Here is a 56111-nt window from a genome sequence, read left to right as displayed (position 1 = left end):
GGCTTTCGAGAGCAGAGGGGCAACCCCACGCGGCCGGGGGTGTCCACATCCTAACGCTGAGCGAAGCCCTGCACAGTCCACTGCTCCGCACACCATCGCTTTCGATCGGGCAAAGGGCGAGGTCCCGGCCGTGTTCGGCGGGGACCTCGCGAATTGTAGGGAACGCGTTCGGCTCGGTCAGCGGTAGGCGGAGCTCTGGAGCGTGTACAGCTCAGCGTAGGCGCCGCCGCGGGCCATGAGTTCGTCGTGCGTGCCCGATTCGGCGACCCGGCCCTGATCGAGGACGATGATGAGGTCGGCCATCGACACTGTTGAGAAGCGGTGGGAGACAAGGACGGTGACGGTGCCGCGCTGGCGGCCCGCGTGGACCTCTTCGGCGAAGCGCTCGAAGAGGGCGTGCTCGGTCTGGGGGTCGAGGGCGGCGGTCGGTTCGTCGAAGAGGACCAGGAGCGGGTCCTTGCGCATGCGGCCGCGGCCGATCGCGAGCTTCTGCCACTGGCCGCCGGAGAGGTCGGTGCCGTCGTCCCAACGGGTGCCGAGACGGGTGTCGAGTCCGGCGGGGAGGTCGTCGATGACGTCGTCGGCTCCGGCGCGGACCATCGCGGCGCGCACGCGGTCGTCGTCGAAGCCGCCCTTGAGGTCGCCGATGCCGATGGTCTCGCGGGCGGTGAACTCGAAGCGGGTGAAGTCCTGGAAGGTCGCGCCGATGCGCTCGCGCCAGGCGTCCACCTCAAAATCGGTCAGGGTGTTGGCGTCGACCTTGATGTGACCTGCGGTCGGCTGGTAGAAACCGGACAGGAGCTTGACGAGGGTGGTCTTGCCCGCGCCGTTCTCGCCGACGAGCGCCACGACCTTCCCGGCGGGGAGGTGCAGGTCCACGTCGTCGAGGGACTGGCGTTCCGAGTCCGGGTAGGAGAAGGAGACGCCTTCAAGGGTAATGCCGCCGGTGAGGCGTTCGGGGACGTCGAAGGGCACCGACGGACCGCTGGACTGCGCGGCGTAGTCGCGCAGCCGGGCGATGCGCTCGCCCATCTTGGCGAGGCGGGCCATGAACATGCCTTGGAAGGCGACGTTCGCGGCGGCCCCGGCGACCATGCCGATGAGGCCGACGAGGAGGACGACGTCGCCGGCGGTGGCCTGGCCGCGGATCGCGAGGTGGAGGACGATGCCGATCCCGGCGGCCATGCCGAGGGCGGAGATGAGGCCTTCGCCGGTGGAGAGCCGGGCGGCCCGCCACTGGCCCCGGTTGCGTTCGGCGACGACGGCGGCGCCGGACTCGTGGTGGCGTACGGCGACCGCCGCCGCGGAGCCGAAGATGCGCAGTTCCTTGCCGGATTCGCCGAGCGTCGCGACCTCGAAGAGGTGGCGGCGCTTGCGTTCGGGTTCGCTGGTGGCCGCGTAGACCTCGTCCTCGATCATCCCGGCCCGGTGGGCGATCGCCATGGCCACCAGCGCGAGTAGCGGGAACACGAGCAGCAGCGGGTGGACCTGGAAGAGGAGCGCGCCGCCGACGATGATGGTGACGATGGCGCGCAGCCACTGGGCGAGCTGGTTGACGCCGCCGGCGAGGAGCCAGCGGTTCTCGCGGATGTACTGCACCTCGTCGAGGTAGTCGGGCCGCTCGTGGTGGTCGAGACCGGGCGGCGTGCCCATGAGCACCATGAGCTCGCGGTCCGAGGCGCGGGCGGTGTGGTCGAGGACAAGGAACACGAACTTGACGTAGACGAAGACGACGGTCCAGATCAGGGCGACGCCGAGCCCGAGTCCGGCCGCGGCGAGCAGGGCGTCGCGGTCGTGTCCGGCCTGGACGGCGTCGATGACGACCTTCGTCAGGTAGACGGTCAGGGGCATGAGGATCGCCTGGAGGATGCCCAGGACGATCAGCGTGATGATCGCCTTCGGGTGCGAGCGGTAGCCGACGGCGAGGCCGTCCTTCAAGCCGCGCAGGCGTTTCGCGATGGTGTGCATCTGGGGAGCTCCTATGCGAGGGGGGACCGGGCGAGGCGGTTGGCTTGGAGGGTGAACGCTTCGGCGTAGCGTCCGCCGAGGCGCATCAGGTCGTCGTGGCCGCCGTCCTCGACGACCTTGCCGCCGTCGAGGACGACGATGCGGTCGGCGCGGCGCACCGTCGAGAACCGGTGCGAGATGACGATCGTGGTGAGACCGGCGGTGATGTCGAGGAACTGCTCGTAGAGCTCGGCTTCGGCGCGCACGTCGAGCGCGGCGGCGGGCTCGTCGAGGATGAGGATCTTCGCACCGGCCTGGACGGCGAACAGGGCGCGGGCCAGGGCGATCCGCTGCCATTGGCCGCCGGAGAGGTCGGTGCCGTCCTTGTACTCGCTCGACAGGACGGTGTCGAGTCCATTGGGGAGCGAGTCGATCAGGGCGCGGATCCCCATGGGCTCGCAGGCCTTCCAGATCAGCTCGGTGTCGCCGGCCAGGTGCGGGGCCCCGAGGGTGATGTTGTCGCGCACCGTGAGCTGGTACCGGGTGAAGTCCTGGAAGAGCGCCGAGAGGCGCGTGCGCCAGGCGCCGGCGTCGACCCCGGCGAGGTCGACACCGTCCACAGTGATCTTCCCGCCGGTGGGTTCGTAGAGCCCGGCGAGGAGCTTCACGAGACTGGTCTTGCCGGCCCCGTTGTGGCCCACCACGGCCAGGGACGTCCCGGCCTCGATCTCCAGGTCGAGCCCGCCGATCACGGGCCGTTCGGATCCCGGGTAGGCGAAGTCGACGTTCTCGAACCGCACCGACCGCTCGGGTGCGGCGGCGGGGAGCTCGGCGGTGACGGGGCGTTCGTCGGCGACCAGCTCCGATTCGAGTGCGAGGGCCTTCGGCACGGGCAGCGAGCCGAGCGCGAGGAACGCGGCCACGTCGTCGAACGCGGTGAAGTTGAACATCGTGGTCAGCGCGACCAGGTAGACCGAGAGCGCGGCGAAGCCGACGGCCCCGTCCAGGCCCGACTGGACGAGCAGCAGCGCGGTGGCGGCCGTGAGCCCGAGCAGGGCGCCGATGACGCCGACGGCGGTGCGGGCGCGCAGGCGCAGGAACCGCCCCGAGTACGCCAACCGGTCGGCCCACTGGTTGTCGTACCGCTCGAGGAGCCAGCCCATGAGGCCCCAGACGCGGATCTCCTTGGCGGGCTCGGGGGTGACGGCGAGGTCGCGCATGTACTCGCTCTCGCGCATCTCGGTGGAGCGCAGGTAGGCGGTCTTGCCGACCCGCGTGTACTCGTGCTGCATGGCGATGAAGATCAGCGGCCAGGCCACGAGCCAGGCGAGGCCGACCCAGACGTTGAAGAAACACAGCACGATCGACGCCCCGGCGGCGGCGAGGAACTCGGGGGCGATCGCCGCGAGCCCGCGGATGGCGCGCTCGGGCCGGACGTGGTCGCTGCCGAGCTGGCGGGCGATGCGCAGGAGCGCGAGCACGTGGTCGTCCTCGAGGTGCGCGATCCCGGTGGGCCGGGCGACGGCGGCGACGAGGCGGTCCTGGAGGAGCAGCTCGAGTTCGCGGCCGAGGTTGTAGGCGTTGGCGCGGTGGACGTTGTCGGCGAGGCGGCCGAGCAGGAGCGCGGTGACGCCCGCGGCCAGGAGCAGGTAGGCGGAGCGGGCTTCGGGCGAACCGGGCCCGGCCTCGGCGGCGTCGGGCACGGCGCCGATGAGGAGGCCGGTGGCGACGGTCATGGCGAGCGGGAGCGCCGCCACCAGGACCGTGGTGACCGCGAAGAGCGCGGTCCGGGGGCGGCTGATCTGCGGCAGGAGCCGCGCGACCGCGAGCACGGCCCGGCCGGCCTCGAAGCGCACCGACTTGGCATTCGGGGGTGTCATATGAATCCGTTCATGACGTCACGATGACTTTTCATTGACACCATAGCGGAGTCGGTAAACGCTCGCAATCCCCAGCTCGGGGACGCGAGGCGATTGGAGGGCATGGCAAAGGAGGTCGAAAGCGAGATTTTCGGGCCCCCGAAACATCAAGGGTGACAGAGGGGTACGACATCATCGCGCCCGGCGACCCCCGCGCTCGGGCGTGTCAGGTGATCGAACTGTCGCGTCGAACCCCAGGTGCATTCGCTCCAGGCAAGGTCGGGCAGTCCGGGCCCGTCACTGCCGCGACCCGGCTCTCCTTCGGCCGCTCGGCACCGCGGGTAGTGTTGTGCCTCGTGTCAGCGCCCAATCTCGTCAACCTCGAAACCGTCTCCAAGGCCTACCCCGACCAGGTGGTCCTCGACGCGGTCTCCCTCGGCATCGCCGCAGGCCAGCGCGTCGGCGTTGTCGGCCGCAACGGCGACGGGAAGTCGACGCTGCTGCGCCTCATCGCCCGGGCCGACGAGCCCGATTCGGGCCGCGTCGTGCACACCGGCGGCACCCGCATCGCCGTGCTCGGCCAGACCGACGGCCTCCGCGACGACGCCAGCGTCCGGGATCAGCTGTTCGGTGACGCCGACGCCCACGAGTGGGCCCGCGACCCGCGCGTCCGCGAGATCCTGACCGGCCTGTTCGGCGGCCTCGACGCGCCCGTGCTCCCGGAGGGGCTGGACTCCAGGATCGGGGTGCTCTCCGGTGGCGAGCGCCGCCGCGTCGACCTCGCCCGGGTCCTCTCGGAGGACGCGGACCTGCTGCTGCTCGACGAGCCCACGAACCACCTCGACATCGAGGGGATCGCCTGGCTCGCTTCGTATCTGAACTCGATGCGGGCGGCGATCATCGTCGTCACGCACGACCGGTGGTTCCTCGACGAGATCTGCGACCGCATCTGGGACGTGCAGCGCGGCAACGTGTTCGAGTACGACGGCGGTTATACGGCGTACGTCCTGGCCCGCGCCGAGCGCGAACGCCAGGCGAGCGTGGCCGAGGAGAAGCGCCAGAACCTCATGCGCAAGGAGCTCGCGTGGCTGCGCCGGGGTGCCAAGGCGCGCACCGGGAAGGCGAAGTACCGCGTCGACGCGGCGAACGAGCTGATCGCTAACGAGCCGCCGCCGCGCGACACCGCCGAGCTGGTGAGCTTCGCGACCGGGCGCCTGGGCAAGACGGTGTTCGAGGCGGAGAACGTCACGGTGAAGGCCGGCGACCAGACGCTGCTGGAGCACTTGGACTGGATCCTCGGCCCGGGCAAGCGGGTCGGGCTCCTGGGCGTGAACGGGGCGGGCAAGACCTCGCTGCTGCGCACGCTCGCGAACGCGCTCGACGAGGTGCAGCCCGCGGCGGGCCGCGTCAAGGTGGGCCGCACGGTGAAGCTGGCGTGGCTCACGCAGCACATGGAGGACCTGGACGGCTCCTGGCGCGTGCTCGAGGCGATCGAGAACGTCGCGAAGCGGGTCCAGTTGGGCAAGAAGGAGATGTCGGCCGGGCAGCTCGCCGAGCGCCTGGGCTTCCTGGGCGGGAAGCAGCGCACGTTCGTGCGCGACCTCTCGGGCGGGCAGCGCCGGCGCCTGCAGCTGGCGCGGCTGCTCATGGCCGAGCCGAACGTGCTGTTCCTCGACGAGCCGACGAACGACCTGGACATCGAGACGCTCACCCAGTTGGAGGACCTGCTCGACGACTGGGCGGGGACGATGGTCGTGGTCAGCCACGACCGGTACTTCACCGAGCGGGTCGCGGACGAGACGTGGGCGCTGCTGGGCGACCGCAAGCTGCGGCACCTGCCGCGCGGTATCGAGGAGTACCTGGAGCGCCGCGCGGACAAGTCCGCTGCGCCGCAAGCGAAGAGCAAGGGCCCGAGCAACGCGCCGCAGTCTTCGGCCGCCGAGGACCGGGCGACGCAGAAGGAGCTGTCGAAGCTCGAGCGTCGCCTGGCGAAGGTCGAGGAGAAGATCGCGGGCCTGTACGCGGACATGGCCGAGCACGCGACGGACCCGGCGAAACTCGGTGAGCTGCAGGACCAGGTGACCGCGTTCGAGACGGAGCGGGACGAGATCGAAGAGCGCTGGATGGAGCTCGCGGACTGAGGTCCTCGACACCATTTCACATGCGGTTCATAGTCGCGGCGAGCAAGCTGCGCTGAGAATCGCTGCCGCGGTTGGAACTCCTCGCGGATTTGCACCGTTTTGCGTTGCGCCCCTTAGGTTCACGATTTGCGGTGAGGCTGCGCGCGGCGGCTTCGCTGCGTCGCGACTTCGTAACGGAGCCGAATATTCTAGCGGTTCCGAACGCTCCCATACCGGTTGGTAACCGACTCTTCATTCAGTGATTTATGGGCATCTTCCAGGGTCTTCACAATTCATTGTGATTTCCCTAACCTCAGGATGAAAGACCGAAAGGGACCGGTTCCACCGAACCGCGCCCTGTGCGGCAATGCGCCCCATTGATCCCTTGCGCATCAGCCGTCTGAACCGAGAGGGAGTTCCACCCCTATGACTGTCTCGCAACTTTCCCTTCGCCGCATTGCGGCCGCGTCCCTCGCGGGCGTGGCGGCACTCGGCACGGTCGCCTTCGGCGGCCTTGCCGCGCAGGCCGATCCGGTCGCCCAGATCGTCGGCGCCGACTCCCCCACCGCCATCGACGGCGAGTACCTCGTCGTCCTGGAAGACGCCTCCGCCTACCGCGAGGCCGACGAGATCGCCACTGACGCAGGCGCGTCGGTCATCGACGACTACGCCGAAGTGGACACCGTCCTCGTCGACGCCTCCGAATCCGAAGCGCTCGAACTGGCCGCCGCCGACGGCGTGGCCTTCGTCGAGCAGAACGCCGTCGTCTCCATCGACGCCGTGCAGTCCCCCGCCACCTGGGGCATCGACCGCATCGACCAGGTCAACCTCCCGCTGAGCAACAGCTACGAGTACCTGGGCACCGGCTCGGGCGTGCACGCGTACATCGTGGACACCGGCATCAACGCCTCCCACACCGAGTTCACCGGGCGCGTGGGCAACGGCTACGACTTCATCCAGAACGACGCGACCCCGCAGGACGGCAACGGGCACGGCACCCACGTCGCCGGGACCGTGGGCGGCACGACCTACGGCGTCGCGAAGAACGTGACCCTGCACGGCGTGCGCGTCCTCGACAACGCCGGCTCCGGCACCACCGCCGGGGTCGTCAACGGCATCAACTGGGTCGCCACGAACGCGATCAAGCCCGCCGTGGCGAACATGAGCCTCGGCGGCGGCTACTCCGCCTCCCTCAACAACGCCGTCACCGCGGCCGTGAACTCCGGCGTGACCTTCGCGGTGGCCGCCGGCAACGAGGACCAGGACGCCTGCAACGTCTCCCCCGCCTCGGCCCCCGCCGCGATCACCGTGGCCGCCAGCGACAACGCCGACGTCCGCGCCTACTTCTCCAACTTCGGGTCCTGTGTGGACGTGTTCGCGCCCGGCGTGAACATCACCTCCGCCTGGCACTCCTCGAACAGCGCCACCAACACCATCTCGGGCACCTCGATGGCCTCCCCGCACGTCGCCGGAGCCGTCGCGGTCTACCTGGGGCTCAACCCGTCCGCCTCCACCAGCGCCGTCGCCTCCTGGGTGACCGGCAATGCGAGTGAGAACAAGATCTCGGACGTCCAGGGCAGCCCGAACCTGCTGCTGTACACCGGGACCGGCGGCGGCACCGACCCCGACCCCGACCCGAGCGACTGCACCGCGACCAAGTCGACGGCCACCGCGATCGCGGACCGCGCGACGGTCAACTCGACCCAGGCGCTCAGCTGCGACGGGAACGCCCGCAGCAACAGCACCGTGGCCGTGAACATCAGCCACACCTGGCGCGGGGACCTCGCGATCTACCTGATCGCCCCCGACGGCACGAGCTACACGCTCAAGACCTCCTCGAGCGGGGACTCGGCCGACAACGTCATCGCCACCTACCCGGTGAACCTCTCCAGTGAGACCGCCACGGGCACTTGGACACTGCGCATCGTGGACGCCTACTCCGGCGACACCGGGACGCTCAACTCCTGGACCCTCGCGCTCTGACTCCCCCGCACAACTGAATAGCGGGTGACCGCGGGCGGGCCCTCCCCGTCGCGCCGCGACCCGGTAGGGCGACCTGGAGCCGTCGCCCGCCGGGAGGCGGCGCCAGGGCCCGGACCGCGGCCCCGCACCCAATGAGCTCCGATCCTCGACGGCGCCAGCCGTGCCGATTCCCGCCATCCTCATCCCGTCCCGGCCCTGGACCGGCCCGGACCACCCGAAGGGACCCGATGTCCATGTCACGCAAGCACAGATTTTCAGGCAAGCACAGATCCGTAGCGGCCGCCGCCATCGGCGTCGCCGCGTTCACCGCACTCTCGTTCACGGCCACCGCCGCTGAAGCGCGTCCCGCGCAGGGCCAGATCGTCGGCGAGGACGCCGCGGGCGCCATCGCCGGCGAGTACCTGGTCGTCCTGGAGGACGGCACCTCCGTCTCGACCGCCGTCAAGAGCATCGAGGGCGAGGAGGTCGTCGAGACCTTCGGCGAGGTCGACGCGTTCCTCATGGAGGCCAGCGAATCCGAGGCGAAAGAGCTCGCCGCCGAGGACGGCGTGGCCTTCGTCGAGCAGAACGCGGTCGTCTCGATCAGCGCGACCCAGGCGAACGCGACCTGGGGCCTCGACCGGATCGACCAGCGCAACCGGCCGCTGTCGGGCACCTACACGTACAACTACACCGGCCGCGGCGTCCACGCCTACATTGTGGACACGGGCATCAACGCCACGCACACCGAGTTCACCGGCAGCGTCGGCAACGGCTACGACTTCGTCTCCAACGACTCGACCCCGCAGGACGGCAACGGGCACGGCACCCACGTCGCCGGCACCATCGGCGGCACGATCTACGGCGTGGCCAAGGACGTCACGCTCCACGGCGTGCGCGTGCTCAACAACTCCGGCTCCGGCACCACCGCCGGGGTCGTCAACGGCATCAACTGGGTCGCGGCCAACGCGATCAAGCCGGCCGTGGCGAACATGAGCCTCGGCGGCGGGTACTCGGCGGCGCTGAACAACGCCGTCACCGCCGCGGTGAACTCGGGCGTGACCTTCGTGGTCGCGGCCGGCAACGAGAACCAGAACGCCTGCAACGTGTCCCCGGCCTCGGCCCCGGCGGCGATCACCGTGGGCGCGACGACCTCGACGGACGCGCGGGCCAGCTACTCCAACTTCGGCTCCTGCCTCGACGTGTTCGCGCCGGGCTCGAGTATCACGTCGGCGTGGCGCACCAGCAACACGTCCACCAACACCATCTCGGGCACCTCGATGGCCTCCCCGCACGTCGCGGGCGCGGTCGCGCTGTACCTGCAGGCCAACCCGGGCGCGTCGACCTCCGCGGTCGCCTCCTGGATCACCGGGAACGCCACCACCGGCGTCGTGACCGGCGCGGGCTCCGGCAGCCCGAACCGCCTCCTCTACACCCTGTAACCCACTCGAAGACCCGCGAGGCCTTGCGCTCTGTAAGCGCAAGGCCTCGCTCTGTTTATCCCTTTTAGACCAAAGGCTGGATTTGCTCATTCACTGATCTATTGATGTGATTCGGGGGGTTTACACAGTTTGTTCTAGAGATTACGCTCACAGCCAGGGCCTGACGGCCCGTCGCAGAGCCGCTGGGGCCCGGACGGGTGAAGCGGACCGGGCCCCCGTCCGGTCCGCGCCCGCCGGTCCGCACCACCCTCCCCCCGGGGACGGCCGCCCCCAAGCAGGCGGACGCCCCGCACAACCGAAGGAGTTCCTATGGCAGGAACGAAACGGCGCATCCGCGCCGCCGCCGCGATCGGCATCGCGGCCGCGGCGGCCGGAGGCTCGCTCATCGCGGCCTCCGCATTCGCAGGTGCAGCAGAGATCCCGGCATCCGACGCCAGTGACATCATCGGCGCCGACTCCCCCGACGCGATCGCCGGCGAGTACATCGTCGTCATGGAAGACCAGGGCGCCAAGGCGGCAGGCGGCCTGGACGCGCTCGCCGACGACCTCGGCGTCAACGTCGACGTCGAGGACACCCTCGGCATCGTCGACGGCTACGTCGCCCAGATGAGCGAGGCCGAAGCGGTCGAGCTCGCCGCGGACGACGCGGTCGCCTACGTCGAGCAGAACCAGTGGGCCCACGCCTCAGAGGTGCAGGCCGACCCGCCGTCGTGGGGCCTCGACCGCGTCGACCAGGACGCGCTCCCCCTCGACCAGTCCTATGAGTACACCCAGTCCGGCGCGGGCGTCGAGGCGTTCGTGCTCGACACCGGCGTGAACCTCGAGCACCAGGAGTTCGCGGGCCGCATCGGCGAGGGCTACGACTTCATCGACGACGACGCGGACCCGGCCGACTGCCACGGCCACGGCACCCACGTCGCCGGGACCATCGGCGGCTCCACGTACGGCCTCGCCAAGGACGTCACGATCCGCCCGGTCCGCGTCCTCGACTGCCAGGGCTCCGGCTCGTACGCCGCGATCATCGGCGGCATCGACTGGGTCGCCGCGAACGCCGGCGAGTCGGCCGTCGCCAACATGAGCCTCGGCGGCTCGTTCAGCCAGGCCCTCAACGACTCCATCGCGGCCGCGGTCGAGTCGGGCGTGACCTTCGCGATCGCCGCGGGCAACGAGGGCCAGGACGCGTGCAACGTGTCCCCGGGCTCCGAGCCGAGCGCGATCACCGTGGGCGCCACCGATGACGACGACGCCGCCGCCTCGTTCACGAACTTCGGCGAGTGCGTCGACATCTTCGCGCCGGGCGTGGGCATCACCTCCGCGTGGATCGACGCGACCGACGCGGAGAACACCATCTCGGGCACCTCGATGGCCGCCCCGCACGTCGCGGGCGTCGCCGCCCTGTTCCTCGAGTCGAACCCGGGCGCCACGCCCGCAGAGGTCGCCACCGCCCTCACCGGCGGCGCCCTCGCGGACGTCGTGACCGAACCGAACGGCAGCCCCAACCTGCTGCTGAACACCGCCTTCCTCGGCTAGCACCCCGGGAGCGCATCGATCAGGGGCCGGAGCGGCGACGCTCTGGCCCTTCGCCGCGCCCGGGGCGAAACGCCCGTCTCCGGCACCCCGCGCCCCGGCGCGCCTGGCGGCTCCCGCGCGCGGCCGTGAAACAGTCCACTGAGACTTGTAGGCGACGGCCGCTTTCCGGTAATAATGGCTCAGGCCACGCCCGCCATCGCGTTCGAGATCTGGAGGCTTGACGATGACCGTGCTCCTGGTGCCCTACCACCTCGACGAGCGCCTTCCCGACGACGAGTTCCCGGTCGTGCCCGACCGCGTCGTGACCAAGGACCTGCCCGACGGCTCCTTCTGGTCCCGCATCGCCGACCTCTACGACCTCGTCGGCGACGCCGTCGCCACCGCCAAGCGCCCCATCGTGGTCACCGCCGACTGCACCGTCGCCATCGGCGTCGTCGCGGGACTCCAGCGCCAGGGCATCGACCCGTCCGTCATGTGGTTCGACGCCCACGGCGACCTCCACACGGCGGCCAGCAGCGCCTCCGGCTACCCCGGCGGCATGGTGCTGCGCACCCTCCTCGGCGACGGCGACCCCGCCATCGCCGCGACCACCGGCCTCACCCCGGTCCCGCCCGAGCGCATCGTCCTCGTCGACGCCCGCGACCTCGACGCGCCCGAGACCGAGTACCTCGCCGGCAGCGCGATCACCCACACGGACGTCGCCCACGCCACCGCCCCGGAAGGGCCGGTCTACCTCCACATCGACCTCGACGTCATCGACGCCGACACCGTCCCCGGCCTGCGCTACCCGGTCACCCCCGGCCCGACCCCCGACCAGATCCGCGACACCGCCCTGCGCATCCTCGCCACCGGCCGCGTCGCCGCCATGACCATCGCCTGCACCTGGCACCCCGGCTCCGAGGCGCCGCTCGAGGTCCGCAAGCTCATCGACGACCTCGTCACCGCCGCAAGCTGACCGAGCACGACGAAAGGGTGCCGTCCGGATCGGACGGCGCCCTTCCCGTTGCGCCCCTGCGCGTCTGACGTGGTGAGAGGAGAGCCGGCCGGTCCACGGGGGCGCGACCGGCCGGCTCGGCTTCAGGCGGCGCTAACCGCGGTTGTACTTCTCCCACCATGTGAAGGTACCTCGATATGCCGACGGCGTGTTGTCGGCGGCGTGGCTCGCCAGGCCGTTCTTGCCGTAGAAGTAGTCGTGCACCTGCGCCTGCGCGGGACCCGACATGTCGGTGTCGCCCACCGCATTCGCGTGGATGTGGTAGCTGAACCCCTGCTCAGGGGTGCGCAGCCAGGCCGCGAAGCCGACGTCACGCATCGCCTTCACCGTCTGCCAGCGCTGCGTCGCCGTCATGGAACCGACGTTCACGTCGACGACCCCGCCGCCGTCGTGCGTCCCTGCCGAGCTGGGGTTGCCGGTGTTGTAGGAGCCCTGGGTGAGCGTGATGCTCCACGAGATCTTGGCGTCGGCGGCCGCCAGCATGTTCCTGGTGCGGGTGTTGACGCGCCTGCCGCCGTAGGAGTCCGTGCTGGACCCGACATTGATCGCGCGGGTCACGGTGAACAGGCCGGTGTCGGACCCGAGCTTCGCGAGCGAGGTCGGACCGGGGATGCCGTTGGCGTCGAGTCCGGTGTAGCCCAAGGACTTCTGGTAGGCCGAGTAGGCGCTGATGGTGGTGGTGCCGTAGTGGCCGTCCACTGAGCCCGCGGCGAGGAAGTTCTTGGCGTCGAGCGCCTGCTCCACGACCTTGACGTGCGGGCCGGCGGTCAGGGTGGTGCCGGTGCCGGACTTCGGCGGGTCGACCATGGCGGCGACGAGCACGAGCTCCATGTCGACGGCCGTGGCGGCGTGGGCGGCGTTCCCGGTGAACACGGCGGGAACGGTGGCGGCGCCGATGCCGCCGGCGGCCATGATGGCGCGGCGCAGCAGCCAGCGCCGGGAGCGGGTGTCGGGTGTTTCGGACGGTTGGGAGGTCATCTGTTCGGGTCCCTTCCAGGAGCTTCGCACCGAGGGGTGATCGACGCGACATCTGTCGTGTCACGGAACCATATCGAAGAATTCTTTCGTTGAGAAGTACTGCGGTGAAACAAAACTTCATCATGGGGAGATTTCATCCGAACCCCCGCTTTTCTGCACACCCCGCGCACGGGCCGACACGCTGAGCACTCCGCCGAGCGACGCGCAAGGGCCACTGGCGGTCCCGTGATTCGGCATTGGACCGAGGTCCCGGCCTCGACGCCGGCCCGGCCCCAAACACGGCCCAGCCGAGATCTGCCCAGTCGAAAAAGGCGGCGCGGGCACTCGAGTACCCACGCCGCCTTCTCGATTGCCGCCTAAGCGGAAGTGCCTGTCACAGTCGTGCCGGTCTTGGTGACCGTGTAGTCGACCGTCCCGCCGCCCCAGAAGTGGAACGTCAGAGTGACAGCCTCGCCTTCCCTGACCGCGTTGAAGAAGTCAGCGGTCAGGCCGATCGAGCCCGCGGGGTAATCGGGCCGGTAGGTCGCCCAGAACTCCTTATAGGAGGTCCAGTCATGCGGCCCGGCGAAGGTGCCGTCCGCGTACTTCGCCTCCATGGTCGCGATCCGGTCGCCGTTGAACTCCGTCGGGATCGCGAATGAGCTCGTGGTCCCGGACGCGTCCGAGAGCTCCGGCGTGTCATAGCTGATGATGTGGATCTGCCACGGCAGACCGTCAGAGAAGCGCGCCTCGATCGTCGCGTTGGTCCCGTACGCGCGGTCGCCCGCGAGACGGGTCAGCGCGGCGGCGGTGAGGGTCAGCGTGTCGCCGGTGACGGTGTAGTCGGCGCCCTCGGCCAGCTCTGTGCTCCCCTGCCACAGACCTTCGAATTCAAGACCGTTGCGGTGCAATGTAAGCGACTCGTCCGTAATGGTCCCGACCTTCTCGACGTAGATCGAGTCGAACGAGGCCGTGCCCGAACGCGTCGTCAGGCCCGAATCCATGTAGGACTGGATGAGCGGGTCGCGCCACTCGAGGGTGTCGCGGTTCAGGTACGAGCCGGCGTCCCACAGCATCAAGGTCATCTGCTTGTCCCGGGCCTGGAACATCATGCCCTCGAAGAACTTCAGCAGCTCCCCGTACTGCTGGGAGGGGACGATCGGGCGCGTCCAGTCGTAGCCGAGGACGCCCCACTCACCGATGATGACCGGGATGTCGTCGGCCACGAAGGTGGCGTGCACGCGCTCGAAGGTCGACGTGATCTCCTGCTCGACCTGCTCGCTGTAGGTCGTGCCCCCGGCGATGTTGACGCTGAAGGGCCAGGGCCCGTACATGTGGACCGTGGCGGCGATCATCGGGTCGTCGAGCGAGTCGATGGTCGCCTTGAGCGCGTCCAGCTGCGGCTGGTCCGCACTGGTGACCAGCGTGGGCATCACCAGGAGCCGGTCCTCGTTGTTCCCGCCGGAACCGCGGACGATCTCGTGGAAGGCGACGTTGAGCTCGTCGACCAGCACGTCCCCCTCCGCGGGCTCGGTGCCGGTGAACTGCGGCTCGTTGATGCTCTCGAAGGAGAGCTCCGCCGGGTAGTCCTTGAACCGCTCGGCGATCTGGGTCCAGATCGCCTCGTACTTGGCGAGCGCACCGTCGTGGTCGGTCGGCATGGCGCTCAACCACATCCACGAGTCGTGGTGAATGTTCAGCAGCACCTGCAGGTCGTTCGCGAGGGCCATGTCGGTGACCTCGGCGACGCGGTCGAGCCACGCCGGGTCGATCGTGTAGTCCGGTGCGGGGCCGAGGTTCTCGTCCCAGGTCACGGGCAGCCGGAGCGAGTTGTAGCCCTCGGCCTTGACGGTCTGGAGGAGCTCCTCGGTGATCAGCGGGTTGCCCCAGCCGGTCTCACCGCCGAGCGCGTCGAGGGTGTTGCCGACGTTCCAGCCCGGCTGCATGGCCGCGACCTGCTCCATGGCCGTGTCGTAGGCCGGCGGCTCGTCCACGGTGCCGTCGCAGAGGCGGCCGTTGAGGCGGAACTCGGCGGGCTCGGTGTTCGCGCCGGACCACGAGCCGGAGAACCCGAACGACGTCGAACCGCCGGTCGCGAGAGAGGCGTTGTAGCCGAGGCTGGAGGCCTTGGCCGAGGCGGCCTTGCTCTTGTCCTCGGCGTTCCACATATGGGTGACGCGCTGGCCGTCGGCCCAGGTCCACTCCAGGTCCCAGGTGTCGACGGGCTCGCCGAGGTTGGTGACCTCGACGTTCGCGTTGAAGCCGTCCGACCACTGGCCGGTGACCCGGTAGTCGACCTCGCAGCCCTGGGCCGCTTGGGCGCCGGAGGCGCCGATGAGACCTGCGGTGAGGGCGGTGACTGCTGCTGCGGCGATCGCGCCGAGGCGCAGCCGTCTTCTATGGATGGTGTCTGAAGTCTTCACGGCTCTCCTTGGGGAAGGTGAATTCCGAGAGGGCGCGGCGATCACCGCAGGAGGGGGGGTCGATCTCCTTGTGCGACATCAGACTAAGTTGGGTGTCTAAACTTTGTCAATATATCGATCTTCGCGGTTCGAAACCGTTGTGCTCGTTTTGTCGAGCGGGGCCGCCCCTGCGACCCGGGCTCAGAGGTACAGGCAGAAGGGGTGACCGGCCGGGTCGAAGAGGACCCGGACGTCGGATTGAGGTTGCGTCTCGGCGAGGGTCGCGCCTTGGGCGACGGCGTGCGCGACCGCGGCATCGAGGTCGTCGACCTGGACGTCGAGATGCTGAGTCGCGAACGGCCGGTCCGGTTCGGCGGGCCAGACGGGCGCCCGCCAGCGCCGCTCGTACTCGAAGTTCAGCGCGAAGCCGGGCCCGTCCGATGCGATCTGCGCCCACCCGGCCTCGGGCGGCTCACCCGGCGCGGGCTCGGATGCGGTGGTGACCGTCCGGCCGAGGAGGCGGGCGTAGAAGTCGGCGAGCGCGAGCGGGTCGGGTGCACCGATGGTGATGGCGTTCAACGTGAGTCGTGGCATGCCCATCCCACCAGACTATTCGAAGCGCCCCTAGGCCACTGTCGCTTCACGGTCGCCGTCGCCGCTGAGGACGCAGAACTCGTTGTCCTCAGGGTCGGCGAGCACGGCCCAGCCGGTGCCGTCCGCTCGCCTGCGATCGTGGACGAGGGTGGCGCCGAGACTCAAAAGCCGCTCAACCTCCGCCTCGCGCGTGGTCTTCGGCCGCAGGCACAAGTGCAGCCGGTTCTTCGCGGTCTTCGGTTCCGGCACCTGGTTGAAGAAGATCGCCGGGCCGCCCGGCAGCATCACTTCCGTCTCCGCGTCTCCGGGCCTGTCCTCCGGATGCAGGGGACGGTCGAACACCTGACTCCAGAACTGCGCCAGCTCATAAGCGTTCGCGCAGTCGATCGCGACATTCTGCAGCACGGAGACCATGCCCGGAAGTCTGCCAGAAACGCCTTCCGCCAGCGAGAGCTTTACGGCCGCAGGGCGCGAGGCCGTGCCAGGACTATCGGGCCGCGCCGTCTAGACGATGCGGTCGAGGACGATCGGGCCGCGGTGGGCGGGCTCGGCTCCGATCTTCCACTGGCCCTCAAGGGTCTCCATCGCGGCGGAGAAACGCGCCGGGGTGTCGGTGTGGAGGCGGAAGACCGTCTCGCCCGCCACCACGCGTTCGCCGACGGTCTTGAGGATCTCGATGCCGGCACCGGCCTGGACAGGCTGGCCCTGGCGTTCACGGCCCGCACCGAGGCGCCAGGCCGCGACACCGACCGCGTAGGCGTCCATCTCCGAGATGAAGCCGCCGGTGCCGGCCTTGATCTCCTCGAATTCGTGCGCGACCGGCAGCTCGGCGTCGACATCGCCGCCCTGGGCGCCGATCATCTTGCGCCAGACGTCCATCGCGCGGCCGTCCTTCAGAGCGGCCGCCGGGTCGACGTCCATCCTGCCCGCGGCGGCGAGCATCTCCCTGGCGAGGGCCACGGTCAGCTCCACGACGTCCTCGGGCCCACCGCCGGCCAGGACCTCGACGGACTCGCGCACTTCGAGGGCGTTGCCCGCGGTGCGGCCCAAGGGGATCGACATGTCGGTGAGCAGCGCGCGGGTGTCGACGTCGTGGTCCTTGCCGAGGCGGACCATGGTCTCGGCGAGTTCGCGGGCCTGGGCAAAGTCCTTCATGAAGGCGCCCGAGCCGACCTTGACGTCGAGGACGATCGCATCGGCGCCCTCAGCGATCTTCTTGCACATGATCGAGGACGCGATGAGCGGAATCGCCTCCACAGTGGAGGTGATGTCGCGCAGGGCGTACAGCTTCTTGTCCGCCGGGGCGAGGTCGCCTGTCGCGGCGCAGATGACCGCGCCGATGTCCTTGAGCTGCTGGAGGACCTGGGCCTCGGTCATGTCGACCTGGAAGCCGGGGATGGACTCGAGCTTGTCGAGGGTGCCGCCGGTGTGGCCGAGGCCGCGGCCCGAGAGCTGCGGGACCGCGACGTCGAAGACGGCGACGAGCGGCGCCAGCGGGAGGGTGATCTTGTCGCCCACGCCGCCCGTGGAGTGCTTGTCCACGCACGGCTTGCCCACGGTCGAAAGGTCGAGGGTGATGCCCGAATGGATCATCGCGGCGGTCCAGTCGGCGATCTCGCGCGGCGTCGCGCCCTTGAGGAAGATCGCCATCGCCAGCGCGGACATCTGCTCGTCGGCGACGAGGCCCTTGGTGTAGGCGTCGATGAGCCAGTCGATCTGGGCGGTCGAGAGTTCGCCGCCGTCGCGCTTGGTGCGGATGACGTCTACAGCGGTGATCATTGGGTTTCCCTCACAGACAATGGAATTCGAGGACCGAGAGCGGGAGGGCGGGCCGATCGGCCCGCCCTCGCCCTACAGGTAGTCGGGGCCGAACGCGCCCGGGAGCAGGGCCCCCACGGTCGTCGGTTCCGGTGTGTCGTCCACCAAGCACTCGGCGCCACCGTGCTCGTAGAGCAGCTGGCGGCAGCGGCCGCAGGGAGTGAGGGGCTCCCCCGCGCGGTCGACGCAGGCGATCGCGAGCAGCCGCCCACCACCGGTGCGCGCGAGCTCGGAGACCATGCCGCACTCGGCGCAGAGGGTCAGGCCGAACGAGGCGTTCTCGACGTTGCAGCCGGAGACGATCCGGCCGTCGTCGACCAGGCCGGCGACGCCGACCGGGAACTTCGAGTACGGCGCGTACGCGTGGCTCATGGCCTCGCGGGCCTTGTCGCGCAAGGCGTCCCAGTCGATGTCAGGCATGGCTACTTGTCCCCCGGGTGGTAAGGCACGCCGTCGGCCGCAGGGGCCTTGGCCTTGCCGATGAGCCCCGCGACGACCACGAGCGTGACCGCGTACGGGAGCATCTGCAGGAACTCGCCGGGCACCAGGGCGCCGCCGGCGGCGTCCAGGTCGCGGGCGACCTGGGTGGTGAAGCCGAAGATGAGCGCGCCGGCGAGCACGCCGAGCGGGTTCCAGCGGCCCACGATCATGACCGCGAGCGCCACGAAGCCGAGCCCGGCCGTCATGTTCTTGCTGAACGCCAGCGAGTTCGCGATGGTGAACCAGGCGCCGCCGAAGCCGGAGATGAGGCCGGCGAGGGTGACGTTCCAGTACCGCAGGCGGTTCACGTTGACGCCCATGGAGTCCGCGGCGGCCGGGTGCTCGCCGACCGCGCGGGTGCGCAGGCCCCAGCGGGTGCGGTAGAGCAGGAACCAGACCACGAACACCAGCACGAGTCCGATGTAGACGAAAATCTTCTGCTGGAACAGGACCGGGCCGAGCACCGGGATGTCCGCGAGCGGGCCCCAGGAGAGCGTCGGCACGGTGAAGGCGCTGTTGAGGCCCTCGGCCTTCTTCAGCTGGTCGTACATGAAGCTGGTGAAGCCCAACGCCAGCAGGTTGAGGATGACGCCCACGACGACCTGGTTGACCTGGTACTTCGTGGCGAGCAGGGCCAGCAGCATGGTCGAGAGGAGGCCCGCGACCATCGCGCCGACCATGCCGGCGTAGACGTTCCCGGTGATGTTCGCGACCAGGACGCCGGTGAAGGCGCCCATGAGGAACTGGCCCTCGATGCCGATGTTGATGACGCCCGAGCGCTCGCAGACCACGCCCGAGAGCGCACCGAACAGGTAAGGGAGCGAGAGGAACAGCGCCCCGGCGAGGATCGACTCCGCGCGGAACACGGTGCCCGGCTGCGAGTACGCCCAGAACAGCAGGCCGAGCACGAACGCGGCCACCGCGATCCCGGAGACGAGCTTGAAGCGGCGCTTGGGGAGCCCGACGAGCATCCAGGCGCCCGCCGCGGCCGTGATCGCGCCGAAGACCGCCACGCAGGCCGTGGTGGGCAGGGCCCACTCGACGTCGGTGAGGGTGCGGTCGAAGCTGATCGTGGTGGTCGCGCCGCCGTCGATCACCGCGAAGGCGATGACGAGCAGCAGCAGGCCGAGAGCGGCGAGGACGCCGCCGGCCTTGGCGTACCGGACCGGTGCGGTCTCGTCGACGAGCGCGGGTGAGGCGGTCATGGTGTCCACTGCCATGGGGCTCACCAGCCTTTCGCTTCGAGGGTGACCAGGCCGCCGCGCGGCGTGCGCAGATGCAGGATCGCCTTGACCAGTGCGGGAGCGGCGATGAAGAGCACGATGATCGCCTGCAGCAGCGTCGAGATGTCAACGGGCACATCGGGCTGGGCCGACAGGGCCCCGGCCTTCAACGCGCCGAACAGGAGCGCCGCCGCGACGATGCCGCCGGGGTTGGCGCGGCCGAGGAGCGCGACGGTGATGCCGTCGAAGCCGTACTCCAGGGCCGTGTTCGTGGTGACGCCCGAGGAGCCGACGCCCAGCGACAGGGCCGCGCCGGCGAGGCCCGCGAGCCCGCCCGCGACGGCCATCGTGGTCGTGTACGTGGAGCCGATGCGCATGCCGGCGGTCGCGGAGGCGTGCTCGTTGAAGCCGACGGCGCGGATGCGGAACCCGAACGTGGACCGCGAGAGCAGCCACCAGGTGAAGACCGCGGCGGCGACGCCGATGATGAGCGCCCAGTTGACGCGCAGGCTCTCCCCGAGGCTGGAGAGGAGCTTCGGCATGACCGCCGACTCGTCCACGGGCTTGGTGATGAGGTCGCTCTTCGTCTCCGAGTGCAGGAACTCGGTGCCGATGGCCCACACCAGGAACAGCGCCGCGATGTTGTTCAGCATGATCGAGGAGATGACCTCGTGCGCGCCCGTGGTGGCCTTGAGGACACCGGGGACGGCGCCGAACGCGGCGCCCGCGAGCGCGCCGGCGATGACGGCCAGCGGCAGGTGGAGCACGGGCGGCAGGTCGAGGGCGAAGCCGACGATGAGCGCGCCGAGCATGCCGAAGATCATCTGGCCCTGGGCGCCGATGTTGAACAGGCCGGCGCGGAACGCCAGGCCCACGGCGAGGCCGGTGAAGATCAGCGGGGTCGCGTAGGTGAGCGTCTCGGACAGGGGCCGGAGCAGGTCGCCGAACTCGGCGGTGCCGGCCGAGTACCGCTCGAGGGTGCTGAGGTTGAGGATCGCGCCCTCGAACAGCGCGATGTAGGAGTCGCGCACGAGGTACCAGGAGGCGGAGAGGGCGTCCTGGGGGCGCGCGAAGAAGTACGTGTAGGTGGAGCGCACGTACTCGTCGGAGACGATGAGGAGGATGCCGCCGATGAAGAACGCCAGGAGGAGCGAGTAGATCGTGACCATGACCGAGTTGGCCTCGGTCAGGTAGCGGCCGAAGAGCCGCATGAAACTGGGCTTCTGCTCGGGGGTCTCGTCCGCGTCGGGCTGGTCTGCGGCCGGGGCTTGCGTATCCGTGCTCATCGGTCACCTCCGTTGGCTTCCTCGTCGTTCGCGGCTGCGTCGTCCGCGGCTGCGCTGGGCTCGTCCGTACTGCTCTCGCCCGCGTCGTCTTCCACCGGGGCGGGCTCCTGCACGGGGGCGATGTCGGCGCCGACCATGAGGCGGCCGATCACCTCGCGGGGCGTGTCGGGGGCGACCTCGCCGACGATGCGGCCGTTGTAGATCACGGCGATGCGGTCGGCCAGGGCGTAGATCTCGTCCAGTTCGGACGAGATGAGCAGGACCCCGGTGCCGGTGTCGCGCTCGGCGACGAGGCGCGAGTGGATGAACTCGGTCGCGCCGACGTCGACGCCGCGGGTCGGCTGCGCCGCGACGAGGAACCGGCGGGGCCGGGAGAACTCGCGGGCGATGATGACCTTCTGGGCGTTGCCGCCGGAGAGCGACGAGACGGGCTCGTCCGGGGACTGGGTGCGGATGTCGAACTCGGCGATCGAGTCGGCGGCCTGCTTGCGGACGGCGCTCGCGTTGACGGCGCCGCGCTTGCTGAACGGGGCGTTCCGGTACTGGTTGAGCACGAGGTTCTCGGCGACCGAGAACTCGCTGATGACACCGTCGCGGCCGCGGTCCTCGGGGATGTAGCCGAGGCCGTCGTGGATGCGGGCGGCCGGGCTCGTGCCGTGCACGTCCTTGCCGTCGATCGCGATGGTGCCCGAGTCGGGCTTGATGAGACCGAGGATCGAGCGGGCCAGTTCCGTCTGGCCGTTGCCCTCGACGCCCGCGAGGCCGACGATCTCGCCGGAGCGGACAGTGAGCCCGAGTCCGTCGACCACTTTCACTCCGGCGTCGGAGACGACGGTGAGGTCCTGGACCTCCAGGCGCGCCTCGCCCGGCTCGGCCGGGGACTTGTCGACCTGGAGCGTGACGGCCCGACCGACCATCGCGGAGGCCATCTCGGCCTCCGAGGCGGTCGGCTCCAGCTCGGCGACGACCTTGCCGCGCCGGATCACCGTGATGGTGTCCGCGACGGCCTGGACCTCTTTGAGCTTGTGGGAGATGAACAGGATCGACGTGCCGGCGGCCGCGAGGTTCCGCATGATCTGCAGGAGCTCGGTGATCTCCGCGGGCGTGAGCACCGCGGTCGGCTCGTCGAGGATGAGCAGCTGCGTCTTCGGCCCGGAGAGGGCCTTGACGATCTCGACGCGCTGCTGGACGCCCACGGGCAGGTCCTCGCAGATCGCGTCGGGGTCGAGCTTGAGGCCGTACTCCTCGGACACGTCGAGCACGGCCTTGCGTGCGGCCTTGGCCGAGAGCACGCCTGCGGTGGCGTGCTCCCGGCCCAGCTGCACATTGTCCGCGACACTGAAGGGCCCGACGAGTTTGAAGTGCTGGTGCACCATCCCGATCCCGGCGGCGATCGCGTCGCCCGGACCTCCGAAGGCGACCGGCTCTCCGTCGATGAGGATCTCGCCGCTGGTGGGCGTCAGGATCCCGTAGAGCATGTTCATGAGCGTCGACTTGCCCGCGCCGTTCTCGCCGAGGACGGCGTGGATCTGGCCGGGCTCGACCACGAGGTCGATGTCGTCGTCAGCGGTGAACGAGCCGAACTTCTTCGTCAGGCCCTTCAGTTCGAGTCGCAAGTGCGTGTCCTTTGACTTCAGTCCGCTCGGTTACTGAGCTTTGGGGCTGGACGGCGACTCGACGACCAGGGAGCCGTCGATGATCTGCTGCGTCAGCGCGTCCAGCTCGGCCTTGGTCTCGTCCGAGACGGCCGAGTCGAAGTCGTGGAACGGCGCGATGGAGACGCCGTCGTTCGCGAGCGTGCCCACGTAGGAGCCGGAGATGGCGTCCCCGCCGTTGGCGGCGTCGTAAGCGGCGAGCACGGAGTCCTTCACCGCGGTGGCGAGGCCCTTCTCGGCCGAGGTGATGAGCTCGGCGCCGTACTCGGTGGACTCGAAGCCGTCGGTGTCGACCCAGATCGCGGAGACCGCGTCGTTCTCCGAAGCGGCGGTCAGCGCGCCGATGCCGGCAGGGCCGGCGACCGGGAAGAGGATGTCGGCGCCCTGGGTGATGAAGGTGTCCGAGGTGCTCTTGCCGGCGGCGGCGTCCTCGAAGGTGTTGATGAAGGTGCCGTCCTGGGCCTCTTCGTCCCAGCCGAGGAGCTCGACGTTGGTGCCCTTGTCCTCATTGTGCTTCGCGATGCCCTCGGCGAAGCCGTCCATGAAGATGGTCACCGGCGGGATGTTGACGCCGCCCCAGGTGGCGACCTTGCCCGTCTTGGTCTGCGACGCGGCGACGTAGCCGGCGAGGAACGCGGACTGGGCGGTGTCGAACTGGATCGAGTAGACGTTCGCGACCTCGGAGAAACCGTCGACCGTGGCGAACGGGATGTCCGGGTTCGCGGTGGCGATGGTGTTGACGTTCTCGGTCATGAGACCGCCGACGCCCACGACGAAGTTGCAGCCGTCGTCGACCGAGGCCTGCAGGTTCGGGTCGTAGTCGGTCTCGGAGCTGGACTCCTTGACCTGGACCTCGATGTCGTCGTTCTCCTCGGCGGCGGCTTCCATGCCGGCCCAGGAGGACTCGTTGAAGGACTTGTCGTCGACGCCACCGGAGTCGGTGACCATGCACGCCTTGAACGAAGCGTCGGCGTTGTCGTCGCCGCCGTTCTCGGACGGGGCCTGGCCGCAAGCGGCAAGGGCGGCGAGGCCGACGGCGGAAAGACCCGCCACGGCCAGCTTGAACGGCTTGACAGCCATCTCGGTCTCCTTTGACAATTCAAGGGGTAAGTCGATACCCGCATAATCATGGCCGCACTCGATGGCCTTTGACACTGACCTTGATGATTTCGTTACCGAAACATCCTATGACTGAGATCAGCGATGAACAGGTGTTTCACTCGGGCTACGGCGCGGTTGCAGCTCCGAGCACCTGCAAAGGGTCACAGCCGGGTCCCGGCCGCGGCCCGTTCGCGCCGACTTCGCCGGGACGCCGTCGGCGGGCTACGTCCAGAAGACGGCCACGCCGGCGGTCACGGCGATGAGCGCGCCGGTCGCGTAGAAGTGCCCAGCGGCGACCTTCTCACGCTTCTTCCACACCGGAATCGCGATCATGACGCCCAGCATCAGCGCGAGCAGGAACTTCACGCCGAGCTTGGCGTGGTTCGCGTCGCCGTCCGCCGAGGCGATGCCGTACAGGACGATGCCGGTGGCGAGCTGGGTCGCGATGCCGTAGAGCATCGCGGCGTTGAAGTTGAACTTCTTGGAGAGGAAGGAGACGAGCCAGCCGCCGAAGACGGCCGCGAACCCGAGCAGGTGGAGGTAGCGCAGCAGCAAGTGGACGAATTCCATGCTCAGGAGTATTGCAGAGGAGCGGGATCGGGCAGGCGGCCGATCCGGAGGCCCACCGCATCAACGCGCGGATCAGGCGCCGCGGTAAACCTTGCTGCGGTGGCCGACCGCTATCACCAGGACCACGAGCTCGCCGTCCTCGATGCGGTAAACGATCCGCCAGTCGCCGACGCGGACGCGCCAGCGATCAGCGCTGCCTTTGAGCTTCTTCACGCCATCGGGCCGGGGGTCGTCTTCCAACTTCGCGAGGGCCAGGATTATCCGGCGCCGCACCGGCTTGTCCAGCTTCTGCAGTTGCTTGTCGGCGTCTTCGGAGATGACCAGGCGATACCGCTCCTCGCTCACGCGGCTTCCTCGCCGAACTCATCGGCGTACTCGGCCAGCACCTGCGACAGCGGTTTGTAGGGCTTGTCGGCTTGGTTTGCTTCGGCCTGATCGGCGAGCTGCATCAGGTAGGCGTCCTCGGCGGCATCCAGCATGTCGGCCTCGTCGGCGGGCACGATGGCCGCGATCCGCTTCCCGGCTCGCGTGACATAAGTCCGAACCCCGGCGGAGGCGGCCTCATTGAGCACATCGGCGAGGTGAGCGCGCAGTTCGCTCACCTTGATCTCATTTGCCGCGTCAGTCATGTACTAATGGTACGACATGTACGTGTTGTACACAAGCCCCGTCTGCTGCCGCGAGCGGCAGCAGACGGGCGGCCGATTCAGAGGACCCGGTGGGCTCCCGCCGCCGCGCGGGCGACGAAGACCCGCGGCACGGGCAGGCCCTTGTCCGCGGCGGCCTCGATGACGGCGGCCTCGACCTTCGGGGCCGCGGCCGCTTCGACGAGGGCGATGGCGCTGCCGCCGAACCCGCCGCCGGTCATGCGCGCGCCCAGGGCGCCCGCGCCGAGCGCGGCGTCGACGGCCGAGTCGAGCTCGACCGAGGAGACCTCGTAGTCGTCGCGCAGCGACACGTGCGAGGCGGTGAGCAGGTCGCCGATCCCGGCCACGTTGCCCTGCTTGAGGATCGCCACGGTGGCGAGGACGCGCTCGTTCTCGGTGAGGATGTGGTGCATCCGCCGGTTCAGGCGCTCGTCGTCGAGTTTCGCGTGCCGCGGCGCGTCGCGCAGGAACGGCACCCCGAGCTGCCGGGCCGCCTCCTCGCAGTCGGCGCGGCGCGCGCCGTACTCGCCGTCCACGTGCCGGTGCGGGGCCTGCGTGTCGATCACCAGCATCACCAGGCCCCCGGCGGCCAGGTCGAACGGGACCTGCTCGCGCGAGAAGTCCCGGCAGTCCATGAACATGACGTTGCCCTCGGTGCACAGCAGCGAGGCCGACTGGTCGAGGATGCCGGTGGGCGCGCCCATGTACTCGTTCTCGGTCTTCTGGACGATCCGGGCGAGCTCGGTGCGGTCGATCTCGTGGCCGAACAGGTCCGCGAGGGCGATGATCACCGAGCATTCGAGCGCGGCCGAGGACGAGAGCCCCCCGCCGTGCGGCACATCGGAGTTGATCGCGATGCGCACGGGATCGACCGGGTAGCCGGACTCGTTCATGGCCCAGGCGACGCCCGCGAGGTACCCGGCCCAGCCCTCGACACCCTCGAGGGTGTCGGTGCGGACCGTGTCGCCCCCGCCGTACGTGGAGTGGAACTCCCAGGTGTCGGACTTGGCGACGGCCGCCACCGAGTAGAACGGCAGCGCGAAGGGCATCACGAAGCCCTCGTTGTAGTCGGTGTGCTCGCCGATGAGGTTCACGCGGCCGGGTGCGGCCCAGAGCCCTTCGGGCTCGGCGCCGAACACGTCGCGGAAGGCCGCCGCGGCGGTCTCGGCGAGCTCGATGGCGTGAATGTCAGGAGTGGGCATGCTGGTAGTACTTCCACGCGTCGTCGACCATGCGGTCGAGGGTGTCCCGGCTGGGCTTCCAGCCGAGTTCGGTCTTCGCGCGCTCCGAGGAGGCGACGAGTTCGGCCGGGTCGCCGGGGCGGCGGGGCCCGATGTTCACGGGGAAGTCCTTCCCGGTGACCGCCTTGACGGTGGCCACGACCTCTTTGTTGGAGAAGCCGTTGCCGTTGCCGAGGTTGTAGATCTTGTGCTCCCCGGCCTCGGCCGCCTGGAGGGCGAGCAGGTGCGCGTCGGCGAGGTCGGCGACGTGGATGTAGTCGCGGACGCAGGTGCCGTCCGGGGTCGGGTAGTCGTCCCCGAAGAGCCCGAAGGACTCGCGCTTCCCGGCGGCGGCCTCGAACGCGATCGGGATGATGTGCGTCTCCGGCTCGTGGTTCTCGCCGTGCCAGACGCCGGCCTGGTCCTGGTAGGCGCCCACGACGTTGAAGTAGCGCAGGGAGACCGCGGCGAGGCCGTACGCGGTGACCTCGGAGGCGATCGCCATGTCGCTGGCGAGCTTCGTCGCGCCGTAGGTCGAGGTGGGGGCCTTGACGGCCTCCTCCTTGATGGGCACCTCGGTCGGGTTGCCGTAGACCGCGGCGGTGGAGGAGAACACGAGGGTCCGCACGTTCGCCTCGCGCATGGCGTCGAGCAGCGCGAACGTGCCCGTGGTGTTGGCGTCCCAGTAGATCTCCGGGCGGCTCATCGACTCGCCCGCGGCGATGAGGCCCGCGAAGTGCAGGACCGCGTCGAACGTGGCGTCGAGGACCTCGTTGGCGTCGCGCACGTCCTTGCGCACCAGGGTCGCCCCGGCCGGGACGCGCTCGGCCGCGCCGGTCGAGCAGTTGTCGAGCACGACCACTTCGTGGCCCGCTTCGAGCAGCATCGTGGCGACGATCGAACCGATGTAACCGGCACCGCCGGTGACGAGGTACTTCACAGTGCTCCCTTAAGAATTGCGGCTGAGGCCTCGGGGCCCAGGTCGTGGACCCAGCCGCCCATGACCGACTCCGACGAGGCCAGGAACTTCACGCGGCCGGGGCCGCGGCGGATCGAGACGAGCTCCAGGCGCAGGCGCCCGAACTCGCGGTCGGCGCCGATCGGGGCCTGGTGCCAACCGGACATGTACGGCATCGGCTCACCAGGGTAGGCGGCGTCGCAGCGCTTCAGCAGGTCCAAATACAGCGGCGCGAACGAGTCGATGTACTCGTCCGGCAGCTCGGTGAGGTCCGCGAAGCGGGCCTTCGGGTAGACCTGGACCTCGAAGGGCCAGCGCGCGGCGAAGGGCGTGAACGCGATCCAGTGGTCATTCTCGGCGATCACGCGGTCCGAGCGGGACTCGGACGCGATGATGTCGTCGAAGAGGTCCCGGCCGGTGGCGGCCTTGTGGCGCTTGGCGGCGTCGAGGTACTTGCGGGTCTGCGGGGTGGTGTACGGGTAGCCGTAGATCTGCCCGTGCGGGTGATGCAGGGTCACGCCGATCTCGACGCCGCGGTTCTCGAAGCAGAAGACCTGGGCGACGTCGCCGCGGGCGTACAGGTCGGCGGTGCGCTGGGCCTGGGCCCGGACCACGAGGGCGACGCGCTCGGGGCTGAGGTCGACGAGTGAGGAGTCGTGGTCGTCGGAGAAGACGACGACCTCGCAGCGGCCGCTCGCGGGGGCCGCGACCTCCATCTCGGGCCCGATCTCGGTCGGGGCGAGCGGGCCCGGTTCGGCGAAACCGCCGAAGCTGGGGAAGCGGTTCTCGAAGACCGCGACCTCGTAGTCGGGGGCGGGGACCTCGGTGAGCTCGCCGTCCCGGGACGGGCACAGCGGGCAGGCCACGGGCAGCTGCGGGCGTCCGGAGCGTCCGGCGGAGACCGCGACCCACTCGTCGCGGAGCCGGTCGTAGCGGATCTCGCCGGCGCTGACGCGCTCGCCGAGGTCGCGCTTGTCGGCGTAGGCGGCGCGGCCGCCCGCGGGCTCGTTCGAGTAGTAGAGGATCTGGCGGCCGTCGGCGAGGCTGCCGGACTCCATGTGCAACGGTGTCATGGTCTCTTCTCGGGTGTAGTGCGCTGCTTCCCGGTGCCTGGTGCGGCCGGGACCGGCGCGAGCACGACCTGGTCGACGTGGTCGCGCAGCCGGCGCCGGGCCTCCTCGTCGAGGAGGGAGTCGGTGACGATGACGTCGGCGTCGTCGAGGGACGCGATCGTGGCGATGCCGACGACGTCGTACTTGGTGTGGTCGGCGACGACCACGAGGCGGCGGCCCTTCGCGGCGAGGGTCGCGACGGTCTCGGCCTCGAGGAGGTTCGGGGTGGTGAACCCGGCGCGCAGGGACATGCCGTGGACGCCGAGGAAGACGGTGTCGACGTTGACGCGTTCGAGCGAGGCGACCGCGAAGGGGCCGACGAGGGCGTCGGAGGGGGTGCGGACGCCGCCGGTGAGGATCACGGTCTGGTCGGAGCGGCCGGCGCGGTAGAAGACGTCGGCGACGGGCACGGAGTTGGTGACGACGGTGAGGTCGGGGACGTCGGTGAGGCGGTGGGCGAGGGTCCACGTGGTCGTGCCGGCGGAGAGGGCGATGGCCTGGCCGGGGCCGACGAGGGTGGCCGCGGCGTCGGCGACGGCCTGCTTCTCGGCTTCCTGGCGGACCTGCTTGACGGCGAATCCGGGCTCGGTGGTGGAGCCGAAGTCGACGGCGGTCGCGCCGCCGTGGACCTTGGCGATGAGGCCGCGGTCGGCGAGGGTCTCGAGGTCGCGGCGGATGGTCATGTCGGACACGCCGAACTCTTCGACCAGTTCCGCCACCCGGACCGCGCCGGTTCGGTGGACGCGTTCGGCGATCCGGCTCTGTCGCTGCTGCGCCAGCATGCCGCCTCCTCATGTTTCGAGAGCAGAGTGCTCAAGATCCAACACAATTAAACATCAGGATCGCCGGCGCCGCAATACCGGGTGGCCGCCTTCTCAGCGTGGATGTCAGAATCGGTCCATGACCACTGCCGAGCGCAAACCCCGCGTCCTCTCCGGGATCCAACCGACCTCGGACTCGTTCCACCTCGGGAACTACCTGGGCGCGATCCGGCAGTGGGTGGCGATGCAGGACTCCACGGACGCGTTCTACTTCGTCGTCGACCAACACGCGATCACCGTCGATCACGACCCCAAGGTATTGCACCAGCGCTCACGCGTGAGCGCCGCTCAGCTCCTGGCGCTGGGCGTCGACCCCGAGCGGTGCACGCTCTTCATCCAGTCCCAGGTCCCCGAGCACACGATGCTCGCCTGGATCCTCGGCACCGAGACCGGTTTCGGCGAAGCGTCCCGCATGACCCAGTTCAAGGACAAGTCGGCCAAACAAGAACGCACAACGGTCGGGCTGTTCACCTACCCGATCCTCCAGGCCGCGGACATCCTGCTGTACCAGACCGACCAGGTCCCGGTCGGCGAGGACCAGCGCCAGCACCTCGAGCTGACCCGCGACCTCGCGATCCGGTTCAACACCACGTACGGCGCCACTTTCACGGTCCCGGACGCCTACATCGTCAAGGAGACCGCGACGATCAAGGACCTGGCCGAGCCCGAGAAGAAGATGTCGAAGTCCTCGCCGTCGCCGCGCGGGTGCCTCTACCTCCTCGACGAGCCGAACCAGATGCGCAAGAAGATCAAGAGCGCCGTCACCGACTCCGACGCCGAGGTCCGCTACGACCCCGAGCACAAGCCGGGCGTGTCGAACCTGATGAACATCTACGCCGCGCTGGGCGCCACCACGCACGAGAAGATCGAGGCCGAGTACGCCGGCAAGGGCTACGGCGACTTCAAGGGCGACCTCGCCGAGGTCGTGGCCGAGTACCTCGGCCCGATCAGCGCGAAGACCAAGGAGTTCCTGGCTGACAAGGCCGAGCTCGACCGCATCCTGACCGCCGGCGCCGAGAAGGCCCGCCACGTCGCCGCGCGCACACTCGCCAAGGCGTACAAGAAGGTCGGCTTCTACCCGCCGGTGGCGCTTTAGTGGAGCGGTCCGCCCGGCCCGTCACCGTCGGCGTCGCCATCCCGGTGCCCTCGCCGTGGCGCGAGGTCCTGGACGACGCCCGCATCGCCTCCGGCGACCCCCTCGGCGGCATCGTGCCCGCCCACCTGACCCTGTTGGGCCCCACCGAGATCCCGGGCGGGAGCCTCGAGGGCTACCGCGCGCACCTCGAAGGCGTGGCCGCGGCCTGCCCGGCGTTCGACCTGCACTTGCGCGGGACCGGCTCGTTCCGGCCCGTCACCGAGGTCGTGTTCGCGGCCGTCGTGGACGGCATCGCGGTCTGCGAGCAGCTCGAGTCGGCCATCCGCCAGGGCCCGGCCGGGCGCGAGCGGACCTTCCCGTACCACCCGCACGTGACGATCGCGCAGAACGTGGGCACCGCCGCCCTCGACCGCGCCTTCCAGTCCCTCGCCGGCTTCGAAGCGCGCTTCCGCGTGGACTCCTTCACCCTGTACACGCACCCGAGCCCCGGCGACTGGAGCTCCGAGACCCTCGCCGGCGCCCCGATCCCCTGGACGCCGAAAGCCGTGTACCCCCTGTCGCACCCATGAATGGGCCGAGGGGCTGACGCTCAGCGTCAGCCCCTCGATCACATCCGTCGTGCAAGCCGCTCAGGCACCCATCTCACGGATCTTGCGCTGCAGCTCCGCGAGCTCGGTCTCCTCCTGGATGAGGCTGATCTCGCGAACGAGCTCGCCTTCCCGGTCCTCGTTGGGACCGCCCAGGTCGGTCCACTCCACGCCGAGACGGAGACCGAGCTCGGGGTAGAAGTCCACGTTGACGACGGTGACCGGCTCGTGGCCCCGGGCCCGCATCGCCGCCCGCACCTGCTCGACCGGTTCGTCCGAGAGCTGTACGTCCTCCCAGTAGACCTGGGCCTGGTTGTTGGCGATCTGGAGGTACTTGAGATTGTCGTTGTCGTCGTATTCGAGCGTGACCATGCTCGGCACATAAATGTCGACGAGCACCTCGGGATTCCCGCGGGTGAAGCTGTCGAAATCACCGAGCGATTCGCGGTGGGCACTGCGGGGCTCACCGAAGTGGGCGCCATCGATGCCGACACCCGGAATCAATCGAATGGGAAACTCAAACATCGGCCGATCCTACCATGAGCAGCGATTCTCCTTCTTGACGACGAATTCCTTGGGCGCCAATCCAATGCGCCGAATTGAACGCCGCAGCGCCATGCCGGCCCCTTACTGCAGCATGTCCTTGAGGTCGCCGTACTCCGGATAGCACTTGTCGATCATCTCTCGGAGCGAGTCGTCGTACTTGCCCGGGAAGCGGCGGGTGATGTCCTGGATGTCCAGCGCGATCGCGTCCCTGACCTGCCCGTTGGCGACGAGCTGGTTCTGGTGGGCCCGGTGGAGCAGCGAGTCCGCCGCACTACCGGTGCTGTGCACGGCGCGGTGGTCGATGTAGTCCATCTGCATGGCACCGCCGGCGTCGTACTTCCAGCCCGGAATCTGCTTCATCGTGTCGCAAGGAGGAATGTGGTTGATCTGCGTTCCGGGAATGTTCTTCCCGTCCGACCCTTTCAAGTCCTTGTAGGAACCGCCGTTGTACACCGGGGGCGGGTCCTTGCGCAACTTGTTCTTGTTGGTCAGCGGATTGATGGTCTCCGCCGGATTCGTGTTGGTGCTGTGCGGACCGGGACGCCGGTTCACTCCGGGACGGCCGCGGTTCCTCTTCCTTGTCGACCGCACGAATTTGCCGATCGCGGCGCGCACGATGTTGTTCCTCGCGGAGCGATTGGTTGCCAATGTTCAGTCCTGCTTACGCTTCGAGGAGTTTGAAGACGGCTTCCTGAAAGAGGTTGCCGACGATCGTGCGGATCAGCTGCTGCACGATGGGGATCTGGAGCAGCGAAGCCCCGAACGTGACCGCCGCTTGGGCGACCGCAATGGCGATCTGCACCGCCAGCCAGATCAGCTGGGCGATGACCGCGACCTTCAGGACCAGCACGATCACCGAGCAGACCATCATGCCGGCCCCGGCGATCATCCCGCCGATCGATCCCGAGGTCAAGATGTGCTGCGGGCCGTCTTCGGACTCCCACCAGGTCTTGAACGCGTCGATGTCCTTGCCGATCTGGTCGGTCCAGGCGGAGGCGGCCCCGCCCGTCGCCTCGTCCGCGATGTCACCGAGCTCCTGGCCGAAATCGAGCCAGGCCTGCCCCATCTCCATGAGCGCGTCCTCGTTCGACTCGGGCCAGTCGAAACCCAGGATGCCCAGCAGCGACACCAGTTCGCTCGGCAGCATGAGCGCCATCAGGCACCACCGCCGAGATCGGATTCCAGCTTCGTGAAGATCGCCGCGATCTCATCGTCGGCCGCGGTGTGCTGCTTGGCGAAATCGCGCAGGTCGTATCCCGCGTCGGCGATCGACTGGGCCGCTTCGGTGAAGCACTCCTGCGCGGCGGCGAACACCTCTTGATGGGCCATCCCGATGAGCCCCCCGATCTCATCGCCGCCGGAGGCGTCACCGAATCCCTCGATCTTGGCGCTGAACTGCTCGAGCGCTCCGAAGAAGCGCTCCGCGACCCCTTCGATCTGCGACCCTGAGGAGTCCAGGCCCTCCGGGTCGATGTCCAGCTGGCTCATCAGCGGCGCTCCTCACCGGCATCGCGATCATCGTCTGTGGACTGAAGGACCCTGGTGTGGGCCTCGGTGAGGCTCGTCATGAACGAGCGCAACTGCGCCACGGACTGCTTCTGGATCTCCTCGGCCTTCTCCGCGAGGCCGCCCAGGTCGATGGCACCCGGCACACCGGCCTGCTCCCGGGCCGCGGTCAACGCCTCGTTGACCGCTTTCGTGATCTCCTCGCCGAGCACTTCGGCGCCGAGCCGGACCGCCCTGGGGTCGATGATCTGGACCTTGACCTGACCCGCCAATGTCGCTGTGACGCGGACCTGCCCGTCGGCGGCCTCCTTCTCCACAGCCTGGGCCGCCGCTTCCTCTTGGGCGCGTTGGCCTTCCCTCGCTGCCTCGATCGCCTGTCCGAGCATGTCGCTGATCGAGTTCGTGTCCGGATAGCCCGCAACCATCGCTTCTCCAGTCCTGTGCCGGTGGGGTAACCAGTCAAAAGATACCCGAGCTTCGCTTGGGTCAACGAAACGCGATCGTTCGGTTCACGGGCAGACGACGAGGACCGAGGGGCCCATCGCCGCTCGGTCCGTTTGCGTCGCCGCTTCGTTCTAGAAGTCGAAGAGGTCTTCGAAGACGCTCTTCTTTTTCTTCTTCTTGTAGTAGTAGTCGTCCTTGCGGCGGTGGTCGTCGTAGTGGTCGCGACGGTGGTCGTCATCGCGGCGACGGTCGTCGTACCGGCGGTCGTCGTAGCGCGGGTCGCGCGGCGGCGGGCCCGCGGAGACGGGGGGCGCCGCGGCGACCGGCGGACCGGCGTGGAACGACTGCTCGAACTTCATCAGGTGCTCGAGTTCACCGCGGTCGAGGAAAATGCCCTTGCACTCGGAGCACTGCTCCACGACTACGCCGTTGCGCTCGTACTGGTGCATGGGGTTCTGACATTTCGGACAGAGCATCTGCATCATGACAACAACCTATCGTGGATCGCGCATGGATGCCCAACCACAACCGGGCACTCCACCTGTGAGTTCTCTCAGCTGGAACGCCTGGGGTAAGAAATCCGACGAACAGCGTCCAGGCGTCGACAGCGGTGCTCGTTCATGCCAGCGTCGTCTTGGTGCGGGCAATCCCCGCAAGTCGACAGAAATGGAGTGGACCGTGAGAACAACGATGATGGCGCTCTTGGCCTGCGCCGCGGCGACGGCGTTCACCGCCGGCACGGCGGCGACAGCGCAGGCGGCTGACGTGGAGGCGGCGGCGGTCTGCGCGGCGGTCGCGGACGAGAACCGCGCGGTCTGGGCCCAGCCCGGCACGTCGGGAGGCTCGGTCGGCTTCGTGATCGCCGGCCGCACCTACGACGCCGACTGCGCCCTGGCCTCCGGGCAGTCCTACACCGCCTGCGGCGACACCACCAGTCAGTGGGCGTACGTCAACTACGCCGGCGACGAGTGGGGCTACGTCCCGAGCGCCTGCGTCACCTGGGCTTCGTGAGCGTGAGGGCCGGCCGCCGGAAACGGCGGCCGGCCCGGTAAGTCAAGAGCCGCCCTCGGGGTGGGTGGAGAAGTACCCGTGGGTGAAGTCGTTCGGGTATTCGGGCTGCTCGAACGGGCCGGTGATCCAGAACTCGGTGAAGAAGCCGTTCTGGACGTTGAAGAGGGTGACCGTGACGTTGTCGTACTGGCTCTCCTCGTTCTCGATCCACAGGCCGCGGAGGTGGCCGGTGGCGATCGCGACGTCGGGACCCCACTGGAACCACTCCAGGTCCCCGACCGAGCTGAACTCGGAGATGCGGAAGCTCGCCGGCTCGACAAGGTGGTAGGTCGCCCCGCCGAGGCCCATGACGGAGACGACCGGCGTGTCCGTGGCGTGGACGTCGGCGCTGCCGGCAGGTGCGGCGGGAAAGTTGTTGTCCGCGGATGCCGAGGACGCGACGGCGATGCCGCCGACGACCCCGGCGACGGCGGCGGCCGATGCCGCGCCGAACGCTCTTCTGCGCATGGGAACACCTTTCGGTTGTGCGAAGGTTCTCGCACCCAATACGCCGGGGCGGTCCGGCAAAGATGCCGAAGGCGGGCAGGGAATCATGGTAATTCCTTGCCCGCCAACGAGTCTCAAGTCACCTAGTGCGTGCTGAGCTGCTGCTTCACGCACTTCCTTTTGTCAGTGCGTACTGCGTTTTCGGCTCCGCGCATTTCCTTCGTCAGTGCGTACTGCGTTCCCTGCCCCACGCACTTCCTTCGTCAGTGCGTACTGAGCTGCTGCTTCACGCACTTCCTCCGTCAGTGCGTGAAGTGCCTGGTCCCGGTCAGGTACATCGTGATGCCGGCTTCCTTGGCCGCGGCGATGACCTCTTCGTCGCGGACCGATCCGCCCGGCTGCACGACGGCCTTGACGCCGCCGTCGATGAGGATCTGGAGGCCGTCGGCGAACGGGAAGAACGCGTCCGAGGAGGCGACCGAGCCGTTGGCCCGCTCGCCCGCGCGCTCGACCGCGAGCTTCGCGGAGTCGACGCGGTTGACCTGGCCCATGCCGACGCCGACCGAAGCGCCGCCCGAGGCGAGCAGGATCGCGTTCGACTTCACCGCACGCACTGCCCGCCAAGCGAAGGCGAGGTCGGCGAGGGTCGCCGCGTCGGCAGCGTCGCCCGTGGCGAGGGTCCAGTTCGCCGGGTCGTCGCCGTCCGCGTCGATGCGGTCGGGGCGCTGAGCCAGCACGCCGCCCGAGATCGGCTTGAGCTCGAGCTCGGCCGGCACCCATTCGGGGGCGCGGAGGAGCCGGATGTTCTTCTTCGCGGAGAGGATCGTCAGTGCCACGTCGGTGAACGACGGCGCCACGACGACCTCGGTGAAGATCTCGGCGATCTGCGCGGCGGCCTCGGCGTCGACCTCGCCGTTGGCGGCGATGACCCCGCCGAAGGCGCTCACCGGGTCGCACTCGTGCGCGGCGCGGTGGGCCGCGGCGATCGAGTCGCCCACTGCGATGCCGCACGGGTTGGCGTGCTTGATGATCGCGACGCACGGCTCGGAGAAGTCGTGCGCGGCGCGCCAGGCGGCGTCCGCGTCGGTGTAGTTGTTGAAGCTCATGGCCTTGCCGTGCAGCTGCTCGGCCTGAGCGAGCCCGGCCGCGCCCGGGGCCGCGTAGACGGCGGCGGCCTGGTGCGGGTTCTCGCCGTAGCGCAGGTCCGCGAGCTTGCTCATCGGCACGGCTTGGAAGTCCGGGAGTGCGGCTTCGGTCGACTGCTCGGCGAGCCAGGTCGCGACGGCCGCGTCGTAGGTCGCGAGGTGCGCGAACGCCTTGGCGGCCAGGCGGAGCCGCTCGGCGGCGGTGGTGCCCTCGACCGCGGCGGTGCGCACGAGGTCGTAGTCGGCGGGGTCGACGACGACCGCGACGTTGGCGTGGTTCTTGGCGGCGCCGCGGGTCATGGAGGGCCCGCCGACGTCGATCTTCTCGACGATGTCGTCGAAGCCCGCGCCGGAGGCGACGGTGTCCTGGAACGGGTAGAGGTTGCCCACGAACAGGTCGAACGCCTCGATGCCGAGGTCTTCGAGCTCCTGGCGGTGGGATTCGCGGCGCACGTCCGCGAGCATCCCGGCGTGGACCTTCGGGTGGAGGGTCTTCACGCGGTCGTCGAGGATCTCGGGGAACCCGGTCAGGTCCTCGACCTTGGTGACAGGGATGCCGACCTCGCTGATGCGCGCGGCGGTCGAGCCGGTGGAGACGAGCTGGACGCCCGCTTTGTGGAGGTCTGCGGCGAGTTCGACTACGCCGGTCTTGTCGAAGACTGAGATGAGGGCTCGCTGAATGCGCTTCCGCTCGGACATGAATGCACTGCTCCTGATGGTCTAATGACTGCGGCCCAGGCGTTCGACCGCAGTAACAGGTTCAGCAGTGCCGCTCCCTGGTGGTACTCCACCCGTGAACGTCTCAGAAGGTTCCCCCTCAACAACGAGCTGCCCGGTCCGTGCCACGGGAAACCTCGAAAGACGTCACTCGCCAGTCGCGACCAGCCGAGCGTAACACGGTCGCGCCGGGGACCCCTGCCGCGACCGAAGGCGCCGGTGAGACCCGCCACCAGCGCCGGGACGCGAGCGCCCCGAGCAGCGCGCCGACGGCGTTGAGCAGCACGTCGTCCACTGACGCGACCCGGCCGGTGCCGAACGCGTACTGCGCGGTCTCGACCAGCGCCGCCCCGAGGGCCCCGCCGAGGAACACCGCGAGCAGCCCGACCCGGAAGCGCAGCGGCACGAAGAGCCCGGCGAGGAAGAACAGGAGCATGTTGCCGACCAGCTGCTCGATGATCGTGCGCGGGTCGGCCCCGGCGAGGTCGATGAGGTCCGCGAACGGGACCAGCTGCACCCCGCCGTCCCCGCCGCGGGGCGTGAGCACGAGGAACAACCAGGGCAGCGTCCCGGCCACGGCCCCGACCTCGGCGACCGAGAACCGCCAGGCAGTCCGGCGCGGCACGCCGCGCCGGATCCGCGTGGCCGCGAGGACCCAGGCGGTGAGCAACCCCAACGGCACCAAGGCGATCGAGACGAAGACGGTCGTGGTCTCGAGCGCGTTGATGGCGAGGGGAGGGGTCATGTCCTGAACCCTAGCCGGGCGCGGCCCGCCCGCTTAGGCCGTGCGGTAGCCGATCGGCTGGACCAGGCGGTTGACCGCCCGGTGCAGGTCGCTCAGTTTCAGCGTGACCGTCTGGTCGCTCGCCTCCGTGGCCTTGGCCTCCGTCAATGCATCGCGGATGACCAGGCTCGGGCTCACGCCGCGCCGGTCGGACTCGGCCGCGATCCACTCGGAGAGCTCCTGGTCGACGCGGACCGAGTACACGATCGAAATCTGCCGCTTGGTGTCGTCGACCTCTGCCCCAGACCAGTCGCGGGATTCGAGCGCCCGCAGTGCTTCTTCTCGCTTCGTCATGACTTGGTTCCTTCCCGGAAGGCCCGCTCGATCCCAGCGATCTCGGCGGCGTCCAACAGCCTCGCGGACACGACGAGAAACTCGTTGTCCACGTCTTCCTCGATGAGCGACACCGCGATCCATCGATGGCGACGGTCTTGCGCGGCAATGCGCAGCACCGCCCCGATGTGCTCTCGCACCTTCGGCTTGCCGTGCAGTACGTCCTGCACGTCCGTCCAGTGGAGCCCGGCTCCCGCGATGGCGTCGTATGACGCTTCGTCGAATCGGTATCGTTCTTTCACATCTTCGATGTTTACAAGCGTAAACCGAAAATGGGCGCAGCGACACCCCATCGCCTTGGAATGGTTTCGTGTTTCGCGATCTAGCCGAGGCGGACTCGGTTGCCTTCGACCTTCCAGCCGCCTTGGACCATGCGGCCGACGGAGGCGACGAGTTGGGCGCGTTCGGCTTCCTTGATGCGCTCGGTGAGGGTGTCGACGGTGTCGTCGTCCTCGACCGGGACCGCGCACTGGGCGATGATCGGGCCGGTGTCGACGCCGGCGTCGCAGATGAAGAGGGTCGCGCCGGCGAGTTTGACGCCGGCGGCGAGTGCTTCGCCCGGGCCGTTCATGCCGGGGAACGCCGGGAGCAGGGAGTTGTGGGTGTTGATGTAGCGCCCGGGGAAGGCCGCGAGGAAGCGGGGGCCGCAGAGCTTGAGGAACCCGGCGGAGACGACGATGTCGGGCTCGTAGGAGGCGACGTCTTCAGTCAGGGCCTGGTCCCAGGCGTCGCGGTCGGGGTAGTCCTTGACGCGGTGGACCACGGGGGGGCGCCGGGCCTCCGCCGCGCGCGCGGCCCCGTTGGGCCCCGCGCGGGCGGCGCCCCCCGCGACGACCTCGGCCCCGTAGGCGGGGTCCGCGCAGGCGTCCATGAGGGCCTGGAGGTTGGAGCCGGAGCCGGAGACGAGGACGACGAGTCTTTTCGCAGTCGGCGATGCTTGCGAGCCGTCAGTTGGCACGGTCGGCGATGCTTGGGTCACGTCAGTACGGTAACGCGTCGTCGCGGTTCGGCGCGGGTTCGGGGATGACCACCGTGTCCCTCCGCACCAGCTCGGCCTCGGCGGCGCGGCGGTGGACGGCGAAGAGGCGGGCGATGAGCGCGGCGCCGACGAGCCCGATGACGAACTGGACGGCGGCGACGCCGGCGACGGCGAGCGGGTCGGGCCCGAGGTCGGCCATGAGGTTGGTGCCGGCCGCGCCGCCCGAGAGGTAGGAGAGCAGGCCGAGGACCGCGGCGGCGGTCGCAGCGGCCACCGTCGCGGCGGTGGTGACGCGCGGGACGCGCAGGTCCGGGGAGCGGTAGGTGAGGACGACGCCGAAGACCGCGGCGAGCATCAATGGGAGTCCGATGAGGATGGTCGCGTAGTCGGACAGGTTCGCGCCCGGGACGGCCGCGAAGACGGGGAAGGCCGGGAGCGGCCCGAGTTCGACCATGGAGGCCTGCACGGTGGTGCCCGCGCCGACGGCGAAGCCGGGGCCGGTGATGTACGCGGTGGCCCAGACGGCGCAGTTCGGCAGGTAGAGCAGGCTCAGGAGCGCGACGATCCAGGATTCGTTCCCGTAGAGCCCCATGGTGTCCGCGACGGCAGGTCCGCGCACGGCGAAGGCGACGCCGGTGGCGGCGGCCCCGGCGGCGAGCAGGGCCCCGGCGGTGGTCATGCCGGTGCGCAGGCCGCGCCGCATCCACACCGAGGCGGTGTCCCAGGGCAGGACGCCGGCTTCGCGGGCGGCGCCGAAGGCGGTGGCGGCGACGATGAGCGGCACGGCGTGGAGCAGTGCGGGGAGCAGGTCGACCGCGAACGGGCCGGTGGTGCTGAGGGCGGCGGCGCCCGCGACGAGTCCGGTGTAGAGGATCGTGACGAGGCCCGCGGCGGCGCGCACGGCGGCGGCGTCGCGGCCGCCGATGGCGCGGGTGGTCCCGCCGGCGGCCTTGGCGAGCCGCCAGAAGACGAGGACGGTGAGCGCGAGCGGGGCGATGCTGAGGTGGAGCGGTCCGATGTCGACAGGCACGCCGTGCCCGGAGAGCCACGCGATGCCCGCGGCGGCGGCGACGGTGGAGACGGCGCCTTGGGCGCCGGCCTGCCACCAGCCGAGGATCACGATGACGAGGATCGGCGTGAAGACCACCGTGGCGGCCCACACGGTCGTGGCGAGTGCGGACGCGAGGAGCGCTCGGGGGCGCTTCGCCTTGGTGCGCTTGGCGTAGGCGGCGGTATCGACCACTTCGGTGTCGGCGGTGCGGCCGCGCGGCGGAGCGTCGACCGCGGAACCGCCGTCCGACACGCTGATGCGTCCCCTCGGCGACGCTTGCGAGCCGTCGATTGACCCCTTCGGCGACGCTTGCGAGCCGTCAATTGACACAGTGTCCCGCTGCGCGGACCCTGATCTGCCAGGGCGTCGGTTCGGTCGTCGCTCCACGCCGACCAGTCTGTCACAGCCGGGCACGCGGAGTACGGTTCCCGTCCACGGCTTCGGAATGCGAGGATGGCAGCCGAACGTCCGGCTACTGGGGCCGGCCGGGAGGAGGCACCGCATGGAAGGTCCGGGCGATTTCTACGCCACGGTCGACGTGATCGACGTGGTCGACGGGGACACGTTCCGCGCCGTCGTCGACGGCGAGAAGGTCCGCGTGCGCATCATGGGGATCAACTCCCCCGAGTCCGGCGGCTTCCGCGAGGAGGAGGACTGGGGCGCCGAGGCGAAGGCGTACGCGCGCAAGAAGCTCGAAGGCCGCACCGTGCACCTCTTCACCGACCCGGGCGACCCGGCCTACGACCAGTACGACCGCCTCCTCATGCACGTGGTGATGGAGAACGGCATGAACTACGCCGTTCTGGCAGTCGCCGAAGGCATGGCGCACACCTACATCCTGCGCCAGCAGGAGCTCACGATCGGCGACACGCTGCGCAAGGCGGAGAAGCTGGCGAAGGCCGAGCGCCGCGGCATGTGGGCCGCGAAGGTCCACGACTGACGCACGCGAAACGGGCACCCCCTCGGCGAAGGGGGCGCCCGGTCGCGTCCTGTCAGGCTTCTGCGGTCTCCGGCCGCTGCGGTTCGACGGCCTCGCCCTTGCCTTCGCTGCGGTACACCGCCAGCTGGGCCACCGCGCCGAGGAGGCCGCCGGCCAGCGGCGCGAGGATGAACACCCACACGTGCTTGAGCGGCTCGCCGCCCGCGAACAGGGCCGGGCCGAGCGAGCGGGCCGGGTTGACCGACGTGCCGGTGAGCGGGAGGCCCACGAGGTGGATGATCGCCAGCACCAGGCCGATCGCGGCGCCGGCCACGGGCGTCTGGCCTCGCTTGCTGGTGACGGCGAGGACGGTGAAGACGAGCAGGGCCGTCATCAGCACCTCGATGACGATCGCACCGCCGAGGTTGACCGTGATGCCGTAGTCGTTGGCGCCGAGCACCCCGGTCTGGTCGTTGACGTCGCCCGCGGTGGTCATGAACTTGAGCATCGCCGCGGCGGCGATGCCGCCGATGAACTGGGCGGTCCAGTACCGGCCGGCCGTCTCGATGTCGACGCGCTTGGCGAGCAGTGCGCCCAGGGTGACGGCGGGGTTGACGTGGCAGCCGGTGATCGGGCCGAGCGCGTACGCGAGGGCGAGCAGCACCAGGCCGAATGCGAGCGCGACGCCGACGAAGCCGATCGTCTCGATCCCGTAGACCGCCGATCCGACGGCGAAGAACACCAGGATGAAGGTGCCCAGCATCTCGGCCCAGAATTCCCGCATGTCGTCCCCTCAGTCCCGGTCTCCTCGCATTCGAGGGTCGCAGGAATTCCGAACGCACGTGCCGCTTTCGACCATTTCGGACTGAGCGGGCGCCTCGTTCAGGCGCGTTCGAGGTAGTGGAGGACGGCCGCGACGCGGCGGTCGGTCTGGTCGTCCGGGGTGAGGTCGAGCTTGAGGAAGATGTTGCGGATGTGCTTGTGGACGGCGTTCTCGGTGATGAACAGCCGCTGCGCGATCGCCTGGTTCCCCAGGCCCTCGGCCATCACGGAGAGGACCTCCTTCTCGCGCGGCGTCAGCCGCTCCACCGGGTCGTCGGCGCGGCGCTGCGCGAACAGCTGCGCCACCACCTCCGGGTCGATGGCCGTACCGCCCTTGGCGACGCGGTGCAGGGCCTCCACGAACGCGTCAACGCGGCCCACGCGCTCCTTCAGCAGGTAGCCGACGCTGCGCGCGCCGTCCGCGAGGAGGTCCGTGGCGAAGCTCTGCTCCACGTAGGCGGAGAGCACGAGCACCGCGAGGCCGGGGTGGGCGCGGCGCGCGGCCACGGCGGCCTTGATGCCCTCGTCGGTGTGGGTGGGCGGCATCCGCACGTCCACGACCGCGAGCTCGGGCCGGTGCTCCTCGACGGCGGCGAGGAACTCCTCGGGCCCGCCCACGGTGGCCACGACGTCGAAGCCCTCGCCCTGGAGGACGAGGTTGAGGCCCTCGCGCAGCAGGAAGTCGTCCTCGGCGATCACGATCCGCATGGCAGCTCCACTCTGATCTCGGTCGGCCCGCCCACAGGGCTGTGGACGGCCACGGTGCCGTCGAGCGCCTCGACGCGGCGCGCGATCCCCGCGAGCCCTGAGCCGCCGGCGGCGTCGGCGCCGCCCCGGCCGTCGTCGGCCACGAGCACGTTGAGGGTATTCCCCGTGCGCCGCACCTCCACGGAGGCACTGGTCGCGCGGGAGTGCTTGGCCACGTTCGTGAGCGACTCGGCGACCACGAAGTACGCGGTGGCCTCGACACTCGCCGGGCAGCGGCCCTCCACGTCCACCTCGAGGGTGCACGGGACGGCGCAGTCGGAGGCCAGCGCGCTGAGCGCCCCGGCCAGGCCGCGGTCCTCGAGCACGGGCGGGAGGATCGAGCGGACGACGGCCCGCAGTTCGGCGAGGGCGCCTTCGACGGTGTCCTGGGCGCGTTCAAGGATCTGGTCGGCGCGGGCGGGGTCGCGCTGGATCTCGCGGCGGGCGGCGCCGATGAGCACGTTGACGGCGACGATGCGGTTCTGCGCGCCGTCGTGCAGGGCGCGTTCGATGCGGCGCAGTTCGACGGCGTGCGCGTCGAGGGCGGCGGCGCGGGTGGCGGTGAGTCGCGCGACCTTCTCGGAGAGGTCCATGCCGGGGTCGGGGCCGAGGAAGGCCCGGCCGGGGCGGGTCTGGAGGTCGAGGAGGTTGGTGCCGAAGAGGATCCACAGGGCGAAGACGGCGACGCCGGTGGCGCAGCCGAGGAGCGCGGCGGTCGCGGTCTCGGCCTTGAGCATGCCGTTGAGGAGGTTCTGCTCGGAGTCGGTGGCGAACATCCACCACAGCGGGTAGGAGACGTCGTGGACGGCGGTGAGCGGCAGCTGGATCAGGAGCGCGCCGAGGATGAGGCCCCAGGTGCCGTGGATGACGAGCCAGGTGAGGTCGCGGCGCACGCTGGGGTCGGCCTTGAGTTCGCGGAACTTCCGCGGCGTGTCGATGTAGGGCCCGAGGTAGGGGTTCTTGACCTCGTAGCCGAGGCGGCGCAGCCGCCCGCGCTCCAGGCCCGCGATGGTCCGCACCCAGCGGGTCATGGGCCGGATGAGGAGTCGGCCGGGACCGAGGACTCCGAGCACGAAGGTGAGCAGGAGCAGCGGGATCGTGTAGAGGGCGAGGAACGCGAATCCGGCGCCGACGATGCCGTAGCCGGTGGCGCGCAGCGACGCGAGGAGCAGCGCCCACAGGTCGGCGGCCTCCCCCTCGGGGCGCAGCTGCGCGTCGAGCCAGGCTTTCGCCCGCCGCATCGGTTCGCGGACCATCCACGCCCCCTTTTCTTGGTCAGGTCGAAAGCTACCCGCCGCGGGCCGGATCGTCGGTAGAGCTGGCTGTACCACCGGGCCTGCACCAGGCCCCCCTGTGAATCGGCAAGCCAGCCGCATTGGGCCGCAGCGCGTTTCGCCATAGCGTTCTCCTCAACCGATCCGATCCGTTGGGGGAGCGCCATGAACGACCAGTACCGCATCACCGAACCGCCGCCGCGGCCCGCGCCGGGGCACTTCACGATCATGGGGATCGCGCTGTGGACCGGCCTCGTCGCCGGCGCCGTGCTGAACACGGGTCTGCAGGCCGTGGGCCTGCCGCTGCTCGCCGTCCCGTTCGGGGCGTTCGCGCTGGCCTGCGGTGTCGCGCTCATCGTCCGCGCCGTGAAGAACAGGAAGCGCGCATGAGCACGCTGACCGCGCCCCGCGCCGCCGCGCTCACCGAGACCGGCCGGCCGCCGGCCCTGCTCCTGCGGGACGTCACGAAGACCTACGACGGCGCGCACACCGCGCTCGACCGCGTCTCGCTCGAGGTGCGGCGCGGCTCGTTCCTGGCGGTCATGGGCCCTTCAGGGTCGGGCAAGTCGACGCTGCTGCACTGCGCGGCCGGGCTCGACACACCGACCTCGGGGGAAGTCCGGATCGGCGGGACCGAGATCGGGAAGCTCAGTGAGAACCAGCGGACCCGGTTGCGGCGCAGCCGGATCGGGTTCGTGTTCCAGTCGTACAACCTGCTCCCGTCGCTCACGGTGGAGGAGAACCTGACGCTGCCGCTGCGCCTCGCCGGGGCCCCGGCGGACCAGCGCTGGCTGCGCGACCTGGTCGAGCGCGTGGGCATCGCGGACCTGCTGCACCGGCGTCCCGGGGAGCTCTCGGGCGGCCAGCAGCAGCGGGCGGCGATCGCCCGTTCGCTCGCGGCCCGCCCGGAGGTGGTGTTCGCGGACGAGCCGACGGGGGCGCTCGACCTGGACACGGCCGCCGAGGTGCTGGACCTGCTGCGGGAGCTCGTGGACGACTCGGGGCAGACCGTGGTCATGGTGACGCACGACCCGGCCGCGGCCGCCCGCGCGCACGCCACGGCGGTCGTCGCGAACGGCCGCATCGAGCACTACGTGCCCGGTGCGAGCGCGCCGCAGCTCGCCGCGATCTTCGCCGGCCTGCGGAGGCGCTGACCTTGCGACCTCTCGCCCGCGGCCGGCTCACCATGGCCGGTCCGTCGATCAGCATGGCCCGCAGCCGGATCGCCAGCCTCATCGCCGTGGCCTGCGCGGTCTTCGGCGGGGCCGCGATGGTCACCGCCACCGCCGTCGTCGGCGAGACCGGCGCGACCTCCCACCTCGCCCCCGACCGGCTCACCGGCGCCGAGATCCTCGTGACCGCCCCGCAGCGCCACCCCGTGGTCGAGGACCCCGACATCCCGTTCCCCGAACGGCAGACCCTCCCCGCCGACCTGGCAGCGGACCTCGCCGCCATCCCCGGAGTCACCGGCGCGGCCGCCGACCTCACGTTCGCCGCCCGGCTCGCGGGCACCGAACTCGAAGGCCACAGCTGGGACACCGCCGCGCTCTTCGACACGTCCACTCCCGCGCCCGGCACCGGCGAGGTCGTCCTCGACACCGAGACCGCCGACGCGACCGGGTTCCGATCCGGTGACCGCATCGCGCTGACCACCGCGGTCGGCACGACCGAGTACACCGTCAGCGCCGTCGCGGACCTGCCCGGCCAGGGCCTCTACACCGACGCGGCGACCGCCCTCGCGCTCGCCGGTCACGCTGCGGGCCAAGCCGACCTCATCGCCGTCGATGCCGACGGCGACACCGCTGCCGTCGCCGCCGCCGTGCGGTCCGCCCTCGCGGGCACCGGCTTCGAAGTCGTCACCGGCGACGCCCGCGGCGACGCCGAGACCCTCGCGGGCGGCACCGCCCGCAGCGAGCTCATCGAACTCGCCACCGCCCTGGCCGCCACCATCGTGCTCCTCGTCGGCTTCATCACCGGCGGCGCGATCAGCGTCTCGGTCGCCGGCCAGCGCCGCGACCTCGCGCTCCTGCGCGCCGTCGGCGCCACGCCCCGCCAGGTGCGGCGGCTCGTCGCCTCCCAGGCCACTCTCGTCGCCGCAGCGGGGCTCGTCCCCGGCATCGGCGTCGGCTACCTGCTCGCCGAACGGTTCACGGCGTTCCTCGCCGGATCCGGGACCACCGCGGGCCTGCCGGTCGCGTTGACGCCGGTCAGCGGCCTCATCGCCGCGGCCCTGCTCCTCCTCACCGTGCAGTGCGCCGCCCGCATCGCCGCCTGGCGCACCTCGAGGCTCCCGGCCACCGCGGCCGTCACCGAATCACGCGTCGAACCCCGCGGAAGCGGGCGCGTGCGCACCGTCATCGGGCTGCTCGTGATCGCCATGGCGATCACGCAGGCGCTCATGCCGCTCGTCGTCCCCGGCGAGGCCGCGTTCGCCTCGGCCGCGACCGCGACCCTCACGGCCGTGATCGGCCTCGCCCTCGCCGGGCCCGCCCTGGTCAGGGCCGTCCTGCGGTTCACCACCCGAAAGTCCGGCGCGGGCACTGGCGCCCCGGCGTGGCTGGCGGCCAGCAACGGCCGTGCCTACGCCCGCCGCACCGCGGGAGCCGTCGCCGTTCTCGCACTCGCCGTGGGCCTCACGGTCACCCAGGTGTCCGCCCAGTCCACGTTCACCCAGACCGCCGCCGCCGAGATCGCGGACGGCTCGAAAGCCGACGCCACCGTCACCGGCGCGATCAGCGCCGCCGACCTCGCCGCGCTCAACGAAGCGAGTGGGGTCGACGCCGCCGTCGGCGTCATCCACACCGACGTCCTGCGCATCTACGAGATGGCGGGCGACGTGGAGGCCGACCCGCTCCCCGCGCTCGCCTTCAGCCCCGGCATCGACCAGGTCGCCGACCTCGACGTCGAAGACGGCGACCTCGCGGACCTCACCGGCGACACCGTCGCCCTCGACGCGGGCACCGCCCGGCTCTGGGGCGCGGACGTCGGCGACGAGATCGGCCTGATACTCGCCGACGGCACCCGCGTCGACGCCGAGGTCGCCGCCACCTACGGACGCGGCTTCGGCTTCGGCACCATCGTGCTCGCCGCCGACCTCGTCACCGGCCACGCCGGGCCCCGCTTCTACGACGCCGCACTCGCCACCGGCGACCCAGCGGCCGTATCGGACTGGGCCGCAGGCGTCCCCGGCCTCACCGCCGAACCGGGCGCCGCCGTCCCCTACATCTCGACCGGGATGACCCCCGACCAGTGGCTCAACATCATGGTCACGCTCGCGCTCTGCGGCTACGTGATGCTCGGCGCGGCCAACAGCCTCGTCGCCGCCACCGCCCGCAGAAGAGGCGAGTTCGCGGGCCTGCGCGCCGCCGGCGCGACCCCGCGCCAGGTGCGGGCCATGATGCGCCGCGAGACGCTGTTCCTGTGCGCCTTGGCGATCGGGGCCGGACTCGCCGTCTCGGTCCTGCCGATGACGCTGCTGAGCCTGGTCTTCCTCGGCGAGCCCTGGCCGCAGGGACCGCTGTGGGTGATCCCCGCGGTCGCCGCACTCACCGCACTGGTCGCGAACGCCGCCATCGCGATCCCCACCCGCAAGGCGCTCAGGACGCCGCTCACCACGCTGGTGGCAGCGGCCGAATAGACCGGATTCACTGGGAAACGCAAGTGGGGCCGCCATCGCTGGCGGCCCCACTTGCGGGTGTTATTTCGGGTGTTCTGTTGAGCTAGGCGGCTTCGACCGCGGCGGCGCGGCGGCCCAGCAGCGCGGTGGCGCTGGCGAGCAGTCCGACGATCGCCACGACCGTGACGAGGTAGAGGCCCGGCGTGTACTGGCCGATGCCGGTGGTGACGCCGCCGGAGATCAGGCCGGTGACGACGGCCAGGACGACCGCGCCGCCGATCTGGCCGGAGGTCTGGACGAGGCCGGAGGCCAGGCCCTGCTCGTCGTCGTCGATGCCCTCGGTGGCCTGGACCATGGTGGCCGAGAAGCCGATGGCGAAGCCGAGGCCGAGCAGCAGGAACGCGGGCAGGTAGTCCAGGAAGTACGCGGGCGTCGGGTCCCCGGCGCGGACGATGAACCAGAGGTAGCCGAGCACGAACGAGCCCATCGAGGCGATGATCATCGGCGTGGTGCCGTAGCGGTCGATGAACTTGCCGGCGAGCGGCGAGAGGATCGCGACGATGATGCCGGCCGGGGCCAGCGCGAGGGCCATCTGGAGCGGGCCCCACTGGAGCGTGTTCTGCAGGTAGAGCGACACGATGGTCTGGAAGCTGATGTAGGAGCCGAAGATCGCCATGGCGGCGAGGTTGGCGCGGACGATCGACTTGACCTTCAGGATGCCCAGGCGCACCAGGGGTTCGCGGATCTTGTTCTCCACCACCAGGAACGCGGTGATGAGGACGACGGCGGCGACGGTGGTGAACACGGTGAGCGCGGTGAAGCCGTGCTCGGGGACGGTGACGATGGTGTAGACCGCGGCGAGCATGCCGCCGGTGAGGAGGACGGCGCCGCCGAAGTCGATGCGGCCGTGCTCCCCTTCGCTCTTGGGGATGACGAAGAACGCGGCGACGATCACGGCGGCGACGACGATCGTCGGCACGTAGAACGTCAGGCGCCAGTCGATGCCGGTGAGCAGGCCGGAGACGATGAGGCCCGAGGCGTAGCCGGTCGCACCGAAGACGGTGAAGATCGAGAGCGCCTTGTTGCGGTCGTGGCCTTCTTTGAAGGTGGTGGTGATGATCGAGAGCGCGGCCGGGGCGGTGAAGGCGGCGGCGACGCCCTTGACGATGCGCGAGGCGATGAGCAGGGCCTCGTTGTCGACGAGGCCGCCGACGAGGGAGGCGAGGCCGAAGACGACGAGCGCGGCGAGGAAGACGCGGCGGCGGCCGAGCAGGTCGGCCATGCGTCCGCCCAGGAGGAGGAGGCCGCCGTAGCCGAGGATGTAGCCGTTGACGATCCACTGCAGCGAGCTGGTCTCGAGGCCGAGTTCGGCGCCGATGGACGGGAGCGCGACGCCGACCATGGAGACGTCGAGGGCGTCGAGGAACATCGCCAGGCCGGCGACGAACAGGACCGCCCACAGCTTTGGTCCCCATCGGCTCGGGGCATGTGCGTCGTGATCGGGGATGTCGGGGAGCTCGTTGGAGTGGGGCTTGGTTTCGGTGATCGTCATGCCGAGAAACTTACATGCACGCGCATTGGATGTCAACACATCTAATGAGTGGACATTAAATGTCTTGACATGGTAATGTGCTGGTCATGGAGGCTGGAACCGACGTAGACGTCTGCACCAAGTGGTCTGAAACACTTCGCGTGTACCACAACACATCGTGCGAGCTCGAGAACGAGCTGCAGGCCAAGCACGACCTCGGCCTCAGCGAGTTCGAGGTGCTCCTCATCCTCGGGCGCGCCTGCGGCGAGCAGGCCGGCTACAAGGCCCGGATGAAGGACATCGAGGCCGAGATGTACCTCAGCCAAAGCGCCCTCTCCCGCACCGTCACCCGCCTCGAGAAGGCCGGGCTGGTCACGCGCGCCGCCTGCGACTTCGACCGCCGCGCCAACTTCCTCATGCTCACCCCCTCGGGCCTGGAGCGGTTCGAGGCCGCCAAGCCCACGCACCGGGCCGTCCTCGTCAAGCACCTGACCGACCCGGCCGCCTCCGCCCGCGCGGAGACCTGCGCCTGACCGGACACCCCTGGGGGCCTTGGCACTCCCGCCCCGGGCTGGACGGCTTTCCCCGACTCCCAGCCTCGGTCGGTATGGTGAAGGCGAGAGCAGTCACAACCGATCCGGCCCGTGGAGCGTGGATGCAATGACTCCCCCAGAGAACGAACAACCCGACGAAGACGGCGGCACCTTCAAACTGAAGCCCGGCGCCGCAGGCGCACCAGGCGGCGCACCCGCCCCCGCAGGCGACGAGTCCGGCCTCGACCGCACGATGAAGATCCAGCGCCAAGGCGCCCCGGGCGGTGCGGCGACCCCGCCGCCGCCGCCCTCACCGCTCGGCAACCCGACCGGCCCGGCAGAGCCGAACGTCGCCTCCTTCGCCGAGACGACCGTGATGCCGCAGCAGGGCGGCTCGCAGACCGGCTTCCAGCCCGCTCAGCAGCCCCCGCAGCCGAACCCGCTCGGCAGCGGCCCCGTCCCGCAGCCGCAGCAGCCCTACGGCCAGCAGCCGCAGCCCTTCCCGGGCCCGCCGCCCCAGCAGCAGCCCGGCTACCCGCAGGGCCAGCCCGGCATCCCGCAGGGCGAGGCGCCCGCGGGCATCAAGCTCATCGGGCTCCTGATCCTCATCGGCGCCGGCATCGGCGTCCTCGGCGGCATCATGTCGATGGTGGCCGCCTCGCAGTACGTGTTCGGCGGCGGCGGCCTCATGTTCTTCGGCGTGATCGGCATCGCGCTGGCCGCGTGCCTCGGCTGGTTCGGCTGGGCGCTCCCGAAGGGCAAGATCGCCTCCAGCGGCCTGCGCCTGGCCGGCATCATCGTCGTCATGGTCTTCGCCGGCCTGTCGCTCCTGGGCGCGCTCGGCGGCATCGGCTCGCTCGCGATCACCGGCGGGGCCGGCGTGTTCAACCTGCTCCTCAGCCTCGCCAACGCCGGCGTCTACGGCTACGCCAGCTTCCTGTACCTGACGAAGGACGAGGTCAAGGCGTACATCAAGGGCGCCCCGGCCGTGGCCGGCGGCTACCCGCCGCCCGGTTACCCGCAGCAGCCCCAGCAGCAGTACGGCCAGCAGCCGCCTCCCGGCTACGGCCAGCCCGGTCCGCAGCAGCCCCAGCAGCAGCCGGGTGCGTACCCGCCGCCGCCTCCGGGCTACCCGCAGCAGGGCCAGCAGCCGCCGCAGGGCCCCTACGGCGGTTAGCCCTACCGCCTCACACCGGACGCGACTAAGCTCACTCGTAAGCAACGGCCGCGGCACGCACGGACCGCCAAGAGCGCCGTGCGGGCCGCGGCCACATGTACGAGGAGGTACATCTATGTCCGCTACCGGGACACCGATCCGGGTGGTCGTCGCGAAGGTCGGCCTCGACGGGCACGACCGGGGCGCGAAGGTCGTGGCGCGGGCACTGCGCGACGCAGGGCTGGAGGTCATCTACACCGGCCTGCACAACTCCCCCGAGCAGGTCGTGGCGACCGCGCTCGCGGAGGACGCCGACGCGATCGGCCTGAGCATTCTCTCCGGCGCGCATATGACGCTGTTCCCGCGAGTGCTGCGACTACTCGACGAAGCGGATGCGCGCGACATCGTCGTCTTCGGCGGCGGCATCATTCCGGAGGAGGACGCCGCGCAACTGCGCGAAGCCGGAGTGGCCGCGATATTCGGCCCCGGCGCCTCGACGCAGGTGATCGCCGAATGGGTGCGGGGCCATGTTCCCTCGCCCGGAGTCGCCTCACCCGATCAGGGCCGTCCGGCGGCCGTCTGATCGGTATTGAGCTGCGAAAACGCCCACGGCAAAAAATATTCTGAGCAGACCGTAACCGGCCGCGAGCGCCCTCGTTCTTAATAGTGTCGGACGCAGTGCAATACAGCGGAAGACGCATCGGCAGCGGGCCTATAAGGCCGCTATTGAGAAAGACCGCCGCGGCACCGGAGTTCACTTCCGGTCGGGTTCGCGGCAATATCGCACGGTTCATAGAGCTGTGCCACAAACTGCCGATGCCCTGTCGATTGAGGGGTGGCGATAGGGCATCGTGCCTAAGGGAGTCAAGCCTTTGAGGGGTGGGCTTGATTCCCGCTAAGGGGACCGGACGCCTGAGGGGTGCGTCCGGTCCCCGCCTCTATGCCCTCGGAATCGTCGCTCTCCGCCATGCCGCACGCCCCGCGCCGCGCATCGCACTCCGCGGTCGTCCGCCCCGCGGCCCGCCATGGGGCCTGCCATCCGACCGTGCATCGGGCTTCGCAGCCCCTGGTCGGCCTCACGGTCCAGCGTCGCGTTTGTGCGGAGTCCCCGCTCCGGCGCGATCGCCGCCAGACTCGTCACACCGGTCGCCCGCCGCAGGCTTCGCCGCACTCGCTTAGGGTTACCCTGCGGGAACGGGCACCTGTACCCGGACCCCGCCCACCGGCGGGGCGGCCAGGCCGTCCGGTCAAAGAAGACTAGCTAGTGGAGCGGACTCTACAGTGGATCTGTACGAATACCAGGGCCGCGCACTGTTCGCCCGGCACAACGTGCCGGTACTGGACGGCGGCGTCGCCACCACCACGCAGGAGGCCGTGGAGCTCGCTGAGCGCCTCGGTGACCGGGTGGTCGTCAAAGCACAGGTGAAGGTCGGCGGCCGAGGCAAGGCGGGCGGCGTCAAACTCGCCGACAACGTCGACGAGGTCACGACCCACGCCAACAACATCCTCGGCATGGACATCAAGGGCCACACCGTCGAGAAGGTCATGCTCACCGTGACCGCCGACATCGACCAGGAGTACTACTTCTCCTACCTCCTCGACCGGGCGAACCGCACGTTCCTGTGCATCGCCTCGACCGCGGGCGGCATGGAGATCGAAGAGGTCGCCCACACCGACCCCGACAAGGTCGTGAAGCTCCCGATCGACGCCGGCGTCGGCGTCAATGCGGACATCGCGAACGACATCGTCACCCGGGCGGGCTTCCCCGAGGACCTGCGCACCCAGCTCGTCGACGTGTTCGTCAAGCTCTGGGACGCGTTCGTGTCCGAGGACGCGACGCTCGTCGAGGTCAACCCGCTCGTGCGCACGCCCGAGGGCAAGGTCCTCGCGCTCGACGCGAAGGTCACCCTGGACGAGAACGCGGACTTCCGCCACCCCGAGAACGCCGAGTTCGAGGACAAGTCGGCCGTGGACCCGCTCGAGCAGCGCGCCAAGGACTCCGGCCTGAACTACGTGAAGCTCGACGGCTCCGTCGGCATCATCGGCAACGGCGCCGGCCTCGTCATGTCGACCCTCGACGTCGTGTCGTACGCCGGGGAGAGCCACGGCGGCGTCAAGCCCGCGAACTTCCTCGACATCGGCGGCGGCGCCTCTGCCGCCGTGATGGCGAACGGCCTCGAAGTGGTCCTCTCGGACCCGCAGGTCAAGAGCGTGTTCGTGAACATCTTCGGCGGCATCACCGCCTGCGACGAGGTCGCCAACGGCATCCTCGGCGCCCTCCAGACCCTCGCCGACCGCGGCGAGGACGTCACCAAGCCGCTCGTCGCCCGCATTGACGGCAACAACGCCGAGGCCGGCCGCCAGATCCTGGCCGAGGCGAACCACCCGCTCATCACCGTGGTCGAGACCATGGACGCCGCGGCCGACAAGGCCGCCGAGCTCGCGAACAAGGGGGCCTAGTCCAATGGCGATCTTCCTCAACGAGAACTCCAAGGTCATCGTCCAGGGCATGACCGGCTCCGAGGGCATGAAGCACACCCGCCGCATGCTCAAGGCCGGCACCGAGATCGTCGGCGGCGTGAACCCGCGCAAGGCCGGCACCAAGGTCGACGTCGACGGCGTGAGCCTCCCGGTGTTCGCGTCCGTGGCCGAGGCCATGGCCGAGACCGGCGCGAACACCTCCGTCGTGTTCGTGCCCCCGGCGTTCTGCCGCGACGCCGTCATCGAGGCGATCGACGCCGAGATCGAGCTGGCGATCGTCATCACCGAGGGCATCCCGGTGCACGACTCGGTGAAGTTCTGGAACTACGCCGAGGAGAAGGGCAACAAGACCCGCATCGTGGGTCCGAACTGCCCCGGCATCGCCTCCCCCGGCAAGTCGAACGCGGGCATCACCCCGGCCGACATCACCGGGGCGGGCCCGATCGGCCTCGTCTCCAAGTCGGGCACGCTGACCTACCAGCTCATGTACGAGCTGCGGGACCTCGGCTTCTCGACCTCCGTCGGCATCGGCGGCGACCCGGTCATCGGGACCACCCACATCGACTGCCTCAAGGCGTTCGAAGAGGACCCCGAGACCAAGGCGATCGTCATGATCGGCGAGATCGGCGGCGACGCTGAAGAGCGCGCGGCCGAGTACATCAAGAACCACGTGACGAAGCCGGTCGTCGGCTACATCGCCGGGTTCACCGCCCCCGAGGGCAAGACGATGGGCCACGCGGGCGCCATCATCTCCGGTTCGGCCGGCACCGCCGAGTCGAAGAAGGAGGCCCTCGAGGCCGCCGGCGTCAAGGTCGGCAAGACCCCGAGCGAGACCGCGCGCCTCATGCGCGAGGTCATCGAGAACCTCTAGGGGCGCATAGCGATACGAAGGGCCCGGCGGTCTGACCGCTGGGCCCTTCGCCATGCCGCCTCGGCCTGGGCGACGCCGGCCGGGGAGCAGCACCTGCGGGAGCACGCCCTGCTCATGCCGTAGGGCGCGCTACTCCTCGACCCAGAAGTTGTCGTGGCGGGCGAAGAAGTCCCTGCGCTCCTCCTCGGACAGCTCCCCCACGGTCAGCAGGCCCTCGAAGTACGCCTCGCGGGGCGCGCCGGGGTGGAACATCAGCAGCATCGACGCGGGCTCGCCGGACTCGTTGCGGAAGCCGTGGACGCCGCCTTCGGGGACGTGCACGAAGTCGCCGGGCTCGTGGTCGACCCACGCGGCGCCGTTGTAGATCGTGATCGTCCCCGAGAGGATGTAGAAGGACTCCGAGATGGTGCGGTGGAAGTGCGGCGCGGGACCGGAGCGGGCCCCGGTCGAGTTCCACTGGTAGAGCCCGAACTGGCCGTTCGTGCTCGCACCTGTCGCGAGGTAGTCGACGGAGACGCGGTCCGGATAGGTCAGGTCCGGCGGCGCCGACACGGGCCGGAAATGGGCGCTCATCTCGCCGTCGCCGAAGTACTTCGGTTCGGGATAGGTCATGGCACTCGCGCTCCCCTGCGTCGCAGTCGTCGGGCCGGTCGGTCCGGGCCGCGCGAACGTCGTCGCCGGTGCCGGGCCCGTGTCCGACCGCACCCGTCGGTCAGGCATATTGGACCACGGAGCTAGCCGCGCGGCAAGTGCGCGGCGCCCATGAAGCACTGGGAGAGGCCCATGACCGGGACCGTATTGTTCGAGCGGGCCGCCGTGCTCGACACCGCCGCGGGCGAACTGGTCCGCGGCCAGCGCGTGCTGGTGCGCGGCAACGAGATCGCCGAGGTCGGGCCGGATGTCGAGGCGCCCGAGGGCGCCCGGGTGATCGACCTGGCCGGGCGGACGCTCATGCCCGGTCTCATCGACTGCCACGCGCACGTCAACGCCCACTCCGCGGACCTCGCTGGGCTGGCCGACGAGTCGCCCGCGTACGTCGCGTTGAAAGCCGCCAAAGAGATGCGGGAGATGCTGCACCGCGGCTTCACCACCGTGCGCGACCCGGGCGGGGCGGACTTCGGGCTGCACGAAGCGGTCGCGCAAGGGGTCGCGGAGGGCCCGCGCCTGTACTTCGGCGGGAAGGCGCTCTCGCAGACCGGCGGGCACGGGGACGGGCGCCCGCGCGGGCGCAGTGTGCGCGAAGACCACCAGTGCTGTCCCGATCTGAGCATGGTGTGCGACGGCGTGGACGAGGTGCGGCGGGCCGCCCGGGAGCAGCTGCGCACGGGTGCGTTCCACGTCAAGATCATGCTGTCGGGCGGGGTGGCCTCGCCGACGGACCGGATCGACTCGACACAGTTCTCGTTCGAGGAGATCCGCGCGATCGTCGAGGAGGCCGAGGCCGCCAACCGGTACGTCGCGGGGCACGCCTACACGGCGCGGGCCATCAACCGGGGCCTCACCGCGGGGGTGCGCTCCATCGAGCACGGCAACCTCCTCGACGAGTCGAGTCTGGAGCTGTTCCTGGAGCACGACGCGTTCCTGGTGCCCACCTTGGTCACCTACGAGCGCATGGCCGCCGAAGGCGCCGAGCACGGGCTCCCTCCGGCGAGCATCGCGAAGAACCCCATCGTGCTCGACGCGGGCCTGCGCGCCCTCGAACTCGCCCACAATGCCGGCGTCAACGTCTGCTACGGCTCCGACCTCCTCGGCGGCATGCGCCGGCACCAGTTGCAGGAGTTCGCGATCCGCGGCGCGGTCCTCCCCGCCGCCGCCGTCATCCGATCAGCCACGGTCACCGCCGCACGGCTCCTCAAGGAGGAGGGCCGTCTCGGCCAGGTCGTGCCGGGCGCGCTCGCCGACCTCCTCGTCGTCGACGGCGACCCGCTCGCGGACCTTGCCGTCCTCACCGATCCCGAGGCGAACCTGCGGCTGGTCATGCAGGACGGCGAGGTGAAGGCGGACCGGCTCGGAGACTGACGGCGAATCGGCCCCGGAACGCCCCGACCGTGACGAGGAGGGACGCCAAGCGACCCCGCTCCGCTTGCGCGGAGTGGGGCCGCTCGACTCAGGCGCGCTGCGGGCTACTTGTAGCTCTTCGCGTGCACCTTCTTGTCCCAGTCGTGGGAGTAGACGACCTCGGTCAGGTGGTCGCAGTGCTTGTCCGAGTAAAGCTTGACCTTCTTGTGCGAGTTGTTGACGACCGAGCCGATCTTGTGGTCGTCGGTCCGCTCGCAGTGGTGACCGGTGTTCCAGTCGACCTCCATGTCGCCCTGGAAGTACTTGCCCTCCCAGAAGCAGACGGCGTGGCGCGGGCAGTCGTGGGGGCCGTCGTGGTCGTGGTCGTGGCCCCATCCGGCCGATGCCGGGGCTGCCAGCGAGGCGGCGACGAAGAACCCTGCGGCGATGCTCGCGATGATGCGCTTGCGCATGATGTGGTACTCCTTTCGCTCCCACCGATTCGGCGGAGCGCTCGATTTCCGAACCGCTACTTGCGGCAACGAGAAAGTTACGCACAGCAACGATCGCCGGGATCGATTTCACTCTTTCGAGTGATGCAGAGGCCCACGCCGAGCGCAAACGGCGCGGATAGTGTCGGGTACCCGACAGTTCTGAACGACAAAAGTGAGCAGCGGACATAACCAGTGCACACGCGAAAGGCGCGGACGGCAGCGCCCGCCCCGCCCAAAAAACACACAAAACGGTCAAACCACAACCCCTAGCACACAAAAAGACACT

At 69.7% G+C, this 56111-nt stretch carries 56 protein-coding genes, 1 pseudogene and 1 riboswitch; of the genes and pseudogenes, 19 read left to right on the top strand and 38 right to left on the bottom strand.

Features of this window, described 5'->3' with window-relative positions; translation table 11 throughout:
• Positions 1-177: 177 nt before the first annotated feature.
• Positions 178-1968, bottom strand: a complete 1791-nt coding sequence (locus O2L52_RS18140) for an ABC transporter ATP-binding protein (protein ID WP_270117236.1) — start codon at positions 1966-1968, stop codon at positions 178-180.
• 11 nt (positions 1969-1979) lie between these two features.
• Complete coding sequence (locus O2L52_RS18135) at positions 1980-3827, bottom strand: ABC transporter ATP-binding protein (RefSeq protein ID WP_270117235.1); 1848 nt, start codon at positions 3825-3827, stop codon at positions 1980-1982.
• Positions 3828-4162: 335 nt separating this feature from the next.
• Between O2L52_RS18135 and O2L52_RS18130 the strand changes: the two genes are divergently transcribed.
• From O2L52_RS18130 to O2L52_RS18110, 5 genes are all read left to right on the top strand, one after another.
• Entirely contained in the window at positions 4163-5947 is a 1785-nt protein-coding gene (locus O2L52_RS18130; protein WP_270117234.1) for an ABC-F family ATP-binding cassette domain-containing protein, read from the top strand.
• Positions 5948-6352: 405 nt separating this feature from the next.
• Entirely contained in the window at positions 6353-7909 is a 1557-nt protein-coding gene (locus O2L52_RS18125) for a S8 family serine peptidase (protein WP_270117233.1), read from the top strand.
• A 233-nt stretch (positions 7910-8142) separates the two neighbouring features.
• Positions 8143-9330, top strand: coding sequence for a S8 family peptidase (locus tag O2L52_RS18120; protein WP_270117232.1), 1188 nt, complete (start codon positions 8143-8145; stop codon positions 9328-9330).
• 309 nt (positions 9331-9639) lie between these two features.
• The gene (locus O2L52_RS18115; RefSeq protein ID WP_270117231.1) at positions 9640-10860 is read left to right on the top strand and encodes a S8 family peptidase; all 1221 of its coding nucleotides are present in this window, start codon (positions 9640-9642) and stop codon (positions 10858-10860) included.
• Positions 10861-11083: 223 nt separating this feature from the next.
• Entirely contained in the window at positions 11084-11815 is a 732-nt protein-coding gene (locus O2L52_RS18110; protein ID WP_270117230.1) for an arginase family protein, read from the top strand.
• 132 nt (positions 11816-11947) lie between these two features.
• On the opposite strand, the gene O2L52_RS18105 is transcribed toward O2L52_RS18110, so the two are convergent.
• The 17 genes from O2L52_RS18105 to O2L52_RS18025 form a co-directional block, all read right to left on the bottom strand.
• Entirely contained in the window at positions 11948-12832 is an 885-nt protein-coding gene (locus tag O2L52_RS18105) for a peptidoglycan-binding domain-containing protein (protein WP_270117229.1), read from the bottom strand.
• Positions 12833-13188: 356 nt separating this feature from the next.
• A complete protein-coding gene (locus O2L52_RS18100; RefSeq protein ID WP_270117228.1) occupies positions 13189-15234 on the bottom strand; it encodes a cellulase family glycosylhydrolase in 2046 nt (681 codons plus the stop codon).
• Between the two features lie 180 nt (positions 15235-15414).
• Complete coding sequence (locus O2L52_RS18095; protein ID WP_270117227.1) at positions 15415-15813, bottom strand: VOC family protein; 399 nt, start codon at positions 15811-15813, stop codon at positions 15415-15417.
• 24 nt (positions 15814-15837) lie between these two features.
• Positions 15838-16221 carry a VOC family protein gene (locus O2L52_RS18090; protein ID WP_270117225.1) on the bottom strand — a complete coding sequence of 128 codons (384 nt, stop codon included), beginning with the start codon at positions 16219-16221 and terminating at the stop codon, positions 15838-15840.
• Positions 16222-16311: 90 nt separating this feature from the next.
• The gene (locus O2L52_RS18085; RefSeq protein ID WP_270117224.1) at positions 16312-17586 is read right to left on the bottom strand and encodes a thymidine phosphorylase; all 1275 of its coding nucleotides are present in this window, start codon (positions 17584-17586) and stop codon (positions 16312-16314) included.
• A gap of 72 nt (positions 17587-17658) precedes the next feature.
• The gene (locus O2L52_RS18080) at positions 17659-18045 is read right to left on the bottom strand and encodes a cytidine deaminase (protein ID WP_270117223.1); all 387 of its coding nucleotides are present in this window, start codon (positions 18043-18045) and stop codon (positions 17659-17661) included.
• Between the two features lie 2 nt (positions 18046-18047).
• Positions 18048-19325, bottom strand: a complete 1278-nt coding sequence (locus O2L52_RS18075; RefSeq protein WP_270117222.1) for an ABC transporter permease — start codon at positions 19323-19325, stop codon at positions 18048-18050.
• A gap of 5 nt (positions 19326-19330) precedes the next feature.
• Complete coding sequence (locus tag O2L52_RS18070) at positions 19331-20614, bottom strand: ABC transporter permease (RefSeq protein WP_270117221.1); 1284 nt, start codon at positions 20612-20614, stop codon at positions 19331-19333.
• The gene (locus O2L52_RS18065) at positions 20611-22230 is read right to left on the bottom strand and encodes an ABC transporter ATP-binding protein (RefSeq protein ID WP_270117220.1); all 1620 of its coding nucleotides are present in this window, start codon (positions 22228-22230) and stop codon (positions 20611-20613) included. The genes O2L52_RS18070 and O2L52_RS18065 overlap by 4 nt, the downstream gene beginning before the upstream one ends.
• A gap of 30 nt (positions 22231-22260) precedes the next feature.
• Positions 22261-23349, bottom strand: a complete 1089-nt coding sequence (locus tag O2L52_RS18060; RefSeq protein ID WP_270117219.1) for a BMP family lipoprotein — start codon at positions 23347-23349, stop codon at positions 22261-22263.
• 243 nt (positions 23350-23592) lie between these two features.
• Positions 23593-23940 carry a hypothetical protein gene (locus O2L52_RS18055; protein WP_270117218.1) on the bottom strand — a complete coding sequence of 116 codons (348 nt, stop codon included), beginning with the start codon at positions 23938-23940 and terminating at the stop codon, positions 23593-23595.
• 72 nt (positions 23941-24012) lie between these two features.
• Positions 24013-24285, bottom strand: coding sequence for a type II toxin-antitoxin system RelE family toxin (locus O2L52_RS18050; RefSeq protein ID WP_270117216.1), 273 nt, complete (start codon positions 24283-24285; stop codon positions 24013-24015).
• On the bottom strand, positions 24282-24569 hold the full coding sequence (locus tag O2L52_RS18045; RefSeq protein ID WP_270117215.1) for a type II toxin-antitoxin system prevent-host-death family antitoxin: 288 nt from the start codon (positions 24567-24569) through the stop codon (positions 24282-24284). Before O2L52_RS18045 ends, O2L52_RS18050 begins: the two co-directional genes overlap by 4 nt.
• Positions 24570-24646: 77 nt before the next feature.
• Positions 24647-25789 carry a galactokinase gene (galK, locus tag O2L52_RS18040; RefSeq protein WP_270117213.1) on the bottom strand — a complete coding sequence of 381 codons (1143 nt, stop codon included), beginning with the start codon at positions 25787-25789 and terminating at the stop codon, positions 24647-24649.
• Positions 25776-26747 (bottom strand): UDP-glucose 4-epimerase GalE, encoded by a 972-nt coding sequence (galE, locus tag O2L52_RS18035; RefSeq protein WP_270117211.1) that lies wholly within the window; start codon positions 26745-26747, stop codon positions 25776-25778. Before galE ends, galK begins: the two co-directional genes overlap by 14 nt.
• Positions 26744-27838 carry a galactose-1-phosphate uridylyltransferase gene (gene galT, locus O2L52_RS18030; RefSeq protein ID WP_270117209.1) on the bottom strand — a complete coding sequence of 365 codons (1095 nt, stop codon included), beginning with the start codon at positions 27836-27838 and terminating at the stop codon, positions 26744-26746. Before galT ends, galE begins: the two co-directional genes overlap by 4 nt.
• On the bottom strand, positions 27835-28659 hold the full coding sequence (locus O2L52_RS18025) for a DeoR/GlpR family DNA-binding transcription regulator (protein WP_270117207.1): 825 nt from the start codon (positions 28657-28659) through the stop codon (positions 27835-27837). Before O2L52_RS18025 ends, galT begins: the two co-directional genes overlap by 4 nt.
• Positions 28660-28777: 118 nt before the next feature.
• On the opposite strand from O2L52_RS18025, the gene trpS reads away from it, so the two are divergent.
• The gene (gene trpS / locus O2L52_RS18020) at positions 28778-29794 is read left to right on the top strand and encodes a tryptophan--tRNA ligase (protein ID WP_270117205.1); all 1017 of its coding nucleotides are present in this window, start codon (positions 28778-28780) and stop codon (positions 29792-29794) included.
• Positions 29794-30363 carry a 2'-5' RNA ligase family protein gene (locus O2L52_RS18015; protein WP_270117203.1) on the top strand — a complete coding sequence of 190 codons (570 nt, stop codon included), beginning with the start codon at positions 29794-29796 and terminating at the stop codon, positions 30361-30363. Before trpS ends, O2L52_RS18015 begins: the two co-directional genes overlap by 1 nt.
• Positions 30364-30423: 60 nt before the next feature.
• Here O2L52_RS18015 and O2L52_RS18010 read toward each other — a convergent pair whose 3' ends face one another.
• The 6 genes from O2L52_RS18010 to O2L52_RS17985 all read right to left on the bottom strand — a co-directional run bounded on the left by O2L52_RS18010 (position 30424) and on the right by O2L52_RS17985 (position 33362).
• Entirely contained in the window at positions 30424-30906 is a 483-nt protein-coding gene (locus tag O2L52_RS18010) for a hypothetical protein (RefSeq protein WP_270117201.1), read from the bottom strand.
• A 102-nt stretch (positions 30907-31008) separates the two neighbouring features.
• On the bottom strand, positions 31009-31542 hold the full coding sequence (locus O2L52_RS18005; protein WP_270117199.1) for a hypothetical protein: 534 nt from the start codon (positions 31540-31542) through the stop codon (positions 31009-31011).
• A 46-nt stretch (positions 31543-31588) separates the two neighbouring features.
• Positions 31589-32083, bottom strand: coding sequence for a WXG100-like domain-containing protein (locus O2L52_RS18000; protein ID WP_270117197.1), 495 nt, complete (start codon positions 32081-32083; stop codon positions 31589-31591).
• Entirely contained in the window at positions 32083-32415 is a 333-nt protein-coding gene (locus O2L52_RS17995; RefSeq protein WP_270117196.1) for a hypothetical protein, read from the bottom strand. The genes O2L52_RS18000 and O2L52_RS17995 overlap by 1 nt, the downstream gene beginning before the upstream one ends.
• A complete protein-coding gene (locus O2L52_RS17990) occupies positions 32415-32858 on the bottom strand; it encodes a YbaB/EbfC family nucleoid-associated protein (RefSeq protein WP_270117194.1) in 444 nt (147 codons plus the stop codon). The genes O2L52_RS17995 and O2L52_RS17990 overlap by 1 nt, the downstream gene beginning before the upstream one ends.
• Positions 32859-33008: 150 nt before the next feature.
• The gene (locus O2L52_RS17985) at positions 33009-33362 is read right to left on the bottom strand and encodes a TFIIB-type zinc ribbon-containing protein (RefSeq protein ID WP_270117193.1); all 354 of its coding nucleotides are present in this window, start codon (positions 33360-33362) and stop codon (positions 33009-33011) included.
• Between the two features lie 193 nt (positions 33363-33555).
• Here O2L52_RS17985 and O2L52_RS17980 point away from each other — a divergent pair, with 193 nt between their 5' ends.
• Positions 33556-33888: a hypothetical protein gene (locus tag O2L52_RS17980; protein WP_270117191.1), complete on the top strand. Its 333-nt coding sequence runs from the start codon at positions 33556-33558 to the stop codon at positions 33886-33888.
• Between the two features lie 42 nt (positions 33889-33930).
• On the opposite strand, the gene O2L52_RS17975 is transcribed toward O2L52_RS17980, so the two are convergent.
• The 3 genes and pseudogenes from O2L52_RS17975 to O2L52_RS25570 form a co-directional block, all read right to left on the bottom strand.
• A complete protein-coding gene (locus O2L52_RS17975; RefSeq protein ID WP_270117189.1) occupies positions 33931-34395 on the bottom strand; it encodes a hypothetical protein in 465 nt (154 codons plus the stop codon).
• Between the two features lie 281 nt (positions 34396-34676).
• On the bottom strand, positions 34677-36218 hold the full coding sequence (purH, locus tag O2L52_RS17970) for a bifunctional phosphoribosylaminoimidazolecarboxamide formyltransferase/IMP cyclohydrolase (protein ID WP_270117187.1): 1542 nt from the start codon (positions 36216-36218) through the stop codon (positions 34677-34679).
• Between the two features lie 26 nt (positions 36219-36244).
• Positions 36245-36408: riboswitch (ZMP/ZTP riboswitch) on the bottom strand.
• 81 nt (positions 36409-36489) lie between these two features.
• A pseudogene (locus O2L52_RS25570) lies at positions 36490-36753 on the bottom strand (VanZ family protein); the annotation flags it as partial.
• A gap of 22 nt (positions 36754-36775) precedes the next feature.
• Here O2L52_RS25570 and O2L52_RS25565 point away from each other — a divergent pair.
• On the top strand, positions 36776-36988 hold the full coding sequence (locus O2L52_RS25565; protein WP_425554164.1) for a hypothetical protein: 213 nt from the start codon (positions 36776-36778) through the stop codon (positions 36986-36988).
• A 26-nt stretch (positions 36989-37014) separates the two neighbouring features.
• Here O2L52_RS25565 and O2L52_RS17960 read toward each other — a convergent pair whose 3' ends face one another.
• From O2L52_RS17960 to O2L52_RS17945, 4 genes are all read right to left on the bottom strand, one after another.
• Positions 37015-37314 (bottom strand): ribbon-helix-helix domain-containing protein, encoded by a 300-nt coding sequence (locus tag O2L52_RS17960; RefSeq protein ID WP_270117185.1) that lies wholly within the window; start codon positions 37312-37314, stop codon positions 37015-37017.
• Positions 37311-37595, bottom strand: coding sequence for a hypothetical protein (locus tag O2L52_RS17955; RefSeq protein ID WP_270117184.1), 285 nt, complete (start codon positions 37593-37595; stop codon positions 37311-37313). Before O2L52_RS17955 ends, O2L52_RS17960 begins: the two co-directional genes overlap by 4 nt.
• 80 nt (positions 37596-37675) lie before the next feature.
• Positions 37676-38332 carry a phosphoribosylglycinamide formyltransferase gene (gene purN / locus O2L52_RS17950; protein WP_270117183.1) on the bottom strand — a complete coding sequence of 219 codons (657 nt, stop codon included), beginning with the start codon at positions 38330-38332 and terminating at the stop codon, positions 37676-37678.
• A gap of 1 nt (position 38333) precedes the next feature.
• Complete coding sequence (locus O2L52_RS17945) at positions 38334-39635, bottom strand: cell division protein PerM (protein ID WP_270117182.1); 1302 nt, start codon at positions 39633-39635, stop codon at positions 38334-38336.
• Between the two features lie 250 nt (positions 39636-39885).
• Here O2L52_RS17945 and O2L52_RS17940 point away from each other — a divergent pair, with 250 nt between their 5' ends.
• Complete coding sequence (locus O2L52_RS17940; RefSeq protein ID WP_270117181.1) at positions 39886-40323, top strand: thermonuclease family protein; 438 nt, start codon at positions 39886-39888, stop codon at positions 40321-40323.
• A 52-nt stretch (positions 40324-40375) separates the two neighbouring features.
• On the opposite strand, the gene O2L52_RS17935 is transcribed toward O2L52_RS17940, so the two are convergent.
• The 3 genes from O2L52_RS17935 to O2L52_RS17925 all read right to left on the bottom strand — a co-directional run bounded on the left by O2L52_RS17935 (position 40376) and on the right by O2L52_RS17925 (position 43127).
• Positions 40376-41086: an MIP/aquaporin family protein gene (locus tag O2L52_RS17935; RefSeq protein WP_270117180.1), complete on the bottom strand. Its 711-nt coding sequence runs from the start codon at positions 41084-41086 to the stop codon at positions 40376-40378.
• Between the two features lie 98 nt (positions 41087-41184).
• Positions 41185-41832: a response regulator transcription factor gene (locus tag O2L52_RS17930; protein WP_270117179.1), complete on the bottom strand. Its 648-nt coding sequence runs from the start codon at positions 41830-41832 to the stop codon at positions 41185-41187.
• The gene (locus O2L52_RS17925) at positions 41820-43127 is read right to left on the bottom strand and encodes a sensor histidine kinase (RefSeq protein ID WP_270117178.1); all 1308 of its coding nucleotides are present in this window, start codon (positions 43125-43127) and stop codon (positions 41820-41822) included. Before O2L52_RS17925 ends, O2L52_RS17930 begins: the two co-directional genes overlap by 13 nt.
• A 183-nt stretch (positions 43128-43310) precedes the next feature.
• Here O2L52_RS17925 and O2L52_RS17920 point away from each other — a divergent pair, with 183 nt between their 5' ends.
• The 3 genes from O2L52_RS17920 to O2L52_RS17910 are packed head-to-tail and all read left to right on the top strand — an operon-like array spanning position 43311 to position 46782.
• Positions 43311-43535 (top strand): hypothetical protein, encoded by a 225-nt coding sequence (locus tag O2L52_RS17920; protein ID WP_270117177.1) that lies wholly within the window; start codon positions 43311-43313, stop codon positions 43533-43535.
• Positions 43532-44299 carry an ABC transporter ATP-binding protein gene (locus O2L52_RS17915; protein WP_270117176.1) on the top strand — a complete coding sequence of 256 codons (768 nt, stop codon included), beginning with the start codon at positions 43532-43534 and terminating at the stop codon, positions 44297-44299. Before O2L52_RS17920 ends, O2L52_RS17915 begins: the two co-directional genes overlap by 4 nt.
• Before the next feature lie 2 nt (positions 44300-44301).
• Positions 44302-46782: an ABC transporter permease gene (locus tag O2L52_RS17910; protein WP_270117175.1), complete on the top strand. Its 2481-nt coding sequence runs from the start codon at positions 44302-44304 to the stop codon at positions 46780-46782.
• An 82-nt stretch (positions 46783-46864) separates the two neighbouring features.
• On the opposite strand, the gene O2L52_RS17905 is transcribed toward O2L52_RS17910, so the two are convergent.
• On the bottom strand, positions 46865-48313 hold the full coding sequence (locus O2L52_RS17905; protein ID WP_270117173.1) for an MFS transporter: 1449 nt from the start codon (positions 48311-48313) through the stop codon (positions 46865-46867).
• Between the two features lie 86 nt (positions 48314-48399).
• Between O2L52_RS17905 and O2L52_RS17900 the strand changes: the two genes are divergently transcribed.
• From O2L52_RS17900 to sucD, 5 genes are all read left to right on the top strand, one after another.
• Positions 48400-48825, top strand: coding sequence for a MarR family winged helix-turn-helix transcriptional regulator (locus O2L52_RS17900; protein ID WP_270117172.1), 426 nt, complete (start codon positions 48400-48402; stop codon positions 48823-48825).
• A gap of 127 nt (positions 48826-48952) precedes the next feature.
• Complete coding sequence (locus O2L52_RS17895) at positions 48953-50002, top strand: hypothetical protein (protein WP_270117171.1); 1050 nt, start codon at positions 48953-48955, stop codon at positions 50000-50002.
• Between the two features lie 115 nt (positions 50003-50117).
• Positions 50118-50564, top strand: coding sequence for a cobalamin B12-binding domain-containing protein (locus O2L52_RS17890; protein ID WP_270117170.1), 447 nt, complete (start codon positions 50118-50120; stop codon positions 50562-50564).
• 698 nt (positions 50565-51262) lie between these two features.
• Positions 51263-52441 carry an ADP-forming succinate--CoA ligase subunit beta gene (gene sucC / locus O2L52_RS17885; RefSeq protein ID WP_270117169.1) on the top strand — a complete coding sequence of 393 codons (1179 nt, stop codon included), beginning with the start codon at positions 51263-51265 and terminating at the stop codon, positions 52439-52441.
• A gap of 4 nt (positions 52442-52445) precedes the next feature.
• The gene (gene sucD / locus O2L52_RS17880; protein WP_270117168.1) at positions 52446-53333 is read left to right on the top strand and encodes a succinate--CoA ligase subunit alpha; all 888 of its coding nucleotides are present in this window, start codon (positions 52446-52448) and stop codon (positions 53331-53333) included.
• A gap of 129 nt (positions 53334-53462) precedes the next feature.
• Here the strand turns inward: sucD and O2L52_RS17875 are convergent, their stop codons facing one another.
• Positions 53463-53945, bottom strand: a complete 483-nt coding sequence (locus O2L52_RS17875) for a cupin domain-containing protein (RefSeq protein WP_270117167.1) — start codon at positions 53943-53945, stop codon at positions 53463-53465.
• A gap of 171 nt (positions 53946-54116) precedes the next feature.
• Here O2L52_RS17875 and O2L52_RS17870 point away from each other — a divergent pair, with 171 nt between their 5' ends.
• Complete coding sequence (locus tag O2L52_RS17870) at positions 54117-55352, top strand: metal-dependent hydrolase family protein (protein ID WP_270117166.1); 1236 nt, start codon at positions 54117-54119, stop codon at positions 55350-55352.
• 104 nt (positions 55353-55456) lie between these two features.
• Here O2L52_RS17870 and O2L52_RS17865 read toward each other — a convergent pair whose 3' ends face one another.
• Positions 55457-55804: a peptidase inhibitor family I36 protein gene (locus tag O2L52_RS17865; RefSeq protein WP_270117165.1), complete on the bottom strand. Its 348-nt coding sequence runs from the start codon at positions 55802-55804 to the stop codon at positions 55457-55459.
• Between the last annotated feature and the right edge of the window lie 307 nt (positions 55805-56111).

Source organism: Glycomyces algeriensis (assembly GCF_027622855.1).
GTDB lineage: Bacteria > Actinomycetota > Actinomycetes > Mycobacteriales > Micromonosporaceae > Glycomyces > Glycomyces algeriensis.
This window is presented reverse-complemented; position numbering and strand designations above follow the sequence as displayed.

Bases quoted from the DNA above. Each gene is read 5' to 3' on its own strand.
- O2L52_RS17865 (WP_270117165.1), bottom strand. From the start codon at position 55,804: ATGCGCAAGCGCATCATCGCGAGCATCGCCGCAGGGTTCTTCGTCGCC.
- O2L52_RS18090 (WP_270117225.1), bottom strand. From the start codon at position 16,221: ATGGTCTCCGTGCTGCAGAATGTCGCGATCGACTGCGCGAACGCTTAT.
- O2L52_RS17875 (WP_270117167.1), bottom strand. From the start codon at position 53,945: ATGACCTATCCCGAACCGAAGTACTTCGGCGACGGCGAGATGAGCGCC.
- O2L52_RS17935 (WP_270117180.1), bottom strand. From the start codon at position 41,086: ATGCGGGAATTCTGGGCCGAGATGCTGGGCACCTTCATCCTGGTGTTC.
- O2L52_RS17930 (WP_270117179.1), bottom strand. From the start codon at position 41,832: ATGCGGATCGTGATCGCCGAGGACGACTTCCTGCTGCGCGAGGGCCTC.
- O2L52_RS18140 (WP_270117236.1), bottom strand. From the start codon at position 1,968: ATGCACACCATCGCGAAACGCCTGCGCGGCTTGAAGGACGGCCTCGCC.
- O2L52_RS18085 (WP_270117224.1), bottom strand. From the start codon at position 17,586: ATGATCACCGCTGTAGACGTCATCCGCACCAAGCGCGACGGCGGCGAA.
- O2L52_RS17925 (WP_270117178.1), bottom strand. From the start codon at position 43,127: ATGGTCCGCGAACCGATGCGGCGGGCGAAAGCCTGGCTCGACGCGCAG.
- O2L52_RS18045 (WP_270117215.1), bottom strand. From the start codon at position 24,569: ATGACTGACGCGGCAAATGAGATCAAGGTGAGCGAACTGCGCGCTCAC.
- O2L52_RS18135 (WP_270117235.1), bottom strand. From the start codon at position 3,827: ATGACACCCCCGAATGCCAAGTCGGTGCGCTTCGAGGCCGGCCGGGCC.
- O2L52_RS18070 (WP_270117221.1), bottom strand. From the start codon at position 20,614: ATGAGCACGGATACGCAAGCCCCGGCCGCAGACCAGCCCGACGCGGAC.
- O2L52_RS17890 (WP_270117170.1), top strand. From the start codon at position 50,118: ATGTCCGCTACCGGGACACCGATCCGGGTGGTCGTCGCGAAGGTCGGC.
- O2L52_RS18000 (WP_270117197.1), bottom strand. From the start codon at position 32,083: ATGGCGCTCATGCTGCCGAGCGAACTGGTGTCGCTGCTGGGCATCCTG.
- O2L52_RS18060 (WP_270117219.1), bottom strand. From the start codon at position 23,349: ATGGCTGTCAAGCCGTTCAAGCTGGCCGTGGCGGGTCTTTCCGCCGTC.
- O2L52_RS18080 (WP_270117223.1), bottom strand. From the start codon at position 18,045: ATGCCTGACATCGACTGGGACGCCTTGCGCGACAAGGCCCGCGAGGCC.
- sucD (WP_270117168.1), top strand. From the start codon at position 52,446: ATGGCGATCTTCCTCAACGAGAACTCCAAGGTCATCGTCCAGGGCATG.
- purH (WP_270117187.1), bottom strand. From the start codon at position 36,218: ATGTCCGAGCGGAAGCGCATTCAGCGAGCCCTCATCTCAGTCTTCGAC.
- O2L52_RS18110 (WP_270117230.1), top strand. From the start codon at position 11,084: ATGACCGTGCTCCTGGTGCCCTACCACCTCGACGAGCGCCTTCCCGAC.
- O2L52_RS17870 (WP_270117166.1), top strand. From the start codon at position 54,117: ATGACCGGGACCGTATTGTTCGAGCGGGCCGCCGTGCTCGACACCGCC.
- galK (WP_270117213.1), bottom strand. From the start codon at position 25,789: ATGCCCACTCCTGACATTCACGCCATCGAGCTCGCCGAGACCGCCGCG.
- O2L52_RS17900 (WP_270117172.1), top strand. From the start codon at position 48,400: ATGGAGGCTGGAACCGACGTAGACGTCTGCACCAAGTGGTCTGAAACA.
- O2L52_RS17990 (WP_270117194.1), bottom strand. From the start codon at position 32,858: ATGGTTGCGGGCTATCCGGACACGAACTCGATCAGCGACATGCTCGGA.
- O2L52_RS18120 (WP_270117232.1), top strand. From the start codon at position 8,143: ATGTCACGCAAGCACAGATTTTCAGGCAAGCACAGATCCGTAGCGGCC.
- O2L52_RS18025 (WP_270117207.1), bottom strand. From the start codon at position 28,659: ATGCTGGCGCAGCAGCGACAGAGCCGGATCGCCGAACGCGTCCACCGA.
- O2L52_RS18055 (WP_270117218.1), bottom strand. From the start codon at position 23,940: ATGGAATTCGTCCACTTGCTGCTGCGCTACCTCCACCTGCTCGGGTTC.
- O2L52_RS18125 (WP_270117233.1), top strand. From the start codon at position 6,353: ATGACTGTCTCGCAACTTTCCCTTCGCCGCATTGCGGCCGCGTCCCTC.
- O2L52_RS17985 (WP_270117193.1), bottom strand. From the start codon at position 33,362: ATGATGCAGATGCTCTGTCCGAAATGTCAGAACCCCATGCACCAGTAC.
- O2L52_RS17905 (WP_270117173.1), bottom strand. From the start codon at position 48,313: ATGACGATCACCGAAACCAAGCCCCACTCCAACGAGCTCCCCGACATC.
- O2L52_RS18105 (WP_270117229.1), bottom strand. From the start codon at position 12,832: ATGACCTCCCAACCGTCCGAAACACCCGACACCCGCTCCCGGCGCTGG.
- O2L52_RS17940 (WP_270117181.1), top strand. From the start codon at position 39,886: ATGGAAGGTCCGGGCGATTTCTACGCCACGGTCGACGTGATCGACGTG.
- O2L52_RS18095 (WP_270117227.1), bottom strand. From the start codon at position 15,813: ATGGGCATGCCACGACTCACGTTGAACGCCATCACCATCGGTGCACCC.
- O2L52_RS17975 (WP_270117189.1), bottom strand. From the start codon at position 34,395: ATGCGCAGAAGAGCGTTCGGCGCGGCATCGGCCGCCGCCGTCGCCGGG.
- trpS (WP_270117205.1), top strand. From the start codon at position 28,778: ATGACCACTGCCGAGCGCAAACCCCGCGTCCTCTCCGGGATCCAACCG.
- O2L52_RS17920 (WP_270117177.1), top strand. From the start codon at position 43,311: ATGAACGACCAGTACCGCATCACCGAACCGCCGCCGCGGCCCGCGCCG.
- O2L52_RS18115 (WP_270117231.1), top strand. From the start codon at position 9,640: ATGGCAGGAACGAAACGGCGCATCCGCGCCGCCGCCGCGATCGGCATC.
- O2L52_RS17895 (WP_270117171.1), top strand. From the start codon at position 48,953: ATGACTCCCCCAGAGAACGAACAACCCGACGAAGACGGCGGCACCTTC.
- galT (WP_270117209.1), bottom strand. From the start codon at position 27,838: ATGACACCGTTGCACATGGAGTCCGGCAGCCTCGCCGACGGCCGCCAG.
- O2L52_RS17960 (WP_270117185.1), bottom strand. From the start codon at position 37,314: ATGACGAAGCGAGAAGAAGCACTGCGGGCGCTCGAATCCCGCGACTGG.
- O2L52_RS18075 (WP_270117222.1), bottom strand. From the start codon at position 19,325: ATGGCAGTGGACACCATGACCGCCTCACCCGCGCTCGTCGACGAGACC.
- O2L52_RS17995 (WP_270117196.1), bottom strand. From the start codon at position 32,415: ATGAGCCAGCTGGACATCGACCCGGAGGGCCTGGACTCCTCAGGGTCG.
- O2L52_RS18010 (WP_270117201.1), bottom strand. From the start codon at position 30,906: ATGTTTGAGTTTCCCATTCGATTGATTCCGGGTGTCGGCATCGATGGC.
- O2L52_RS17915 (WP_270117176.1), top strand. From the start codon at position 43,532: ATGAGCACGCTGACCGCGCCCCGCGCCGCCGCGCTCACCGAGACCGGC.